The organism is Brevundimonas bullata (assembly GCF_014207965.1).
Classification (GTDB): domain Bacteria; phylum Pseudomonadota; class Alphaproteobacteria; order Caulobacterales; family Caulobacteraceae; genus Brevundimonas; species Brevundimonas bullata_A.
This window is the reverse complement of the sequence record NZ_JACHLM010000001.1, coordinates 54492-109673: the sequence shown is the minus strand read 5'-3', so window position 1 is coordinate 109673 and position 55182 is coordinate 54492. Positions and strand designations below refer to the sequence as shown.

Here is a 55182-nt window from a genome sequence, read left to right as displayed (position 1 = left end):
CGCCGCCCGCCGAACGCGAGGCCGAACCCGCCCGCGCCGACCGCTCCGAACCGGCCAAGGGGCCGCAGACCATCCGCGTCGGCGTCGACACGCTGGAAGGCCTGATGACCATGGTCAGCGAGCTGGTGCTGATCCGCAACCAGTTGATCCAGACCCTGCGCGCCCAGCCGGAGACCCCCTTCGCCGGGCCGCTGCACCGGCTTAATCAGGTGACCAGCGAACTGCAGGAAGGGGTGATGACCACCCGGATGCAGCCGATCAGCGGCGCCTGGGCCAAGCTGCCGCGCCTGGTGCGCGACCTGGCCTCGGACCTGGGCAAGCGCATCGACCTGGTCATGACCGGCGAGGACACCGAGCTGGATCGTCAGGTCATGGAGCTGATCCGCGACCCCCTGACCCACATGATCCGCAACGCCGCCGACCACGGGCTGGAAACGCCGGAACAACGCCGAGCGGCGGGCAAGCCGGAGACAGGCCGCATCACCTTGCTGGCCCGGCACGAGGGCGGCGCCATACTGATCGAGATGGCCGACGACGGGCGCGGCCTGCCCGCCGCCCGCATCCGCGACAAGGCGGTCGAGGCGGGGCTGATCTCCCCGGCTCAGGCGGCGGCGATGAGCGACGCCGAGGCGCGCCAGATGATCTTCCTGCCCGGCTTCTCGACCGCCGCCTCGGTGACGGCGGTGTCGGGGCGCGGCGTCGGCATGGACGTGGTGCGCACCAATATCGAGGCCATCGGCGGGGCCATCGAACTGGCCTCGGTCGAGGGGCAGGGGACGCGCTTTTCCATCCGCATTCCGCTGACGCTCAGCATCATCGCCGGACTGGTGGTCGAATGCTGCGGCGAGCGCTTCGCCATGCCCCAGGCCAGCATCATCGAACTGGTCAGCGCCAACGGCGCGGCGGGCCGACGCATCGAACAGATCAACGGCGCCGAGGTGCTGCGCCTGCGCGACCGCCTGCTGCCGCTGGTCTCATTACAGGCCCTGCTGGGGCTGGAGGCGCCCGAGGGACCGCGCGGCGAGGCCTGCATCGTCGTGGCCCGCGTCGGGGCCTTCACCTTCGGCGTCATCGTCGACCGAGTGTTCGACACCGAGGAGATCGTGGTCAAGCCGGTGGCGACCATCCTGCGTCACCTCAAGCTCTATTCCGGCGCGACCATCCTCGGCGACGGGGCGGTCATCATGATCCTCGACTTCAAGGGCATGGCGGTCGAGGCGGGCGCGGGCGCCCTGCTGAACGGCGGCGATGACATGGCCGCCGAGACCGCTGTTTCGGATGACCGCACAGAGTCCCTGCTGGTCTTCCGCGCCGCCGACGGCGGGCTGAAGGCCGCGCCCTTGGCAGGGGTGGCGCGCATCGAGGAGCTGGAGCCCGCCGCACTGGAATGGGCCGATGGGCGCTCGCTGTTGCAGTATCGCGGCCAGTTGATGCCGGTGCTGAACGCGGACGGCGCGCCGCTGACGTCGGCGCCGCCGACCAAGCGCCCCCTTCTGGTCTTCTCGCGCGGCGAGCGCAGCCTGGGCCTGATGGCCGAAGAGATCGTGGACATCGTCGAGGCGGCGGCGACCGCCGAACTGGCGGGCTCCTCCACCGGGGTCAGCGGCAGCGTCGTGGTGGCGGGCCGGGCGACCGAACTGATCGACGTCGACTTCTACTGGCGGCGCTGCGACGGCGTGGCGGAACCGCGCCTTGATGCGCCGCCGGTCGAGACCCAGAGCGTCGGCGCCTTCGTCCGCGCCTCCAAGCGGTTGCTGGTCGTGGACGAGAGCCCCTTCACCCGGATGCTGCTGGGGCCGCTGCTGGCGCAGGCCGGCTATGAGGTCGAGGTGGCGGGCGACGCCGAGGCGGCGCTGGCGATGCACGACGCCGGGGTCGCCTTCGACCTGATCCTGGCCGACACCAGCCATGCGGGCCCGGCGGCGCGGCGCTTGGCCAGCGCCTTTGGCCGGGCCTCCGCCTGGCACGCCACGCCCTTGTTGGGGCTAGGGACGCGCCGGATGGCGGGCGGCGACCCGGCTGACGACGGCCTGCTGGCCGATGTCGCTGAGGCCCTGTCGGACACGCCGTCTTCTCATGATGATCAGGAGGCCGCATGACACCCGCCACGACCGAACCCTCGCTGGAAGGTCTCGTCGCCGTCCGCGTCGGCGATCAGATGATCGGCGTCCCCCTGCTGCGGGTTCAGGACGTGATCGCCCCGGTGCGCATCGACCGCGTGCCTCTGGCCCCGTTCGAGGTGGCGGGGTCGCTGAACCTGCGCGGGCGCATCATCACGGCGGTGGACATGCGTCGCCGTCTGGGCCTGGCCCCGCGCGAGATCGGCCAGCCGCACATGAGCGTCATCGTCGAGCGCGGCGGCGAGCTCTACGCCCTTCAGGTCGAGGACGTCGGCGACGTCCTGTGGCTGGACCGGGCGGCGAGGGAGCCTCTGCCCGTCACCCTGGCGCCCGAATGGCGGGCCCTGTGCGACGGCCTGCACCGCCACGACGACGCCTCCCTGCTGATCCTCAACATCGAACAGACCTTCACCCTGTCCGCCCCGGCCGCTGGGGCCTGAGCGAACTATCAAGGAGCCTGCCATGTCGCGCACCGCCGCTGCCCACGCTGCTGAACGCCTGGACGACCTGATCGTGGCCGGGCCCGAGGACGATCCCGACGCCTTCGCCCGCGCGGTGGTGCGGTCCACCTCGGCCGCCCTGATGATGGTCGACCGCGACCTGACCATCATCGATCTGAACGACGCCACACGCGCCCTGCTGAAGGCCAATGAGGCCGCCTTCGCCCGCGCCTTCCCCGGGGTGGCGCTGGATCGGATGATCGGCACCTCCATCGATGTCTTCCACAAGGATCCCAGCCACCAGCGCGCCATGCTGGCCCACCCGCTGGCCCGACCGCACATCGCCGAGATCAGCGTAGGCGACCCGCGTTTTGCGCTTCGGGTCATGTCGGTGCTCGACGCCGGCGGCGACTACGTCGGCAACGTACTGGAGTGGAACGACGTCACCGAGCTGCGCAAGCACGCCGGGATGCTGGAGGCGCTGAGCAAGGCCCAGGCGGTGATCGAGTTCAATCTGGACGGGACGATCCAGAGCGCCAACGGCAACTTCCTGAGCACCACCGGCTATCGGCTGGAGGAGATCGTCGGCCGCCACCACTCCATGTTCGTCGATCCGGCCGAGGTGCAATCGGGCGCCTATCGCGCCTTCTGGGAGAAGCTGGGGCGCGGCGAATACGACGCCGGTCAGTACCGCCGGGTCGGCAAGGACGGGCGCGAGGTCTGGCTGCAGGCCAGCTACAACCCCATCCTCGACGCGCGCGGGACGCCGCTCAAGGTGGTCAAGTTCGCCACGGACATCAGCGCCCAGAAACAGGTGGCGGCGCGGGTGACCGAGATCTCGGGCATCGTCGCCTCGGCGGCCTCGCAGATGCGCGCCACGGCCGAGAGCATGGCCGGCACCGCCGAGGAGACCACGCGCCAGGCCGGGTCGGTGACGGCGGCGGCCGAGGTCACCTCGGTCAACGTCCAGACGGTGTCGTCGGCGGGTGAGGAGCTGACCGCCTCCATCGCCGAGATCGCCCGTCAGGTGGCCGAGTCCAGCAGCATCTCCCAGCACGCCGTGACCGAGGCCGACCGCACCAGCGAGGCCATCCGCACCCTGGCCGAGGCGGCGCAGAAGATCGGCAACGTCGTCACCCTGATCAACGACATCGCCGGCCAGACCAAGCTCTTGGCGCTGAACGCCACCATCGAGGCGGCGCGGGCGGGCGAGGCGGGCAAGGGCTTCGCCGTCGTCGCCTCGGAGGTGAAGAGCCTGTCCGACCAGACGGCGCGGGCGACGCACGAAATCTCGTCCCAGGTTTCGGCCATGCAGTCGGCGACCCAGACCTCGGTCGGGGCCATCGGCAGCATCACCGACACCATCCGCAAGGTCGCCGACATCGCCTCGGCCATCGCCGGCGCGGTCGAGGAACAGTCCGCCGCCACCCGCGAAATCGCCGCCAACGTGACCCAGGTGGCCGAGGGCACGCGCCAGGTCTCGACCAGCATCGCCGGGGTCAACGCCGCCGCGGTCCAGACCAGCGACGCCTCCTCCGAACTGCTCAACGCCTCGGGCGAACTGGCCCGCCAGGCCGAGGCACTGACGGCGGAAATGGACCGTCTCGCCGCCGCCTGAGCCCCCGAGGGCCGCGACGCGACGAGGGGGCGAAGGCGGCGGGCCCCGCCTTCGCCCCCTAAACTCCTCCAGCCTCCCTTCCCCCTCGAGGGGGGAAGGGTCGGGGATGGGGGTGAGGGCGCGAGGTTTGAGACTGGGCGCATGAGGCGGGGTCGCTTCTCCTGCGTCCTCCGACACAACGCCTGCCTCCACCCCCACCCAACCCTCCCCCCTCGAGGGGGAGGGCTTTGACGTTCAGCCCGGCCTAAACACGCTTCTTAGCCCCACGACCGGCGCGAAGGCGCTGTCCAACCCCACGACGGTCTCCGCGCTGCCCAGCACCAGGGCGCCGTGCGGCTCCAGCGCCTGACCCATCTGGCCGAGCGCGGCGCGCTTATGCTCGCGGTCGAAATAGATCAGCACGTTGCGGCAGAAGACCAGATCGAACCGACCCAGACCCGCCGTCCCGGCCAGCAGGTTGTGCGGCGCGAACCGCACCATCGACCGCACCTGCGGCGACAGCAGCCACTGGTCGCCCTGACGCGTGAACCAGCGGGCCAGCCGGGCGTCGGACAGGCCGCGCCTGACCTCGAAGTCGCTGTAGAGGCCAGTGCGGGCGCGCTCCAGTATGGGCAGGGACATGTCGGTGGCCAGGATATCGATGCGCCAGCCGGGCATCCGCGCCTGTTCCTCCATCAGCAGCATGGCCAGGGAATAGGGCTCCTGCCCGCTGGAACAGGCGGCGCTCCAGATGCGGAGGGTTCGGCTCTGCGCCCGCGCCGCGATCAGGTCGGGCAACAGGGTGTCGCGCAACTGATCGAAGGGCGTGGTGTCGCGAAAGAAGAAGGACTCATGCGTCGCCATCGCGTCGATGCAGCGTTGAGCCAAAGCCCCGGACGGCTCGGCGCCGACCTTGGCCAGCAACTGATCCAGCCCCAGGAACCCGTCCTTGCGCGCCAGCGGCTCCAGCCGGCTTTTCAGCAGATAGTCCTTGTCCGCGGTCAGCACGAGGCCGGAGCGGTCCAGCACCAGCTTGCGAAACCCCTCATAGGCGACGGTCATGCGCAGGCCCTCCGAACCCAGGGCGCAATCTGGGGCAGGGGCAGGACCGCCTCGGCCAGTCCCGTTTTGGCGGCGGCGCCCGGCATGCCCCATACCACGCTGGTCGCCTCGTCCTGAACCACGAACCGCCCGCCGGCCTCGGCCACGACGCGGCAGCCCTCGGCCCCGTCCGCCCCCATGCCGGTCAGGATCACCGCCAGCACGCCGGGGCCATAGACCGCCGCCGCCGACCTCAGCATGGGATCGACCGAGGGGCGGCAGAAATGCTCGGGCGTTTCCTGATTGAGGCGGATGACCGGCACGCGCCCGCTCAGGCCCACCGTCATGTGCCAGCCGCCGGGGGCGACATAGATGCGGCCGGGCAGGATGGGCTCGCCGTCGCGCGCCTCGGCTGCCGGACGACCGCCGGTTCGCTCCAACTGTTCGGCCAGCATGGCGGTGAAGGTCGGCGGCATGTGCTGGGTCAGCAGCACCGCCTGTTCCAACTCGCCCTTGAGGTCGGCGAATAGGCTCATCAGGGCGGGCGGCGCACCCGTAGAGCCGCCGATGGCCACGACCTGGGGGCGGATGGGCGGGGACAGGGGCGCGGGGCGAACGAGGGGGACTGCGAGGGCGGGCGTCGGCGGCGTCGGCAGGCCGCCGCTGCGCCCCAGAGCTTTCACCTTGGCGGTCAGTTCGCGCGCGAACTCCTCGGCCCCGACCAGTCCCCCGGTCTCGGGCTTGGGCACATAGTCGGCCGCCCCGGCCTGCAGCGCCTGCAAACTGATGCGGGCGTTTCGCCGCGTCAGGGTTGAGGCCATGATGACCTTCACCTCGGGCTGCAGCTTCAGGATCAGGGGCAGGGCGGTCAGCCCGTCCATGACCGGCATCTCGATGTCGAGGACCACCACGTCTACCGCCGTCCGGTCCAACTCCGCCAGCGCCGCCTCGCCCTGGGCGGCGCGCGCCACGACGCGCAGCGCCGGGTCGCGTTCCAGGGTCTGCACGATCAGGCCGCGCACGATGGCGCTGTCGTCCACGACCATGACGCGAATGCGGGGATCTCGAACGGGCGCGGCTTCCAGCAAGGCGGTCATCCTCTGGGTTGAGCTCTGAATATAACTCATAGTTGTAAACAAGCTGTCGCCGTGACGCGCGGGTCTGCGGGGCCTATAGAGGCCGCTTCCTTTTCATCGCCGCCCGCCCGGATGCTTTTCGTGACGCCTGAAACCGCCTCGCCCGTCTGCGTCGCCGCCCTCTATCGCTTCGCCGCCATCGCCGATCGCGAGGCCGTGCAGGCGCATCTGCTGGACTTGTGCGGCGACGAGGTGCGCGGCACGCTTCTGGTGGCGCACGAAGGTCTCAACGGCACCATCGCCGGGCCGGACGCCGCCGTCGCTCGCGTGGTGGATGGCATCCGCGCCCTGCCGGGTTTCGACCGGCTGGAGCTGAAATACTCGACCGCCGAGGTCATGCCGTTCCACCGCATGAAGGTGCGGCTGAAGGCCGAGATCGTCACCATGGGCGTGACCGACATCGACCCGGTCGACGGCGTCGGCGCCTATGTCTCGCCCCAGGACTGGAACGCTCTGATCGCGGATCCCGACACCATCCTCATCGACACCCGCAACGACTATGAGGTCGAGGTGGGCGTCTTCGAGGGCGCGATTCAGCCCAATACGCGGACGTTTCGCGAGTTTCCCGACTGGTTCAGGACCGAGGGCCGCGCCCTGCTGGACCGGCCCAATCCGCCCAAGGTCGCCATGTACTGCACCGGCGGCATCCGCTGCGAAAAGGCCACCGCCTTCCTCAAGGCCGAGGGCGTGGAACAGGTCTTCCATCTGGAAGGCGGCATCCTGAAATACCTGGAAACCATCCCCGAGCCCGAGAGCCTGTGGCGCGGCGACTGCTTCGTCTTCGACGAGCGGGTGGCGGTGGGCCATGGGCTGAAGGAGGGCGACCACAGCCTGTGCCGCGGCTGCCGCATGCCGGTCAGCCCCGAGGCGCGGCTGTCGCCGCTGCATGTCGAGGGCGTCTGCTGCGCGCGCTGTCACGATACGCGCACGGACGAGCAGCGCGAGGGCTATGCCGAGCGGCAGAAGCAGATGGAGATCGCGACGCGCCGCGGCGTCGGGCATGTCGGCGCGGTGCAGAAGCGGGCGGACTGACCCACCCCCCGCCCATCCCCGCGGAGGCGGGGACCCAGTGCTTTGGCTTGCAGGCGGGCGGTTGGCTGGGTGGCTGCTTTCAGCGTCAGAGCGTGAGGTTCTCACTGGGTCCCCGCCTCCGCGGGGATGAGCGGAAATAGGGGGCCGGCTTCGCCTCTCGCCGCACCCGTGGCATGTTCGCGCCGAGCTTGAACGGAGCCCGTCCATGTCGTCCTTCCGTCCCGTCGACCACCTCGATACCCACGACGTGACCAACCAGCCGCCGCCGCTGGAGGACATCAACCTGTTCACCGGCGACCGGGCGCTCCTGGAAGCCGTGCGCCGCAGCGGCGGGGCGCGGCACGAGGCTCGGCTGACGGCGCTCGGCGCCCGCTGCGGTTCGGCCGAGGTCATCGACTGGGGCGTGCAGGCCAACCGCGTGCCGCCGGTGCTGGACACCCACGACCGCTATGGCCGTCGCATCGACGAGGTGACCTTTCATCCCGCCTATCATCAGCTGATGCAACTCGGGCTGGAGGCGGGGTTGGCCTCATGCGCCTGGGACGGCACGGCCAACGGCCACGTCCTGCACGCCGCCATCCTGTTCCTGACGGGACAGGCGGACTCGGGGACCAGCTGTCCCATGACCATGACCTATGCCTCGGTGCCGGCCCTGGCGGTCGAGCCCGGCGTCGGCGCGTCGTGGATCGAGAAGATCAGGGGGGGACGCTACGACCCCGCCGTCCGGCCCGCGCCGGACAAGGCCGGCATCACCCTCGGCATGGCCATGACCGAGAAGCAGGGCGGGTCCGACGTGCGCGCCAACGCCACCCGCGCCGAGGCCACGGGCGAGGACGGCTGGTATCGGCTGACGGGGCACAAGTGGTTCTGTTCGGCGCCCATGTCCGACGCCTTCCTGACCCTGGCCCAGGCGCCGGGCGGCCTGACCTGTTTCCTGCTGCCGCGCTGGCTGCCCGACGGGACGCGCAACGCCGGCTTCCGCGTCATGCGGCTGAAGGACAAGATGGGCGACCGCTCCAACGCCTCGTCCGAGGTCGAGTATCACGGCGCCCTGGCCCAGAGGATCGGCGACGAGGGGCGCGGCGTCGCCGCCATCATCCGCATGGTGCAGCATACGCGACTGGACTGTGTGGTGGGGTCGGCCCAGCAGATGCGCGGGGCGCTGGCGCAAGCCATCTGGCACGCTCAGCATCGCAGCGCCTTCCAGAAGCGGTTGATCGACCAGCCGATGATGGCGGCGGTGCTGACCGATCTGGCGCTCGAGAGCGAGGCCGCGACGGCGTTGTCGCTGCATCTGGCTGGGACCTTTGACCGCGATGATCCGGTCGGACGGCTGCTGACGCCTATCGCCAAATACTGGGTCTGCAAGCGCGCGCCCGGTCTGGTCTATGAGGCGATGGAGAGCCTGGGCGGGGCCGGCTACGTCGAGACCGGGCCGATGCCGCGCCTGTTCCGCCAGTCGCCGCTGAACGCCATCTGGGAGGGGTCGGGCAATGTCATCGCCCTGGACGTCCTGCGCGCCTTCGGGCGCGAGCCTGAGGCGGTCGAGGCGCTGCGCGGGTTTCTGGGGACGGCGCGCGGGCGCGACGCCGTCTATGATCGCTGGCTCGACGCGCTGGACTTCGCCCCGTCGTCGGAAGGGGCGGCGCGCCTGTCGATCGAGCGGCTGGCTCTGGCGGCTCAGGCGGCGATCCTGTTGTCAGGGGAGAGCCCCGTCGCCGAGGCCTTCTGCCGCTTGCGGTTGCAACCGCGCGGGTCCGCCCATGGCGCCTTTGACGCCGTCATCGACACACGGGCGATCCTGGATCGGGCCTCGCCCGCGTGATGAAAACTCCTGAAAAATCAGGCGGCGGCTCGGGGGATGCGAGCCGCCGCCTCTCAGACTAGCTCAGGACCACAATCGCCACGCGGCGGTTCTGCGCCCGACCTTCGCGGGTGTTGTTCGGCGCGACCGGCTTGGTCTCGCCGTATGAGATGGTGGCCATGCGGTTCAGGGCGATGCCCTGATCGCTGAGGTAGCGACGCACGGCTTCGGCGCGAGCCTGACCCAGTTGCTCGTTGGCGCGGGCGTCACCGGACGAATCGGTGTGGCCCTGGATTTCCAGATAGACGTTGCGGTTCTCGGCCTTCAGGCGCTGGACCAGTTCGGACAGGCGCTGTTCGGCCTCGGGCGACAGAGCGTCGCGGTTGACCGGGAACTTCACCGAGTCGTCGGACAGGACCACTTCGTACAGGAACTTGCCTTCGGCCAGCTTGTGCGCCGCGTTGGCGCGGGCCAGAGCTTCGCCGGCGGTGCCTTCCACCTGGGTAAGGTGGTTGTCCACCTGCGTGACGCGTTCATCGACCACAGCCACATTGTCACGAACGAAGCGATGGCTTGCACACCCGCTTGCGGTCAACCCTACCAGCACCACCACTGCACTGGTCGCGACCGCCTTAGATGTAAGTTTGATCAAGTTAAGTCTCCTTCGTGCCGGTGCGCTACTCCGGTGATTGCGCGTTGCTGCACCCGCAGATGCAGGAGACGGCGCAGCAAAGACGCGCAACCAGAGACATGGTTTCAGCTTAACTGTAGAAAAGTTTTGCAAATCACCGGTTTTTGCAAGTTGAGCCTATTCAAGCCTCGGCGCCATGATCCTGACGCGGACCGGTGGTTTCGAAAAGGTCGCCTCCTAGTCATGAGGTCGCGGTTCAGGATATTCATGTTTTCAAAGCTTGTCTTGTGCGGGGCGAACCTGATGGGAGTCGCCGTTTGAGCGCCGAGCGGCGCAAGGCGCGGCGGCGGGCCCTGACCGTGATCGTCAGCGTGGGCGCGCACCTGCTGGTGCTGGTCGCCATTCTGCTTTCCCCGACCAAGACGCCGGTCTTCCCGCCTGAATATCAACCGATCGAAATCACCCTGATCGATCCACCGCCGCCATCGCCCGTGCCGTCGCCCGATGAAGGCGGCGGGGGTTCGCCCGCGCCCGCGCCGACGCCGGCTCCCGCGCCGGTCGCCACGCCCACGCCCGTCAAGACGCCGGCCAAGGCGCAACGCGCCGCGCCGACGCAGCCCTCGCCACGACCCAGTCGCCCGGCGCCGCGCTCGCCGACGGTCGCGCCCGTGCCGATCACCGCGCCGGCGCCGAGCATCTCCTACGTTTTCATGGGCGACGCCGCCCTGGCCGGGGCCATGATCGCTGGCGGCGGGGCAGGGAACGGCGCAGGCTCGGGAACGGGCAGCGGCACGGGGGTCGGCAGCGGCTCGGGCAGCGGTTCAGGATCGGGATCGGGCACAGGCGGCTCGTGCGACATGGTGCGGCGTCTGCAGGACGCCCTGCGCAATGCGCCCGGCGTGCGCGCCGCCCTGACCGAGGCCTATCGCAACTCGGGCGCCAACGGGCGGGCCATTCTGATCTGGGACGGCGACTGGGTGCTGAGCCCCGGCCAGGAGGGCAAGGGCCTGGCGGGGGTGCGTCAGGCCGTGGCCGTCACGGTCGGCTTCTCGCCGCGCGCCTGCAAGACCGAGACGGTGCGCGGCTATGTGGTGCTGACCCTGGGCGACGAGGCGGGCGCGCCGCGTCTGGCCCTGGGGACCGGCCAGTGGCGCTGGGCCGACCTGCTGTCTCTGTGAGTCAGACCAGCCCCAGCGGGCCGTAGAGCCAGGTCAGCCAGACGCCGATGGACAGAAAGACGCCGAACGGCAGGCGGTCGGTCGCCGAGACCTGACGCCGTACGATCAGCATGGCCAGCACCACGCTGAGCCCCGCAACCGAGGCCCACAGCAGGACGCTGGGCAGGCCTGTCCAGCCGACCCAGGCTCCCCCGGCGCCCAGCAGGAAGGGATCGCCGCCGCCCAGACCCTCGCGCCCGCGCACGAGTTTATAGAGGCGCGCCAGCAGCCACAGTCCGCCGAACCCGACCGAGGCGCCGATCAGGGGCGGGATCAGGGCCGAGGGCATGGCGACAGGCAAGCCGGCGGGGTGCAGCAAGACGGCTGCGATCAGGCCGCTGACGAACAGGGGCAGGGTCAACTGGTCGGGCAGCCAGAAATGCTCGGCGTCGACCAAGGCGATGATCAGCAGGTTCCAGCCCAGCACCCCGGTCATCAGGGCGGTGGCGAAGTCGGCGGAGTGAAACCCCGCCCAGACGCCGATCAGGCCCGACGCCAGCTCGATCAGCGGATAGCGGATCGGGATGACCGACCCACACTCGGCGCAGCGTCCGCCTGACAGGGCCCAACTGAGAACCGGGATCATGCGCCACGGCTTCAACGCCTGCCCGCAGCCGCCGCAGCGCGAGCGCCCGAACACCACGTCTTCACCGCGCGGCAGACGCAGACTGACCAGACCCAGAAAGCTGCCGACGATCAGGCCGACGCCGCCCAGGAAGGCTGCGAAAATCAACATTGGCGCCTCCCCGACCCATGGCCCGATCCATGGCCGCCTTCTGCACTAGCGGGCGCGCGGGATTTGGGGGAGCCTTGATAGGAGCCCATGGTGCATTTTTGTCATCTGGACGCCACGGGGCTGGACTGGGTAACGGTGGGGCGTGACCAAGGACGCTTCCGCCCCCAAGTTGACGCCGCGCGAACTGGAGATTGTCCGGATGGCCGGGTTGCGGCTGGGCGACAAGGAGATCGCGCAGCAGTTGAACCTGTCGCCGCGCACCGTCCAGAACCACCTGCATCGCGCCTATGAAAAACTGGGGGTCTCCGACCGTTTGCAGGCCGCGCGCCGCCTGAGTGATCTCTACTCAGGGGAATCACTCCCCATATCCGGCGACGCCTCGCTCAGCCCAATGAACCCGGTCTCTGCGGCGCCTTCGACGGCGCTCGAGAGCGGGAAGATGCGGCGATCGCTCTACGAGCGGTACGCGGCATTGGATGGCTGGCGTCGACCCAGGAAGCTGGGGGGCTCCCTGTTGTGGCTGATCTTGTCCTGGTCTCTGGCCTGGCTGATCGTCATCGCGGTCGGCGTCAGCCTCGTCCACCCCATTCTCGAGTCCGTCCAACGCCTGCGGTGATCGTCACTCAGGAGGCTCGTCGGCGATGCCAGGTTTAAAACAGAGGCGCCCGGTGCGGGCCCCTGTATCCGCAAGCAGCGGGTGCGGGCCGTGCACGGGCTGACGACACACGGTGCATCCCTTTCATATCGTCATGCTGTGCGCCAACCTGCTCGGGCTGGGGTTGATCCTCTGGCGCGGGGAATGGATCGATCGCGCCGCCACCCTGGCGCTGGTCGCCGTAGTGGCGATGACCGGGGTGCTGCAGTTGCTGAACGTGCCCGGTCTGTTCGGCTGGGTGGCGGTGCTGGACGTGCTGTTGTTCTTCACGCTCTGGGCCTTGGCGGAGCGCGGCGAACGGTGGTGGATCGTCGCCCTGACGGGGTTTCAACTGATCGCCGTGATCGCCCATTTGGCCCCCTTCTTCGCCTGGGAGCGGCTGCAATGGGCCGTGATCACCGTGAACTGGGGCGTGTGGCTGCTCGACAGCCTCTGCGTCTTCGTCGGCGTCTGGGAGGCCTCGGCCGCCCGGCGCTTCGCCCGGGAGGGTCGTGATGGCTCAAGCATGGACCATGGACGCGGCGCGCGCGCTGCTGCTTCAGTGGAATAGACGCAAGGTCGAAGGCGCAGTTCGCGCGGGCGGGCTGGCGGTGGACCTGGATGCGCTTGAGGGCTGGCTGCTGGAGCAGAAGCCGAGTTCTCTGGCTGAGGCCGAACGGCTGCTCGATTTGATTACGGTGCATGAAGCGGGCGTGGACGGCGATCTCGCCGCCCTGTGCAGGGTGGGCGGCGCGGTGCGAAACGACTTGAGCCGTCATCGCAGCCGGGTGGACGTCAGCTTTGCCCCTTGCGCCTCCGGGCCGGTGGCTGGGCGGGCCTGAAAAGTCATCCTCTGCTGACGCAAGGCGAGGCTTTCAACCCGCCGGCCTGACTGCTAGAGCGCGGCCTCTGTCCGCGATCCGGCCGTGGCCGTCGCGCTCCAAGCGGTTCACCTCCCCGATGACGATCCCCTTCCGCGCCGCGCAACTCGCGTCCGTCGCCTTGCCCCTGCTCGTGTTCGCGGGGCCTGCCTGGGCAGAGGGCGTCGCGCCGGAAGGCCCGACCCAGGTGTCCGAGATCGTGGTGACGGCCCAGCGGCGCGAGGCCGCGCTGGCGTCGACGCCCCTGTCGCTGACGGTGACGGCCCAGCCCCTGCTGAACGACGTCGGCGTGCGCGACATCAAGGACCTGCAGATCCTGACGCCGGGTCTGATCGTCGTCTCGACCTCGAACCAGACCTTCACCACGGCCCGCATTCGCGGGGTCGGCACGGTGGGCGACAATCCGGGGCTGGAAAGCTCGGTCGGCGTCATGATCGACGGCGTCTATCGCCCGCGCAACGGCGTGGCCCTGGGCGACCTCGGCGAGGTCGAGCGCATCGAGGTGCTGAAAGGCCCGCAGGCGACCCTGTTCGGCAAGAACACCTCGGCCGGCGTCATCAACGTCGTGACTGCGGCGCCGTCGTTCACGCCGCGTCTGGCGGGCGAGGCGACCTTTGGCGACTACGGAACCACAGGCGGCTCGGTCTCGCTGACCGGCCCCCTCGTGGACGAGGTTCTGGCCGGGCGGCTCTATGTGGCCGCGCGTCGTCGCGACGGCCTCTATGACGTCAGGACGGGCGACGGTCCGCGCAGCGAAACCGATGATCAGAACGAGCACTACGACACCGTGCGCGGCCAGCTGCTGTGGCGCGCCACGCCCGACCTGACCGCCCGCCTGACCGCCGACTGGACCGAGCGGGACGAGCGCTGCTGCGTCGGCGTGCAGCTTGTGACCGGCGGCACCGCGCCGCTTCTGGCCACCTTCGCGCCCGACGGCGGCGTGGCGGCGACGCCCAGGCCCTGGGACCGCGTCGCCTGGTCGAACCGCGACACCAACACCCGCATCCGCGACCGGGGCCTGGCCCTGCACCTGAGCGCCGACCTCGGCTGGGCGCAGCTGGATTCGACCACGGCGGTGCGCGACTGGCGCGGCGTCATCAGTCAGGACTGGGACTTCACCTCGGCCGATCTGGCCTATCGCCCCGACGACGGCAGCTGGTCCAACCGCTTCCGCACCCTGACGCAGGAGGTCCGCCTGTCGGGTCAGCGCGGGCGTCTGGACTGGTCAGCGGGGCTGTTCCTCTCGGACGAGAAGCTGACCCGTCGCGACAGCCTCTTCTACGGCGCCGACTACGAAGCCTATGTCAGCCGCCTGCTGTCGCGCTCGACCGCCAATCCGCTGGGTGATCCGGCCCATGTCTCGACCCTGACCGGCCTGGCCGTGGGCCAGAGCTTCGTCGAGGGCCAGGGCCAGCGCGACCGCTACTGGCAGACGGCGCAGTCGGCGGCCCTGTTCGGCCAGGTCTCCTACGCTGTGACCGACCGCCTGACCCTTACCGGGGGCCTGCGCCGCACGCATGAGACCAAGGACATGAGCGCGGCCTATTCCAACACCGACGGCGGTCGCGCCTGCGCCGCCGCCCTGGCCAAGGGCGTGACCAACGCCACCCTGTGCCTGCCCTGGTCGAACCCGGCCTTCAACGGCCTGACCTCGTCCGAGACGGTCAAGGACGAGGCCTGGACCGGCCTGGCCCGCGCCGAGTTCAAGGCGACCGAGGCAACGCGCCTCTACGCCGGCTGGTCGCGCGGTCGCAAGAACGGCGGCTTCAATCTGGACCGAGGCCAGACCAATCTGGTCCCCGACGCCTCGCGCGCCTTCGGGGCCGAAACCGCCGACGCACTCGAGGCGGGCGTCAAGAGCGTGCTGCTGGACCGTCGCCTGCTGGTCGGCGCCGCCGCCTTCCGCCAGACCTATGACGATTTCCAGCTCAACACCTTCCTCGGCACGACCTTCCTGGTGCGCTCGATCCCGCAGGTCCGGGCCAAGGGCGTCGAGGCGGACTTCGTGCTGACGCCGGTCGAGGGCCTGTCCTTGCAGGGCGGCCTGACCTACGCCCAGACCGAATACGGCCACGACCCGATCGCCGGCCTGCCCCTGCTGGCGGGGCGTCGCCTGGCCTTTGCGCCGCTGTGGAGCGGCTCGCTGGCCGGGACCTATGAGCGTCCGGTGGGGGCGGGCCTGACCGGCCGCGTCACGCTGGCGGCCAAGTATTCGTCGGAATACAACACCGGCTCGGACCTCGACCCGGCCAAGAGCCAGCCGGGGTTCTGGCTAGTGGACGGCCGTGTGGCTTTGGCCAAAGACGAGGCGTGGAGCGTCGAGCTGTGGGGCCGCAACCTGTTCGATCAGGACTACCGCCAGGTCGCCTTCGGCGCGCCCTTCCAGTCCGGCACCCTCGGCGCCTTCCTCGGCGCCCCGCGCACGGTAGGGGTGACGCTGCGGGTGGTGCGCTAGATATCTTCCTTCTCCCCTTGCGGGAGAAGGTGGGCGCCGGAGGCGCTCGGATGAGGGGTTGGGGCGGAGCGTTTTGACATGAGGCCATGTGCGAATTTCCTCGCACCCCTCATCCGTCAGGCTCCGCCTGCCACCTTCTCCCTCGAGGGGAGAAGGGTCTCAGATCTTCTCGCGCGCCTCGTCCTTGGCGGCGCGTTCGGCCTGGCCGCGCCAGCCATAGCCCTCGCCGTGCTTGCCGACGCTGGAGAAGACGGCTTCCTCGGCCTTGTGGAAATACTGTTCGGACACCATCCAGCCCTTGAAGGGCCGCAGCACGCCCAGGCACATCAGCGCCAGGATCGGCAGGGTGACGACGAAATGCACCCAGACCGGCGGGTGGACGTTGAACTCGAAGATCATGAAACCGATCATGCCGACGATGCCCACCGCCGACATGACGAAGAAGGCCGGGCCGTCCGCCGGATCGGCGAAGCCGTAGTCCAGACCGCAGTTCGAGCACTCCTTGCGGATGGTCAGATAGCCTTGGAACAGCGGGCCGACGCCGCAGCGCGGGCAGCGGCAGCGGATGCCGGTCTTCAGCGGGCTGATGGGCGGATAGGCGGGGTCTGACACGAAGGAGCACCTGAAAAACGGCGTGACATGACGTCGACACTGCCGATGTCGGCCTTTCGCGCGCGCGCTGCAAGCGGGTGTTTTGTCCTACCTGCGCGGCGAGGCTGTGGGACCATGACGTCAGGCGGCGCTTTAACTGGCGTTAACCGCGATGAAAGCCCTTTCGCGCGAGGGTGCGCGCGTATGTCCGGGGCCAGCGTCAGCAAGCGCGTTCTGAAATCGACCGTGGCCGCCGCCGCGGCGGGCGTCGTCGTGTTCGCGCCCCTGGCCCCGCACGCTGAGGGCGCCGCCGCCAGCAGCGGCCCGGTCGATATCCGCGTCGGCGCCAACACCGGCTTCACCAAGATCGAATTCGCCGGGGCCGTGGGCTCGCGGGCGCGGGTGCGCCAGGACGGCCGCGCCGTCATCATCCGCATCGGCACGACCGCCGCCCCGGACGTCAGTCGCCTCAAGGTCGATCCACCTAAGGGGGTCGAGAAGGTCGAGACCCGTTCGGTGCAGGGCGCGACCGAACTGGTCCTGACCCTGGCCGAGGGGGCGGGGGTCCGTTCCGGCGCCGCCGACGGCGCGGTCTGGCTCAACCTCTATGCCCCCGGCGCCGTGCCGGAAGGCGCCAGACCCTCGGTTGTGCCCGCCGGCGGGGCTGTGCCTGTCGCCGCCGAGGTCAAGGACGCGACGACCCGCCTGACCTTCGCCTGGGCCGCGCCGGTCGGGGCCGCCGTCTTCCGGCGCGGCGACGCCGTCTGGGTGGTGTTCGACGCCGCCGCCCGCATGAACATGCCCGCCGCCGCCAAGGCCGGCGACGCGGCCAAGGCGCGCTGGGCCGCCGGGCCCGACTTCACCGCCATCCGCATTCCGGCCGCCGAGGGCCAGACGGTGTCCGCCCGCGCCGACGGGGCGTCGTGGATCGTCACCCTGGGCGGAACGGCGCCCAGCGTGACTGGCGTCGAGATCGGCCGCGACGACAGCGTCCAGACGGCCCTGACCGCGCGCATGGCCGGGGCGACCAAGACCGTCTGGCTGACCGATCCCATGGTCGGCGACCGTTTCGCCGCCGTCACCGCTCTGGCGCCCGGCAAGGGCATGGCGCGGGGCCGCCGCACCGTCGATCTGGCTCTGCTGCCCACCGCCCACGGCCTGGCGGTCGAGACCCCCACCGATGACCTGACGGTCAAGGCCGAGGGCGACATCGTCACCCTGTCGCGGCCCAAGGGCCTGCGCCTGTCCCCGCCGACCGTGGGGCTGGAAGCCGCCGCGCAGGAGGTCCACGCCCCGCGCGCCGCCGTCCGCCCGGCCCTGATCATCGCCGACTGGGCCGATCTGGGCGGCGACAGCTTCAGCAACCGCCACCGCATCCTCCAGACCGCCGCCGAGCTGGAAAGCGGCCGCGCCGCCGACGACCCGCGCGCCCCCATCGAGGCCCGCATGGCCTACGCCCGCTTCCTGGTCGGGCAGGGCCTGGGCTATGAGGCCATCGGCGTGCTGAACGCCCTGGTCAAGCAGACCCCGGCCATGCAGGGCGTGGCCGAGGTGCGCGGCCTGCGCGGCGCCGCCCGCGCCGCCATCGGTCGCTACGCCGAGGCCGAGGCCGATTTTTCCGCCGGGGCCCTGGCGGGCGATCCCTCGACCCGCGTCTGGCAGGGCTATATCGCCGCCCAGCGCAGCGACTGGACCACGGCGCGTCAGGCCTTCGCCGCCGGGTCCGGCGTGGTCGACAACTTCACCCCCGAATGGCGCGCCCGCTTCGGCACGGCCCATGCCCTGGCCGCCGTCGAGACCGGCGACCTGGCCGCTGCGACTGAACTGCTGGCCTATGTCTTCAGTCAGCCGGGCGTCTCGGCGGCGGACCAGCTGACCGCCCGTCTGGTCCAGGCCCGACTGTTCGAGCTGGAGCAGAAACCGGCCCAGGCTCTGGCCGTTTACAAGGCCGTGGCCCGCGCGCCGCTGGACGGGATTTCCACGCCCGCTCGCCTCGGCGTGGTGCGTCTGGAGATGGCCAAGGGGACGATAAAGCCCGATGCGGCGGCGGCCCAGCTGGAAGCCCTCAAGTGGCGCTGGCGCGGCGACGGTACCGAACTGGCCGTGATCCGCAGCCTGGGCGAGCTCTACCTGTCGCAGGGCCGCTATCGCGAGGCCCTGACGACGCTGAAGGCGGCGGGCCGCAAGATCGTGGTCCTGCCCGGCGGCGACAAGCTGCAGTCCGATCTGGACAACGCCTTCCGCGCCCTCTTCCTCGACGGCGCCGCCGACGGCTTGCAGCCGGTGCAGGCCCTGGCCCTCTTCTTTGACTTCCGCGAACTGACCCCGGTCGGCGCCGACGGCGACGAGATGGTGCGCCGCCTGGCCCGGCGTCTGATCGACGTCGACCTGCTGGATCAGGCGGCGGAGCTGCTGAAGTATCAGGCCGACAACCGTCTGGACGGCGTGGCCAAGGCCCAGGTCTCGACCAATCTGGCCGCCGTCTATCTGATGAACCGCCAGCCGGAACAGGCGCTGCAAGCCCTGTGGTCGTCGCGCACCACGCTTCTGCCCACCGCCATGAACATCGAGCGCCGGGCGCTCGAGGCCCGCGCCCTGATGGAGCTGGGTCGTTACGACCATGCGCTCGAGGTCCTGGGCAAGGACGCCTCGCCCGCCGGTCGCGACGTGCGCGCCGAGATCTTCTGGAAGCAGCAGCAGTGGGGGCCGGCCGCCGCCCTCTACGAACAGCGTCTGGGCGATCGTTACAAGGACGCGGTCATTCCGCTGACGGCGGACGAGGAGAACCGGCTGATCCGCGCCGGGGTCGGCTATTCGCTGGCGCGCGACGCGGGCGGGTTGAACCGGTTGTCGCGCAACTATTCAGGCTTTGCTGACAAGGCCCGTTCGGCTGGAGCCATTCGTATCGCCCTGGCCGGGCTGGACGGGGCCGATGGCTCGGGCCGTCCGCAGGACTTCGCCACCCTCAGCGCCGGGGCCGACACCTACGCCGGCTGGATCGCGGCGACGAAGGCTGAGTTCAGACAGAAAACGGGCGGAGACCGCCCTGCGACCCCCGCCCGAAATCAGCCGGCGGCGGCTGCGAGACCCGCAGCCGCCTAATGGCCTTGCCTCTGCGATGAGAGGCGCCCGGACCCCCGCGGGGGTCCGAAGGCTTAGCCGTTGACGGCGTCCTTCAGGGGCTTGGACACGCGGAAGCGCACAGCCTTCGAAGCAGCGATCTTGATGGTCGCGCCCGTCGCCGGGTTGCGGCCTTCACGCTCGGCGCGCTCGGCGGTGTCGAACACGCCCAGGTTCGAGATGCGGACGTCCGAACCCGAAACCAGGCTCTTGTGGATGTTCTTGACGATCGCGTCGAGGACGCGGGTGGCGTCGGCCTGCGAGACACCTGCGTCTTTGGCGACGGCGGCGATCAGTTCGGCTTGAGTGGTCATAAGGGTTTTCCCAGAAGGTGGTCGTTCGATTCCCGAACGAAGACCCGTGGATCAACACGCGTTTGTGTAGGCTTGGCAAGCCCGGCTGAGCTTCAAAGCCCCTGAGGCCGGGGACTTATCCCCCGCCAGCGCCTCTCTGGAAGCTCTCGACCAGGCTTCCGGCCACCAGTCGCCAGCCGTCCACCAGGACAAAAAAGATCAGCTTGAAGGGCAGGGAAATGACCACCGGCGGCAGCATCATCATACCCATGGACATGAGCACGCTGGCGACCACTAGATCGATCACAAGGAACGGAACGAAAAGAAGAAATCCGATCGTGAAGGCCTTCTTTAGCTCACTGATCATGAAGGCCGGGGTGACCACCCGCAGGGGCAGTTCCTGCACGTCCGTCGGAGGGGTGATTTTTGACAGTCGAGTGAACAGGGCGAGGTCGCCCTGATCCACCTGGGCCAGCATGAAGGTCTTCACCGGTTCCGAGGCCGCATCGAAGGCCTGGGGCAGCTCCATCTGCTGATCCAGCAGGGGGCGGATGCCCGAATCATACGAATCCTGCCAGGTTGGAGCCATGACGATGGCGCTCAGAAACAGCGCCAGCGACACCAGGACGGCGTTCGGCGGCGACTGCTGCATGCCCAGGGCCGTCCGCAGCAGGCTCAGCACCACGATGATCCGCACGAAGCTGGTGGTCATGATGACGATGGAGGGCGCCAGGGACAGCACGGTCATCAGGCCGACCAGTTGCACCACGCGCTGGGTCAGGCCGGCGCCGCTCCCCAGGTCGATATTGATGGCCGACCCGTTCTGCGCCACCTCCTGAGCCAGCGCGCCCAGAGGCCAGACCAGGCACAGGGCGGTGGTGATCAGCGACAGCAGGGCCGCACGCTTCAACTCGGCGCGGTTGGGCAGGGCGAAGAGGGCGGGGCGGCTCATTTCGCATCTCCCGATTCGATCACAGGGCCGCGCGGTTCGATCAGTTCGCGACCTTCGCCCAGCAGGATCAGCCGCTCCTCGGCGTCGACCCGCACCAGCACCAGACGCCGCGCCGGATCCAGCACCAGAGTCTCGATCACCTGCAACCGCCGCGCGCCGCGCTCGGCCTGAAGCTTCGCCAGGATCTTGGGCGCATAGCGGCGCGCCGCCCATGCGGCCAGACCGATCAGGCCCAGGGTGATCGCCAGGCCGAACACCGCCCGGAACAGGTCGAGGAAATTCATGCGGTTCGAGGCCCCAACAGCGCTCACAGGCGCGCCGCTTCGCCCGCACGTTTCGTCGCTCGTGGTTAACGCCGCGTTTAGGAACACGGAATATTAACCATGGAGGCGGCAAATTCTGCCGATCAACCGTCCGAGGGGACCCGCGTGTCCGTCACCGACATTCCGCTGCTGAACCAGATCAAGGGCCGTCTCGGATGGCTCGACGATCGTCAGCGCGTGATCGCCCAGAACGTCGCCAACTCCGACACCCCCGGCTTCATGGCGCGCGACCTGAAGGCGCCGACCGACTTCGCCGAGGCCATGCGCACCGGCGGCGGCCTGAAGATGGTCGCCACCAACGCCCGCCATATCACCCCGCCGGGCCAGGCCGCGCGCTTCGATTCGCTCAACGCGCCGGACTCCGAGACCACCCTCGACGGCAACTCGGTCGTGGTCGAGGAGCAGATGCTGAAGATGGCCGAGAGCCGCATGGCCTATGACGCCGCCATCGGCTTCTACCAGAAGTCCATGCAGATGATCCGCATGGCCGCCCGCAAGCCCGGCGCCTGAGGCAGGAGACTTAAGCCATGCCTGATCCCGTCAACGTCACGCCGCGCAACACCGCCATGGCCGTCGCCTCTGGCGCGCTGAAAGCGCAGCAGTCACGCATGCGCATCATCGCCGAGAACATCGCCAACGCCCAGTCGACGGCCAATGTCGCGGGGGGCGAGCCCTATCGCCGCCAGACGCCGATCTTCCAGGCCCGCAACGTCAACGGCGCCACCGGCGTGGTCCTGGCCGAGGTCCGTCCGGACCAAAGCCCCTTCCGCGTCGAATACGATCCCTCGCACCCGGCGGCGAACGCGGAGGGCTATGTCCAGCGCCCCAACGTCGACACCCTGATCGAAGCCATGGACATGCGCGAGGCGCAGCGCGCCTACGAGGCCAACCTGAACGTCATCGAGACGGCGCGGAACATGGAAGCCCGCACCCTCGACATCATCAAGAAATAAGAGGGCCTAGGTCATGAATCCCATGATGGCGGCCAAGGCCTATGCAGCCGTTCAGGGCGGCGCCATGCCGACCGCGACCCCGCCCAGCGCCGCTTCGGCGGCGCAGGGGCCGGGCTTCTCCGAACTGTTGCAGAACGTCATGACCCAGACGGCGCAGCAGACCCGCGGCGCCGAAACCCAGATGGCCCAGATGGTCCAGGGCCAGGGCAGCCTGATCGACGTCGTCACCGCCGTCTCGTCCGCCGAAGCCTCGCTGGAAACCGTCATGGCCGTCCGCGACCAGGTCATTTCCGCCTATCAGGAAATCATGCGGATGCCGATCTGACGGCTCCTCTTGCCGTCATCCCGGGGCCGCGTAGCGGAACCCGGCACCCAGGCGGTTGTGCATTCGTGGTTCTCGGCCGTTTTCGCTGAAACGTCTGGGCCCCGGATCGCCCTTGCGGGGCGTCCGGGGTGACAGCGGGAGAGAGGAACCCGCTCGACGCTGACGGCCGTCCGCCTAGTCGGCCAGATAGCCCGAGGCCGCGACGAAGGCCTGAACCGCCGCCGGGTCGGAATAGTCCAGCTCGATCATGGTCTTGAGCGCCGCCGCCTTGTCAGGGGCGCGATCATAATAGCCGCGCGTGATGGCGTAGCCGACATAGTAGCCCAGGTCGCGCACCCCGAAGGCGTTGTCCGTGTTGTTGTAAAGCCAGCCGCTGAAGTCCTCGCCCGCCATGTCGCGGCGGAAGGCGGCCTTGATGGCGGCATCGTTGGCCGGGCCATAGGCGACATAGGCCAGATCGGGCATCCGCCCCGTCACCTGTTCTGCGACGAAATCGGCCACGCCCTCATAGACGGCTTGTGACAGTAGGTTGCCGCGCTCGCCGATCTGCTGGGTGTGAACCACCTCGTGCACGGCCAGCAGGTCCAGATTGTCGAGCGGCTTGCTGGCGAAGTAGGAGGCGAAGAAGCGTTGCAGGCCCGGCGGCATTTCAGAGATGTCGACGCTGGCGTCGCCGGTGGCCATCTCGACGCCCAGCAGCACCTTGTCGCCCTGGGTGGTCCCGGCCGAGCGCAGGGCGCCGACCTCGAAGTAGATGCCGGCGGGACGCAGCTCGGGATAGAGGGTCTTGAACCGCTCCAGATGGCCTTCCAGCCGCGTCAGGGCGCCGGTCGCCAGCGCCGTGCGCGGCCGCACGCTGTCCCAGTAGGCCGGATAGGCGCGGATCGCGTTCAGGTAGGTGTCCGCCGTATAACCCTTGGCCTCCATGAAGGCCGCCAGACCCGGCGTGCCCTGATCGATATAGAGGCGCTGGAACGCCGCCTTCTGCGCCTCGGGCGTGTCCGCCGCCCGCACGGCGTCATAGGCGGTCCAGAAGCGGGCGACGTCGCCGTCTTCCAGCTGAATCGGCGAGGTCTGCGCCAGGGCGCTGGCGCCCATGAGGCCCAAACCCAGACCCATTCCCAGACTGATCGCCAAAGCCCACCGACGCATGACGGTTCCCCTCAAAGCCAGGCTCGTCAGAAAGCGGCGCCGCGACGGGGTGTCAAATGAAACGGCGGTAATGTCGGCGGGATCGAACCGCCGCCGTCAACGCTTCTCTTCGCATCAGGGAGAGACATCATGCTCAAGGACAAGAATTCGTCAGCCATCGTCGCGGTGAAGGACCTGGACCGGGCCAAGACCTTCTATTCCGACGTCTTGGGGCTGAACCTGGCGGACACCTCGAACGAGGGGATGCTGGGCTATCGCACAGGGAACACCTGGCTGACGGTCTATCAATCCGACTTCGCCGGCACCAATCAGGCCAACGCCGTCAGCTGGGACGTCGGGGTCGAGCTGGACAACATCGTCGCCGGGCTGAAGGCTCGGGGCGTGACGTTCGAGCACTATGACGACATGGGGCGCCAGGGCGACATCCACGTCTGCGGGACCATGCGTCTGGCCTGGTTCAAGGACCCCGACGGCAACATCCTGCATCTGGTGGGTTCGACGGGGTGACGGCGATCCTCCCCTGCGCAGCGGGGGAGGGGGACCATGCGCAGCATGGTGGAGGGGGCGGATACAGGCTGAGGCTTCTAGACCGAAGGACGACGTGCGAGGCTCGCCCCCTCCACCGCCTTGGCTGCTGCGCGCCGCCCTTCGGGTCGGCGGTCCCCCTCCCCCGTCGCAGGCGACAGGGGAGGATCAATCACCCCTCCAGCGACACCACCGGCTGCTTGATCTCGGCGCGCGAATGGCCGCGCTTCTTCAGCCAGGCGCGGATGCGTTTCTGGATCGGATTGTCGACGCCGTAGTGGAACAGGAAGGCGAAGACGAAGGCCGCGCCTACGCCCATGACCCACAGGCCCCAGCGCCAGATTTCGCCGAGGTTCAGCTTGTTCGCCGTGGCCTCGGCCAGGCCGAACCAGCCGATGCGGACCACTTCGTTGGAGATGAACATGGCGAAGGAGACCACCGCCGCCTGTTCCACCAGTTTCGACGGCTTCGTTACCGGTACGGCGCCCGCCGCCAGGATGATGATGGAAATCAGGGCCAGCGAGATCAGGGCGTTCTTGTCAAAATACTGCACCACCGCCAGGCCGATCGCCGCCAGCAGCAGGGCCCATCCGGCTAGCCGCGGATTGATCCAGACGCCTTGCGCGAACCAGGCCAGTCCCATGCCCAGCACGAACAGAGGCAGGGCGCGCCAGATGCCGAGGTTCAGCGGCATCTGATAGACGGGATAGTTCAGGATGGCCCAGCACAGCTCATTGGCCGCCAGATATCCGACGACCACCAGCCCCAAGGCCATCCACGGCCCGACCCGCGTCAGCCCGCGCAGCACCCAGGGGAAGGCCAGGTAGCAGCCCAGCAAAGCCGAAATCGACCAGCTGGGCGCGTTCCAGCCCAGGCCGCCATAGACGCCGAACGACTGCACCAGGGCCGCCTGCGCCGGCAATTGATCCCAGGCGAACCACTCGGGATGGGTCGGCGGCAGGCCGATGGCGGTGCCCAGCAGCACCATGGCCACCAGCAGGGCCAGCATGATCAGATGGGCTGGAAACACCCGCAGCGACCGTTTGAGGAAGAAGTCCGTCTTCGACATGCGGCCCCCGGCGACCGAGGCGCCGTAGACCCGCATCAGCACATAGCCGCTGTCGATCAGGAAGAAGTTGGTCAGCAGGAAGCCGCCCCGCTCGAACACCGGATGCACGCCCTCGGCCAGAGGAATGGGCGCCGAGGCCTGGAAGTGATGCAGGATGATCAGCGACGCCACGATGAACCGCAGCGCGTCCAGCCACCCCCCGCGCATGATCGGCGGCGGCTCGTTATGAGACGAAAACACGCTCCAGCCCATGGCGATGGCTCCCTTCAGAAAGGGGACACGCAAGAAGGGGGCCGTTGTCCTCTTTCTTCTCCCCTTGCGGGAGAAGGCGTTCAAGCAGCCGGAGGCGTAGCGCTCCAAAATCCTTCTCCCACAAGGGGAGAAGGGCAGGCCTAGCCCCGCACCAGCCGCAGGAATTCCTCGCGCGTTCGGGGGTCTTCGCGGACGGAGCCCAGCAGGCAGCTGGTCGACAGGCTGGCGCCGGGGACGTCGACGCCGCGCATGGTCATGCAGCTGTGCTCGGCCTCGATCACCACGCCGACGCCATGAGGGCGCAGCACGTCCTGGATGGCGTGGGCGATGTCAGAGGTCATCTTTTCCTGGATCTGGAGGCGCCGCGCAAAGCCGCGCACCACGCGGGCCAGCTTGGAGATGCCGACCACGCGATCCGTGGGCAGGTAGCCGACGTGGGCCACGCCGACGACCGGCAGCATGTGGTGTTCGCAGAAGCTGACGAAGCGGATGTTCTTGAGCACAACCAGTTCGTCGTAGCCGCCGACCTCTTCAAACGTCTTTTCCAGATACTCGCGCGGCTCGACCTCATAGCCCTGGAACAGCTCGCGATAGGACTTGGCCACCCGCTTGGGGGTTTCCAGCAGGCCCTCGCGGTCGGGATTGTCGCCCGCCCACTGGATCAGAGTGCGGACGGCGGCTTCGGCTTCGGCCTGCGAGACGGAGGGTTTGTGCGCGTGGTCGGTCATAGCGTGTCCATATAGCCGGGAGCGGCGATCAATCCAGCCGTCAGATGACCGTCGCCCGAAAATGGACTGTACGCTTGGGCGGACAGATTGGGTTTCCTAAACGGCCTGTTAACCATCCTGTCGGCATTTTCTGCCCAGTTCCCGGGAGTGGTCGATGAACGGCGCGGAAGTTCTGGATATTGGCCGCGACGCCATCTGGCTGACGATTCAGCTGTGCGCGCCCGTGCTGGTGGTCGGTCTGGTGGTCGGCGTGACCATTGGTCTGTTCCAGGCCCTGACGCAGATTCAGGAACAGACCCTGATCTATGCGCCCAAGATCATCGCCATCTTCGTCTCGCTGCTGCTGTTCCTGCCGCTGATGGGGGCGCTGCTGGGCGGCTTCATGCGCGAGATCGCCGCCCGCATCGCCGGGATGTAGGTCGCACGTGGAGCCTTACGCCACCGCCGATCAGGTCTGGGCCGGCGGGCTGATCTTCGCGCGCGTGGGCGCTATCCTGATGACCATTCCCGGCATCGGGGAAAGTTATGTGCCGCCGCGCGTGCGCCTGTCGCTGGCCCTGCTGCTGTCACTGGTGTTGTGGCCGCTGGTCGCCGGGACCCTGCCGGCCCTGCCGCCGACCCTGGGGGGCATGGCGGGCTGGATCATCCGCGAGGTGGCGACGGGTCTGGCCATCGGCATGATCCTGCGCAGCTTCATGACGGCCCTGGTCACGGCGGGCGAGATCATCTCGGCCCAGACGACCCTGGGGTTCGCCCAGACGGCCAACCCGCTTCAGGCCTCGCCCGGTTCGACCCTGTCGGCCTTTCTGATGCTGCTGGGGGTGACGCTGATCTTCGCCACCAACACCCACCACCTGTTCATCGCCGGCATCCTGGGGTCCTATGAGACCATCTCTCCGGCCAAGCCGATGATCGCGCCGGACTTTGCGGCCATGGCGGTTCGGACCCTGAGCGAGAGCTTCATGCTGGGGGTCCAGCTGTCGGCGCCGGTTCTGGTCTTCGCCCTGATCTTCAACCTGGCCTCGGGCCTGATCGCGCGGGTCATGCCGGCCTTTCAGGTCTATTTCGCCGCCGCCCCGCTCAGCGTCCTGCTGGGGCTTTCGATCTTCGCGCTGAGCCTCGGCGTGATGGGGACCATCTTCATCGACCGCTATCGCGCCCTGGCGCGGGTGTTCACGGGAGGGAGCCTTGGCTGAAGGTTCCGATCCCGAGTCGAAAACCGAAGACGCCACCCCGCGAAAACTTGAGGAAGCGCGGAAGAAGGGCGACGTCGCCAAGTCGCCGGACGTGGCGGCGGCCATGTCCCTGGCGGGGGCGACGGCGGTCCTGCTGATCGGCGGCGGCTATTTCTCGCGTCAGATGGCCGAGGACATGCTGCCCTTCCTGGCCGAGCCCCACGCCATGATCGGCGGCTTGCAGGCCGGCGCCGGGGTCGAGATCGGCATGCGCGCCGTCTGGGCCGTGACGCCCTTTCTCGCGGCCTTGATGCTGGCCGTCATCATCGGCGGGGTGGGGGGAAACCTGGCCCAGTCCGGCTTCCTGTTCACCGCCGAGAAGATCAAGCCCAAGTGGTCGGCGGTCAGCCCCTTGTCGGGCTTCAAGCGCATCTTTGGTCCGGACGGCATCGTCCAGTTCATCAAGACCTTCCTCAAGCTGGTGGCCATCGGCGCCGTCTGCTGGTGGGTGCTGAAGCCGCACACGCGCGAGCTGGAAAACCTGGCGGCCATGAGCCCGGCCCTGATCCTGCCCTTTGCCCGCGATCTGGCGGCGTCGCTGATGATCTCCGCCCTGATCTTTCTGGCCTTCACCGCCGGGGCCGACTTTATTTGGCAGAAGTTCCGCTTCGCCAAGCGGATGCGGATGACCAAGGAAGAGACCAAGGAAGACTACAAGCAGACCGAAGGCGACCCCCATGTGAAGGGCAAGCTGCGCCAGATCCGCATGCAGCGCAGCCGCCAGCGCATGATGCAGGCCGTGCCGACCGCCACCGTCGTCATCACCAACCCGACCCACTATTCGGTGGCCCTGCGCTATGAGCCCGATCAGGGCGACGCCGCCCCGATCTGCGTCGCCAAGGGCGTGGACGCGGTGGCCTTCCGCATCCGGGAACTGGCCAAGGAAAGCGGTGTTCCGGTCGTCGAGAACGTGCCCCTGGCCCGCGCCCTCTATGCCGCGGTCGAGGTCGACGAGACTATCCCGCGCGAGCACTTCGAGGCCGCGGCCAAGGTGATCGGCTTCGTCATGCAGGGACGGAAGCGGCGTTGATCGGTCGCCGAAATTCTCCCTCCCCTTCATGGGGAGGGTGGCCGAGGCGTAGCCGAGGTCGGGTGGGGGCGGCTTGGCTGATCAAGCGCCGCGGCCCTATCACCCGGCCCTTCCCCACCCGGTCGCTGCGCGACCACCCTCCCCGAACGGGGAGGGAGAAATGTGCCTCGTTATGGCGCAGGCCGGAGCTCCGATATGCTGACCACCACTGATTCGCGCGGGCAGGACGCCATGACGATTTCCCGGCCGAAAGCGACGACGACGCGTCGCCCGACCTTTGATCCCCTGCTGGTGGTGATGGCCCTGGGCTTCGCCCTGGCGGTGGCGGCCATGGTCTATCCGGCGTTCCGCACCAATGCGATGACGGCGCCGGGCCTGATCCTGATCTTTGCGGCGGGGGCCACGGCCCTGATCTGGCTGTTCGCCTTTGGCCGGGCCGAGGTGCGCCGCGCCCACGGCGACACGGCGGTCGAGATGCTGGACGCCATGGCCGAGCCCGCCGCCCTGGTGTGGCCGTCTGGTCAGGTGCTGGCCTACAACGCCGCCTGGGCCGAGGAGAACGGCGCCGTCACCGCCCTGCCGCGCGGCAAGTCGGCGCAAGCCCTCTACATGGCCTTCGCCCAGGCTCGCGAAGGCCATCAGGGCCGCGCCATCGTCCAGATCGGCGCGCGCGAGATCGAGGTCCTGATCGGTCAGGCGGGGCAGGGGCGCTTCCTGGTCCGCGCCGCGCCCGACGCCGTCCTGCCGGTGCCTCAGACCGCCCCCGTCGCCGTCCCCGCCAAGGTCAGCGGCGAGGCCCGCGCCATGGCCGCCGGCGCGCCTTTCGGCTCGACCGTCATCGCCGGCGACGACCTGTTCGCGGGCAAAGCCGAGGATTCCAACGCGGCGCTGGCCGTCCTGACCGGCCCCGCGGCCTCCGGCGACGCGGCTTTTGGCCACCTGTTCGACCTGGCGGGCGTGACCGAGGCCAAGACCAAGCTGGCGGCGGGGTCTTCGGGTCCGATCGAGCTGGTGGCCCGCGCCTATCCCGACCGCCACCTGCACCTCTATGTGGCTCCCGAGGGCGACAAGCGCCGCGTCTGGCTGTTCGACGTCTCGTCGCAAAAGTCGATGGAGCTGCAACTGTCGCAGGCCCAGAAGATGCAGGCCGTGGGCCAGCTGGCCGGCGGCGTGGCCCACGACTTCAACAACCTGCTGACCGCCATCCAGATGCAGCTGTCCGAGCTGCTGGAGCGTCACCCGGTCGGCGACCCCTCCTATGACGGCCTGAACCAGATCCGCCAGACCGGCATCCGCGCCGCCGATCTGGTGCGCAAGCTCCTGGCCTTCTCTCGCAAGTCCACGGTGCGGCGCGAGCGTCTGGACCTGGGCGAACTGGTCGGCGAGTTCGCCGTCCTGCTGCGCCGCCTGCTGCGCGAGGACGTCCGTCTGGAGACCGACTACGGCCGCGACATGCCGCTGGTCCTGGCCGACAAGAGCCAGCTGGAAACCGCCGTCATGAACCTGGCGGTCAACGCCCGCGACGCCATGCGCGGCGTGGTCGAGCCGGGTGCGGGCGTGGTCACGATTCGGACCCGCCGCCTGACCGAAGCCCAGGCCCGCGACCTGGGCTGGCGCGAGGCCTCCGGCGAGATCGCCCTGATCGAGGTGTCCGACACCGGCCCCGGCGTGCCGCCCGAACTGCTCGACAAGATCTTCGAGCCCTTCTTCACCACCAAGGCGGTCAACGAAGGCACCGGCATGGGCCTGGCTACCGTCTATGGCATCGTCCAGCAGGCCGGCGGCCATATCAGCGTCACCAACCTTGAGGGCGCCGGCGCCGCCTTCCGCATCTTCCTGCCCGCCGCCTCGGCCGAGGAGCTGGTCGCCGCCCCTGTGGTCGAAAAGGCGGTCAAGGCCGCGCCGCGCGACCTGTCGGGCGCCGGCCGCATCCTGTTCGTCGAGGACGAGGCCGCCGTGCGCGGCATCGCCGCCCGCCTGCTGCGCCAGCGCGGCTATGAGGTGATCGAGGCCTGCGACGGCGAGGAGGCCCTGATCCTGGCCGAGGAATGGGCCGGTCAGATCGACATGATGATCTCCGACGTCATCATGCCGGGGCTGGACGGTCCGTCCCTGCTGAGGAAGGCGCGTCCCTTCCTCGGCGACGCCCCGGTCATGTTCATCTCGGGCTATGCCGAGAGCGACTTCTCGGACCTGCTGCAGGACGAGACCGGCGTCTCCTTCCTGCCCAAGCCCCTGGACATCAAGACCCTGGCCGAACGCGTGAAGCAGGAACTGCACGCCGCTTAAGCCTTCACCGCCCGTCATCCTGGGGCTGCGCTTCGCTATGGTCGGGATGACGGTGGGGAAGGCTCGGGCGTGAGAGCCACCCTCGCGACGAAAGGCTATCGTCAGTTTTCGACAGCGAGGTCGGGGAGGTACTGCGCAGCAATCTTGTCAGCAAATCTCTGGGGCCCAGCGCCCAAGAGGTTCGTCAGAACGATCACGGTAAGGTCATCCTCGGGGTAGATGAAGATAGCCGCGCGATCGCCGCCCGTGGGCGTGATCGCCGGATGTTCGGCGCGGCGGATGGACGGCCAGCCCAGTCCATAGCCATTGATGGTCCTGTTGAAACCGCGATAGCTTCCGTCGGGCAGCTGATGCGGCGTCCATAGCTGTTCGAGAGCTCTTTCGCTGACCAGTTTCCCGGTCTGTAGCGCGATAACCCATGCGGCCAGATCCGTGGCTGTGGCCTGAACGCCTGCCGTGGGATGCATGTAGGCGGGCCACGTCTCATGGCGCGCCATAGGGGTCTCGCTACGTTCGACGCCGACGGTCCTCATGTCCGTTATCTGCAGCGTCAAATAGGTATAGAGCGAGGCGAGCTCGGGCACGGTATCGGCGGTGTGTCCAAAGCGTGCCTGCTCCATGCCCGCCGCGTTGAACTGCCCCTCGCGAACGACATCAACGAAGCGCTGGCCCGAGATCTTCTCGATGATCTTGCCCATCAGGGCATAGCCGGTCTGATTGTAGGCGTACTGCGTCCCGGGCGCATACTTCAGAGGAAGTTCCTGCACCTTCGCCCAGGCGGCGTCGGGTTCGGCGCCGTCTATCAGTCGGGTATTGTCGTCAATGATCTCGGGCAGGCCGGACGTGTGCGTGAGGATCTGGCGGACAGTGATCTCTTTCCACGATGGCGGAAGCTCTTCGAGATATTGCGTCACCGAGGCATCGAGATCGAGTTTTCCGGACTCGACAAGCTGCATCGCCGCGACGCCGGTGAAGGCCTTGCTGATCGAATTGACGCCGAAAACAGTGCGTTCGGTTACAGGCTTGGCGGTCTCGAGGTTGGACTGGCCGTAAGCGCCGGAGAATACGATTTCGCCGTTTTTCACGATCGCCAGCTGGAGCCCGGGAATATTGCGAGACGCCATCTCGCTTTGGACCAGGCGTTCAATCGCAACGGTCTTGTCGTCCGCTCTCGCGATCTGCGTTGTGCGGGCGTTTGCGCTATCGGCAAGACCGCCGATGATCGCAATCAGGCCGATGGCGGCAGGAATTTTGTTCAGCATTCTTTTGGTTATCCGGAGCTTAGGGCGCAACGACGCGTTGACTGAGAGATGGGCTGGTCACGGTCATCGGTTGACCCGTTCGCTGCACGCTCGTCCACCCAGGCTCGGTCAGTGGTACGCCTGGATCGGTGAACGGCAGTGCATCCCGGCGAACGGTTGCCTCAAGGGGGCTGTCGGGTTCCCATCGCTGCACGACAGGGAGGAAGGCGGTCACTTCGCCGGACTAGGCGTCGCCGCCCGTCCGGGTTCGCTCGACCGTCGTGGTGGTTTCGCCATTGGGCCCGCTGGTCGTGGTGGTGGTTGTCGTCGTGGTCCGTTCCCACAGGGTGCAGTCCATTGATGAGCCGCCGCCGGGCTGCGGGGTGGTTCGGCATTGGGCCCTGGCGGCGTCCGCCGACCGCACCGCCTCCGCCGGGCCGGCGGCGCAGGCGGACAGGGTCAGTTCGGCGGCCAGGACGGCGGCCATGATGGCGCAAGATTTAAGCATGGCGATGCTCCCCACAACTCCGCTTCGCGCCAGTCTGCCTGACCCGGCGCGCCGCGCAAGCGTCAGCCCCGCCATCCGGCCAGAGGTCTACACCCTCAGATCAAAATGGCGCGGTTCGGCTCCGCGGCGTTCTCGGGCGGCCTCGTGCAGGGTGTCGGCCAGATCGAGCAACTGATGACGGCGCAGGCGCGGGATGATCTCCAGCAACTGCAGCCGCAGGGTCTCGGCTTCGGCGTCGGTCATAGGGGCGGGCCGACGGAGGGAGCGAGCAGACATGACGATCGTCCTTTCGGGAGGGCTCTCGAAGGCGTCGGATGACCTCGGGGAAACGGGTATTTCGCCGGTCCGGTTCCCAATCGGCCCTCCTTGAGCGAAAAACTGAACAAAGGCCGCGCTAAAGGCTTGGGTCTTTCGTGCGCCGCCCTAGATAGGGGCCAGAAGAATCAAAACCGCCGAGAGGAACCTCCCATGGCCTTCGTCCTGCCCCCGCTGCCCTACGCCCATGACGCGCTGGAGCCCGTCATCGACAAGGAGACGATGGGCTTCCACTACGACAAGCACCATCAGACCTATGTCGACAACCTGAACAAGGCCGTGGCCGCTGCGGGCGTCGAAGGCCAGTCGTTCGACGAGCTGTTCGCCAAGATGTCGACCCTGCCGGTGGCGGTGCGCAACAACGCCGGCGGCGTGTGGAACCACACCTTCTTCTGGGAAGGCCTGGCCCCCGTCGGCACGGGCGGCGAGCCTTCGGCTGAACTGGCCGCCGCCATCGACGCCGACCTGGGCGGCATGGACGCCTTCAAGGAGGCCTTCAACGCGGCCGGCCTGGGCCGTTTCGGTTCGGGCTGGGCCTGGCTGATCGTGCAGGACGGCAAGCTGAAGATCATCTCGACGCCGAACCAGGACAACTCCCTGATGGACTTCGCCGAGGAGAAGGGCGCCCCCCTGCTCGTCGCCGACGTCTGGGAGCACGCCTACTATCTGAAGTACCAGAACCGTCGCGCCGAGTTCCTGGCCGCCTTCTGGTCGATCGTGAACTGGAACAAGGTCAACGACCTGTTCGCCGCCGCCAAGGGCTGAAACGCCCGTCTGGCTTGACTCCGGGAGGGTGGGCCTTCATATGCCCACCCTTCTCGCATCGGGTCTCGGCCCGAGGCGCAGATTGACTACGGACGATGCGTGGACCGCCGTTGAGATCGCCGCTCCAATCGGGGAGGGGCCGGGCCGCATCAGCATGAAGAGTGACTTATGTCCAAGCGCCATAGCGCCAAGTACAAACTCGATCGGGTCATGGGTGAAAACCTGTGGGGCCGCGCGAAGTCTCCGGTTAACAAGCGTTCGTATGGCCCCGGCCAGCACGGCCAGCGTCGTAAGTCGAAAGTTTCGGACTTCGGCATCCAGCTGAAGGCCAAGCAGAAGCTCAAGGGCTACTACGGCAACATCACCGAGAAGCAATTCTCGGCGATCTACGACGAAGCCGGTCGCCGCAAGGGCAACACCTCGGAAAACCTGATCGGTCTGCTGGAATCGCGTCTGGACGCCCTGGTCTACCGCGCCAAGTTCGTCCCGACTGTCTGGGCCGCTCGCCAGTTCGTCAGCCACGGTCACGTGACTGTCGACGGCAAGAAGGTCGACATCGGTTCGTACCGCGTCAAGCCGGGCCAGGTCGTCGAGATCAAGGAAAAGTCGCGCAACATGGCTCTGGTGCTCGAAGCCCAGCAGTCGTCGGAACGCGATGTGCCTGATTACCTGGAACAGGGTGATCGCGGCTTCTCGGTCCGTTACGTCCGCGTGCCGGAACTGTCCGACGTGCCGTACCCGGTCAAGATGGAACCGAACCTGGTCGTCGAATACTACTCGTCCTGATTTCAGGCGATCGACGATAGAGTTGATGGAAGCCCCGGTGAAAACCGGGGCTTCTTTCTTATTCAGGATGCAGTGTTCCCTTGGGGAAGGAAACAGCGCAATCTGACCGGGTGGACAGGGTCCGCCCCGGAAGGCCGAGATGAGACGAACCGCCGCCCTTTGCGCACTTGCCGCCGTCGCCGTTCTGGCCGGGGCTTGCGCCATGACCAGCGACCAGGCCGTGCGCACTGTCGATATGCCGGGTCAGTTGGAGCCGATCCACGCCGCCGCCTTCACGCGCGACACTGCGGTCTTTTGGGTCAGTTCAAACGGTTGCACCGGCAAGGAAGACGTCAAACCCTTCATCACCCGCCTGCGCGACAGCGCGGTCATCACCCTGCGCCGGGTGGACGAGGATCGCTGCACCACGCCACGCGCCGACGGGGTTCAGTTGCAGTGGAGCTTTGAGGAGTTGGGGCTGCCGCCAGGCGCCGACGTGACCGTCAACAACCCTTATATGATGCGTCAGGACGGCAATCCGAAGGGCGCGTCCTGATCCGCTTCCCGATCTGCGTTTTGCCAGCAAGGCTTCGTTAGCCATCCCGGAGGACGGCGGGTTAAGGATTGCGGCTCTAGGGAAAGGGTCGTTTCAGTATCCTTCCCCCCAGGATTCCATGCGTCTCGTAGATTGTCTGACCAACGCCCATAATCTGGCGCTGGTCGCTCTGGCCGCGCTTGTCTGCGTGCTGGGCAGCTGGATCACCATCAGCCTGTTGAAGCGGGTCCGCAGCACGCGAGCCGGCGCGCGCGCCGCCTGGGTTTTCCTGGGCGCCGTGGCGGGCGGTGCGACCGTCTGGTGCACCCATTTCGTCGCCATGATCGCCTATGAGCCAGGCCTGCAGGTCACCTATGAGCCGGGCCTGACGGGCCTGTCGTTGCTGGTGGCGATTTGCGGGTCCGGAGCGGCCCAACTCCTGGCCGCCCAGCGCTTCCCGGGTTCGGGCCTGGTGGGCGGGGTCTTGTTCGGCCTGAGTGTGGCGGCCATGCACTTCATCGGCATGGCCGCCTTCGCTATCGACGCCGTGATCCAATGGTCTGCGCCCTATGTCGTCGTCGCCCTGGCGGGCTCGGTGCTGTTCAGCGCCCTGGCCTTCAAGGCGGACAAGATCTGGCCGACGGCCAAGGGGCGCTGGCTGGCGATCCTGTTCATGGTGCTGGGCATCGTGGTCCTGCACTTCACCGCCATGTCGGCCATGACCATCCTGCCCTTTGCACCGCTGGGCGGCGCTCTGACGGGCGAGGACGCCAAGCATGTCGTCGCGCTGGGCGTCGCGGGTGTCGGCCTGCTGGTGCTGGGCGCCGGGGCCGCCAGCTATGCGCTGGACAGCCAGTCGCGCGGCCAGGCCGAGGTTCGCCTGCAACATCTGATCGAGGGCAGCGTGGACGGCATGGCGGTCGAGCGCGACGGCGTCATTATCGCCCTGAACGGCGCCCTGCTGACCCTGCTCGGCGCCGAGCGCGAGGCCGTGGTCGGCCGCAGCCTGGCTGTCTGGGCCGAGGACGCCGCGCGTCTGATCGACGGCGACATGGTCCAGTCGTCGCTGAAGACCGTGTCAGGCGAGATCCTGCCGGTCGAACTGGCGGCCAAGCGGGACCACGCCAGCGAGGGCGAGGTCATGCTTTACTCGGTCCGCGACCTGCGCGCCCGTCAGGCCCAGGAACGCCGCATCGCCCATCTGGCGCGCAACGACAGCCTGACCGGACTGCCCAATCGGGCCTCTTTCCTGGAACGGCTCAACCGCCAGACCGCCACGGCCAAGCCCGGCGAGACGCTGGCCCTGTTCGCCTTGGACCTGAACCGCTTCAAGGAGGTCAATGACCTGTACGGCCACGCCGTCGGCGATCAGCTGCTGTGCCGCATCGCGGACCATCTGCGGGATGCGCTGAAGGACGGCGAGTTCGTCGCCCGGCAGGGCGGGGACGAGTTCGTGGCCATGGCGCCGGTGGCGTCGCAGGCCGAGGCTCTTGCCGTGGCCCAGCGCCTGCGCGCCGCCATCATCCAGCCCGTCAACATCGAACACGCCGACCTGTCCTGCGGCGCCAGCATCGGCGTCTCGCTGTGGCCCCAGGACGCGGACGACCTGTCGACCCTGATCAACAACGCCGATCTGGCCATGTACCGGGCCAAGGGCTCGCTGACGGTCGACATCTGCTTCTATGAGGCGGACATGGATCAGGCCGTGCGCGCGCGCCGTCGCGTCACCCAGGCCCTGCGCGAGGCCTTGGATAACGAACAGTTCGAGCTGCACTATCAGGTCCAGGCCTCGGTCGAGACCGGCAAGGCCACCGGCTACGAAGTGCTGCTGCGCTGGAAGGACGAGACCGGTCGCAACATCCCGCCGTCGGACTTCATCCCCGTGGCCGAGGAGACCGGCCTGATCCTGCCGATCGGCGAATGGGTGCTGCGTCAGGCCTGCAAGCAGGCCGCCGCCTGGACCGAACCGCACCGCATCGCCGTCAACCTGTCGCCGGTGCAGCTAGGTCACGTCGATCTGCCGCGTCTGGTGCATCAGGTCCTGCTGGAGACTGGTCTGGCCGCCTCGCGTCTGGAGCTGGAGATCACCGAGACGGCCATGATCAGCGACATGGAGCGCACCACCCATGTCCTGCGTCAGCTGAAGGCCCTGGGCGTCACCATCGCCATGGACGACTTCGGCACCGGCTATTCCTCGCTGTCGACGCTGCGGGCCTTCCCCTTCGACAAGATCAAGCTGGACCGCTCCTTCATGACCGAGCTGGACGGCGAGGCGCCCCAGTCGCGGGCCATCATCCGCGCCGTCCTGACCATCGGCGAGAGCCTGTCGATCCCGGTTCTGGCCGAGGGCGTCGAGACGGCTGAGCAGCTGGCCTTCCTGCGCGCCCAGGGCTGCAACGAGGTGCAGGGCTATCTGCTGGGCCGGCCCCAGCCCGAAGCCGACGCCCTGTCGAACGGCGCCGCCGTGGTTCCGGCGACGCCGTTGAAGGATCAGGCCGCGACGGACCCGTCAGCCAAGGCCCGCGCCGTCGCATAACCCGGCCAGTGGGCGGCGCCGGCTCGTTCGTACTGGACGGGCAGGCCTTCCGGCTGGCCTAGGGCCACGGCAGCGTGGTGGCCCCAGTTGGGATCGTCCAGAACGGCGCGGGCGAGGGCGATCAGGTCGGCCTTGCCCTGGACCAGCAGGTCTTCGGCCTGCTGCGGGGTGACGATCATGCCCACCGCCATGACATTGGCCTCAGGCGTCGCCGCCTTGACCGCCTCGGCGAAGGCGACCTGATAGTTGGGCTGATCGCCGGGGATGCGGGCCGTGGCGACATTGCCGCCGCTGGTCAGGTGCAGATAGTCGTAGCCCATGGCGTCCAGGGCATGACCGAATGCGGCGGCCTCGTCCGGGGTGATGCCGCCCTCGGTCCAGTCTGAACCGTTGAAGCGCACGCCGAGCGCCTTGGTCCGGGGCCAGGCGTCGCGCAGGGCCTGGGCCACCCGCAGCGGGAACCGCATCCGGTTCTCCAGCGACCCGCCGAACTCATCCGTCCGTTCGTTCGACAGCGGCGACAGGAACTGGGTCAGCAGATAGCCATGGGCGGCGTGCAGCTCGACCAGATCGAACCCGGCCCGGTCGGCGCGCTGGGCCGAATCGACAAAGGCTTCGACCACCCGATCCATGCCTGCCTGATCCAGCGCCGTCGGCGTATGCCAGTCGGCCTTGAAAGCCTGGGCTGAGGCGGAGAACGTCTCCCACGCCTTATCGGCGGGGGCGGGGCCGCCGCGGTCGATCCAGGGCGGATTGGTCGAGGCCTTGCGCCCTGCGTGGGCCAGCTGGATGCCGATGGGCGTGTCCGAATAGGTGCGGATGTCGCGGATGATCCGGGCGAAGGCGGCTTCCTGTTCGTCGTTCCACAGGCCGGTGTCGGCCCACGAAATACGGCCCGCCGGCTCGACGCCCGTGGCCTCGATCACCACCAGGCCGGCGCCGGACAGAGCCAGCCGCCCAATATGCTGGGCGTGCCAGGGCTGGGGCACGCCCTCTACGGCCGAATACATGCACATGGGGGCGACGACTATGCGGTTCTTCAGCGTCAGCGGCCCGACGGCGCGGGGTGTGAACAACAGGCTCATGCTTGGCTTTCTCGATGATCCCGGGGAGGCGGGCGACACAGTAGCTATGACTGTGGCTGTTCCGTTCAAGTCCCGCCTTTCCGATTATTCACGTGATCCGGAACGGCGACGCTGGCAGTTTGGCGCCAGCCAAGAAGGGGAACACCTATGCGCCGTCTCATTATCGCTCTCGCCGTCGCCGCCGTCGCCGCGCCCATGCTGTCGGGCTGCATCATCATCGCCAGTGAAAAGCCCTCGACCACCCGCGTCATTCACTCGGCGCCGGAAGCGCAATAATGCGTCTGGCCGCCATCGCCGCCGTCGCCCTGCTGCCGCTGCTGGGCGGCTGCGTCATCTATTCGAACGAGGGCGGCGAGCGGAAAGTCTCGATCAACGCAGCCGAACAGGTCGTCGTTGAGTCCGAAGTCCTGGAAGCCGTCCGCAAGGTCGATTTCGACGGTCAGCGTTTGACGGCCGTGGTCGGCTCGAACGGCTGCACCGAAGCCTCCAGCTTCGAGGTCAAGATCAAGGATGGCGACCCGACCGAACTGAGCCTGACCCGCCGCACGCCCGACCTGTGCAAGGCCCTTGTTCGCGAAGGCGTCACCGTCAGCTGGACCTACGCCGAACTGGGCCTGAAATCAGGCGCCGCCGTCCGTGTGCTGAACCCGATCAGTTTGTAGTCAAAAGTCCTTCTCCCCTTGCGGGAGAAGGTGGCAGGCGAAGCCTGACGGATGAGGGGTGTCAGCGCCTCGCATCCTGTGAAGGGCTTCGCCGCCTGATGGTCAGATAATCGGCTGTGCCGCCGACACCCCTCATCCGGCCCTCAAGGGCCACCTTCTCCCGCAAGGAGAGGAAGGAAGATGATTGTTACGCCGAAAACGGCCCCAGCATCTCCGCTGGTATGCGAGCGGGCCGCAGGGTTTCGGCGTCGACCAGGCACCATTCCGACAGCCCTTGCGCGCACAGGCGGCCTTCGCCGTCCTCGATGCGGACATAGCGGTTGAAGCGGGGACCTTGCGGGTCGCCGACCCAGGTGCGGGCGACGACGCCGACTGAACCGGGCGCGATGGCGCGCAGGTAGTCGATCTCGTGCCTCAGGGCGACCCAGGACCATTTCGCCCGTGTCGCCTCGTCGAAGCGCGCGTTCCAGTGGGCCGTGCCGACGTCCTGCAGCCAGCCGACATAGACGACATTGTTGACGTGGTTGTTCTCGTCGATGTGCTCCGGCCGCACGTCCAGCGGGACGACGAAGACCTCGCGGTCTTCACGCGGTTGCAGCTGCGGCCGGGCCATGAGGCTTAGGCCTCGCCGAGGGGCACGCCCTTCTCGACCATCAGGGCCTGAAGCTCGCCGGCCTGGAACATCTCACGCACGATGTCCGAGCCGCCGACGAACTCGCCCTTGACGTAGAGCTGCGGGATGGTCGGCCAGTCGGTGAAGCTCTTGATGCCGTCGCGCAGGGCTTCGTCCTGAAGCACGTCGACGCCGACGAAGGCCGCGCCCACGTGGTCGAGGATCTGCACCGCCAGCGAGGAGAAGCCGCAGCGCGGCGCGTCCGGCGTGCCCTTCATGAACAGGACCACATCATGTTCGGCCACGGTCTGGGCGATGAAGGCGTGGACAGGGTCGGCGGCTTGGACGGTCGTTTGATCGGTCACGGTAAGGGGCCTTTCAGAGAAGCCCGTCAGCTAGGCGCCCAATGGGGCTGGGTCAAGGCCGACCGGGGCGCGCAGATACAGCCCGCGACCGGATGCGTCAGGCCGTTTCGGTCTTGGGCGTCAGCCGTTCGGCGCGCTGGGCCAAGGCCGGAGCGCCGTATTCGCGGGCGGTGGCGGCGGCCTCGATCAGCATCAGTCCCAGTTCGCGCGGAGTCTGGCCGGTCCAGCGAGCGCGCGCCAGGGCGATGCGAGCCATGCCTATCTGATCCGACACCCAATCCAGCGGCGTCGAGACGACTGAGGGCCGCGTCAGGCGGCGGCGCAAGCCGGTCTCGATCTCCAGCAGGGCCGTCAGATCCCCGATCGAGCCGGCGCGCGTCGTTTCCTGCGCCACACGGCGTTCATGGGCCAGGGCGCCGAGGATAAGGCCGCCCCCTTCGGTCAGAGCCTCGGCCTGAACCAGCACGAGTAAGGGCAGGGTTTCGCGCTCGGCGCGCAGCACCTGAATGGCGGCCCAGTCCAGCGGGCTGTGGTCGGGGGTGAACTGGTCGGCGGCGGCGTCGAACAGAGCGTGGGCCTGATCGCGGGCCGTCACGTCCCCGGCGATGGCCGCCAGCGCCGCCATGCCGGCGGCGCACAGGGCCAGGGCGCGGGCGCGGCTGAGCGGGCGCTGCTCCGGCGTGGCGGCCTCGACCAGGGCGCGCAGGTCAGCGCCGGCCTGATCCAGCATGCGCGGATCCCGCGCGGCCAGCCCGGCCTCCAGCATCAGGGCGGCGCGGTCCAGGCGCAGATCGTCTTCGAGCGCGCGCTGCTGTCCTCTCAATCCGTGAAGGGCTCCGTCCAGCAGGGCGGCGGCCTCCTGCAAGGTGGCGGTCTCGCCTGAAATCGAGGCCTGCCGCGCCCGTAGCCGGGCGTGCAGGGCGGCTACGGCGGCGGCGGTGTCGCCGCGCCGCGCCACGGGCAGGGCGGCCAGCAGGGCCAGAACCGCATTCAGGCGCGCCGGGTCGCCGCACAGGTCGAAGGCCAGCATTCCGCTCTGGCACAGTTCCAGGGTCGCGCGGATGGTTTCGTCGTCGTTATGGGCGTGGCGGACGGCCTCGCGGGCGGCGCTCTCGGCCTTTTCCAGGCTGGCGGCGGCGCCGCAACGACGGGCGTGTTCGCGCCACAGGGCCGAGGCGCGCAGGCTTGCGTCATGGGGGCGAGGGCAGGAGACGCGGCCCGCATCGACGGTCTGCTGTCGGGCCTCGACCTCGACCAGGCCGACGCCGATCAGCTCCAGCCAGCCGAGATCGTCGCTGTCACGCGCCTTCTCGAACAGCCGCCGCAGATCTCTGCCGAATTCGAACATCGCTGGCCTTCATCGTCCCGCTTCGAGACCGCAGGGGCGATCTCGTTGACGGACAAGCAAACGCAGCGCCGTGGAATGGGTTCGGCTTGACCATATGCGCGAAAATTCGTCGAGCGGCCTTCGGCGGAGGAATCACCCCAGGCGCGGGGTCTTCTGGCGGCAGCGCGTCAGCACGGCGCGGGCCTCGGCTTCGCCTGCAGACAGGCGTTTCACCGAATCGAGGCGGGCGCGGGTCTGGTCGTTTTCGGAGGCGACCGGGTCGCGCCCGGCGGCGGTGGCCGCCTGCATCGCCGCCAACGACCAATACAGCGCCGCGTCATAGAGGGTGCGGCCATAGCGGCTTTCGCCGCCTTCCAGTTCCGAAGCGGCCTGGGTCAGCCCGGCGCACCGCACCGCCTCGTCATATGAGACGAGGCGGGTCGTCGGGGCTTGGCCCAGAACCGCAAGCGCGGTTGTGACGACAGCGATGAACATCCAAAACTCCGCTGCGCCCCGACGAGAAGAAAAACCCGGCGCCGCTTTCTGCCTAGAGAACCACGCCCTTGTGACGGATGAAAGACGTGTTCAGCCAAACTTCAGGTTGCAGTCAAAGGGGCGTCGGCGCCGGCCTAGGAACGGGGGGCGAGGCCTGACCCTGATCCACCAGCCAACGGACGAAGGCGCGTCGAGCCCGGGACGGCTCGCCTGCGCCGGGAATGGCCGCGACGGCGCCGCTGTCGGCCTGAAAACCGAACGGGGCCAGTAGCCGTCCGTCCTCCACCGCCTCGGCCGCCAGGACCCAAGGGAGGACCGCTGCGCCCCAGCCCGCCAGGGCCGCGTCCAGAACAAAGTGCAGGTGGGCCACCGGGCGTTCGGACGTGGCGGTCGACGCCTGCCCGCTGAGCGTCGACCAGTCCTTCCAGCCCGTGGGGTGGGTGCGCGCGGTCAGGCGCGGCGCGGTCAGCACCATCGCGCGCGGATCGTCGCCTGCAAGAGCTGGCGCGATGACCGGGCCGATGGCGTTGGGGATGATCCGCTCGGCGACAAGCCTGAGGCTGACGAAAGCGGCCTATATCACCGGCTCGAGGTGGTCGCGTGTCATCGCCTTGCGGGGCGCGCTGCGATCCAGGGTGCGCCAGGCTGACGCCAGACCCGCGACCGCCCGGTCCAGATCGGCCTCGGTCTGGCTGAAGGGCAGGCGAATGAAGCGGTCGAAGGCGCCGTTCAGGCCAAACCGGGTCCCGGGCGCGATGCGCACCCCGTGATCGGGCGCGGCCAGAGCCAGTCGCGTGCTGTCGGGCCGGGGCAGCTCGACCCACAGCGACAGGCCGCCGTCGGGGCGGCGCGTCTTCCACTCGGGGAGGGCCGCGGCCAGACCGGCGCGTAGGCGCGCCTCGCGCTCCGCCAGCAGACGGCGACGCGCGTTCAGCGGCGCGGGATCGCCGCTCAGCAGGATGGCGGCGGCCAGTTGCTCCATGACGGGGGCGCCCAGGTCCAGCGAAGGCCGGTGACGGACCACAGCATCAACCACCTCGGCGTGACCGCGCAGCCAGCCGACGCGCAGACCGCCCCAGTAGGGCTTGCTGGTCGAACCCAGCCGCACGACGTGCGGGCCGTGGTCGGCCGGCGGTGGCGGCGGTCGGTCGAACCAGACCTCGCGCAGGGTATCGTCCAGAACCAGCAGGGCGCCGACGCGTTGGGCCGCGCGCGCAACCGCGGCCTCGTCCTCAGCGGACAGGACGTGGCCGGTCGGGTTCTGATGGGCGCCGATCAGATAGACAAGGCGCGGCCGGGCGCGCTCGATGGCGGGGATCAGCCCCTCCATGTCCCAGCCCGACGCCGTCATGGCCACCGGCGCGGCGCGCAGACCCGCGCGCAACATGGCGTCCAGGGCGTGGGGATAGGTGGGGTGCTCGATCACCACGGCGTCGCCGGGCCGGGTGGCGGCGCGCAGCAGAAGGGCGAGGGCGTTCTGCGCCCCCGCCGTGGTCACGATCTGGTCAGGACAGGTGGCCAGCCCCTCGGCCGCGTAGCGGTCGGCGACGACCTGGCGCAGGGCCTCGACTCCCACCGGCTCATAGCCATGGCCGGGCAGATAGGCGGGCAGGGCCTCCAGCGCGCGGGCGTAGGCCGCGTGGACCTGTTCGTCGGCGGGCATGACGGCGGTGGCCATGTCGATGACGCCGGGCGGGACGGCCTGTTGCAGCGGGCCGTCCAGACGCGGGGCGGGGCGGGCCGCCGGGCTGGTGGGCAGGGCGGTGAAGCTGCCTGAGCCGACCCGGCTGGAGACAAATCCCTCGGCCCGCAGTCGGTCCAGCGCCGCGCTGACGGTGATGCGGCTGACGCCCAGGGTCTCGGCCAGCCGCCGCTCTCCCGGCAGGCGCGTCGCCAGCGGCAATCGCCCGTCCAGGATCATAAGCTTCAGCGCTTCGGACAGGCGGCGATAGGCGGGCTCGCCCTCCGGCCCGCGCCAGCCGTTCAGCTGGCGCGACAGTGAGGCGGGATTGACGAACAGATCGCGCATAGGGCCATCGTCTGCAAACCGGCTCTATAAAACAAGGCCAATTATCGGCTCTATGTCCTCATGTTCATACGTCGTTTCATCCAGCTTCAGCTCGGTCTCTGCCTCTATGGCGTCTCGCTCGCCCTGCTGGTGCGGGCCGACCTGGGCCTCGATCCGTGGGACGTCTTCCATCAAGGTTTGTCGGAAAAGACCGGGCTCAGCCTCGGCTCCATCCTGATCATCGTCGGGGCGGCGGTGATGCTGCTGTGGATCCCGCTGCGACAGAGGCCGGGTATCGGCACGATCAGCAACATCTTCGTCATCGGTCTGGTCGCCGATCTGGCGCTGTATCTGATGCCGCCGTTGCAGCATCTGGCGGTGCAGGGCCTGGCTCTATTCGCGGGTGTCATGCTGAACGCCGTGGCCAGCGCCGCCTATATCGGCGCGGGCATGGGGCCGGGGCCGCGCGACGGCCTGATGACCGGACTGGCGCGCCGCACGGGCTGGCCCCTGCGCTGGACGCGCATGGGGATCGAGGGGACTGTGCTGGCCCTTGGCTGGCTGCTCGGCGGCTCGGTGGGGCTGGGCACGGTGGTCTATGCCGTCGCCATCGGCCCGCTGATCCAGTTGATGCTGCCCTGGTTCGAGATCGCTCCCAAGCGCGAGGTGATCCCGGCGGCGACGACCTGACTGGGCTGCGGCTAGGGGAGTGGCGTTTCAGTAGTCGGGGGTGTCCCGCCCTCATGGGCGTAGTTGGCGACGGCGGCCATCAGGGCGGCGGCTTCATCCGGACGGCCGGCGCGGCGTAGGGCGTCCGCTGTCTGCATCCTCAGCCCCATGACCTGAGGCGCGTAGGCCAGGGCCAGCAGTAGCGTCGCCACGTCGTTCTCGTTGGGATAGTCGCTCGCTACGCTGCGGGCCCGGGCCAGGGCTACATAGGTGCGGTAGTCGGTGGCGTCGTTGCGCATCGCCTCCGCCAGGTAGGCTTGGGCCTGAGCGATCTCGCGTCCGCGTTCGGCGCCGTCCAGCTTGTCGCCGGCCTCCAGTCGGGCGCGCGCCAGCAGTTGCAGGGCCTCAACGTCGCCGGGCGCAATCTCCAGCACCCGTTTCAGGGCCGCTTCGCCGGACGCCGGATCGCCCCAGCGCAGCTCGGTACGGCCCAGCGTCACAAGGGCCAGGCGGTCGTCGGGATAGCGGGCGGCGTCGGCTCGCACGCGCGGCAGGATTTCGGCGATTTCTTCTGGCGACTTCGAATAGCGCAGGGCGACGCCGTAGAGCAGCATCCGGTCGGCGCTGTCTGGGAGGACGCTGAACTGCATCTGCGGCTGGATGTCGGCCATATCGAACTGGGCGTATGGCATGCGCCCATCCAGGTAGGCGCGAAGGGCGCTGCGAAGGCTTTCCGGCGTATGGTTCAGGTGGGTCTTCAGGGCCTCGTCGAAAGGCATCCCGCGCCCGACCGCCGCCAGATAGCCGTCCAGACCCCGACGCCGCTCGGGATCCGAGAAGAGGTAGTGGGTCAGCAGCCAGGACTGCGAATAGAAGGCTGATCGCCTTGAACCCTCCAACTGCAGCGGTCGCACCGTCAGCAGGGTTTCGATCGGCAGCCAGGGCTGGGTGTTCAGTCCGGCCAGTCGGCCCGGGTTGAAGTAGCCGACCGTGATCTTGCGTGCGTCATCGACGGATGCGGTGGCGAAGAACTCGGCGAAGCCCTCGATAAACCAGCCCGGATAAACGCCAGGGAAGTTCTGGTGCATGAAATGATGGGCGTATTCGTGGAACAGGGTGTCGTCGCCGCCACGTCGGTTCAAGGCGGCGTAGACGTCGATCTGTGTCGCTGAATAGAAGCCCCCGATGTTTTCCGGCAGGCGAGGATAGAGCTCGCGAAGCTCCTTGCCTGAGCTGACCAGATAGACCGGCAGCTTGCGCGCCCCGTCCATCGGCGACAGGCTGAATTGGCGGCGCAGCAGAGCGTCGAAGCGCTCCAGCTTTTCGGCGTGGCGGCGTAGGTCGTTGCGGGAACCTTCGCCATAGACGACGAAGTTGGCCGTCTCGGCCCGCCACCATTCAGCTTGGGCTGTCTGCGCCGAAAGCAGGAGCGTCGCCGCGCCGAGCGCAAGCCCGCGCAGGGCCCGCTTCAATGCGCCCCCGGATGCGCCAACCCTCTGCGTCCGCATGCGAACCTCCCCCTAAAGGCGGAGACTATTTCGCTCTCATGGTAATCGCAAAACGGCGATTAGCCGCAGGAGGCTAGCCCCGCTCTTTCGTCTTGGTGAAGGCGATCTTGGGGAAGCGTTCGGATACGTAGCCGGTTTCCCATGACGACTTGGCCAGGAAGACCGGGGCCTGGTCGATGTCGACGGCCATCTGCGGGCGGTATTTGCCGGCGAAGTCGTCAAGGTCGGCCTTGGTCCCGTCTGCGGTCGGCGCGATCCAACGGGCCTCGGCGTAGGGGCTGGGCTCGAAGATGACGTCGAGGTTGTATTCCTCGCCCAGACGGTCGGCCATGACCTCGAACTGCAGTTGGCCCACGGCGCCGACGATGAAGTCCGAGCCCAGTTCGGGGCGGAACAACTGGGTCACGCCCTCTTCGGCCAGGCCTTCCAGCGCCTTCTTCAGGTGCTTGGCCTTCAGCGGGTCCTTGACCCGGACCCGTTGCAGGATTTCCGGAGCGAAGTTCGGCAGGCCCGCAAACCGGATCAGACCGCTTTCCGACAGGCTGTCGCCGACGCGCAGGACGCCGTGGTTGGGGATGCCGATGACGTCGCCCGCATAGGCGTCCTCGGCCAGTTCGCGGTCCGAGGCGAAGAACATGATGGGGGCGTTGACGCTCAGCGACTTGCCCGTGTTTTGCACCTTCAGCTTCATGCCGCGCTTGAACGATCCCGACGCCATGCGGAACATGGCGATGCGGTCGCGGTGGTTGGGGTCCATGTTGGCCTGGACCTTGAAGACGAAGCCGGTGACTTCGGCATGGCCCGGCTCGACCTCGATCTCGACCGGGGCCGGGGCGTTGCGGGTCTCGGGCGGGGCTTCCTTGCGCGCCGGCATGACCTTGGGCGGCGGCGCCCACTCGCCGATGGCGGCCAGCAGCTCGTCGATGCCGAAGTGGCGCAGCGCCGAGCCCCACAGCACGGGCGTCATATGGCCTTCCAGGAAGGACTGACGGTTGAAGGTCGGATAGCCGGCCTCGATCAGCTCCTGGGTCTCCATCAGGGCTTCGTGCTCGCCAGCTTCGAAGTATTGGGCGGCGTCGGCCAGAGGCAGGGCCGCGGGGTGGGGCACGTCTTCTTTCGAGCCGGCAGGCTTCTTCGCATAGGGCTGGAACTTGCCGGTGCCCATTTCGACCATGCCGCGCAGGCGGTTGCCGCTCTCGGCGGGCCACCAGATCGGAGCGGGGTCGAGTTGCAGACGTGACGCGATCTCGTCCAGCAGGGCCATCGGGTCCTGGGCTTCGCGGTCCAGCTTGTTGATGAAGGTGATGATCGGAATGTCGCGCAGGCGGCAGACCTCGAACAGCTTTAGCGTCTGCGGCTCGATGCCCTTGGCGGCGTCCAGCACCATGATGGCGCAGTCGGCAGCGGTCAGGGTGCGATAGGTGTCTTCCGAGAAGTCTTCGTGGCCCGGCGTGTCCAACAGATTGAACATCTTGGCCACGCCGTCGGACGTAGTGTGCTCGAACGTCATGACCGAGGCCGAGACCGAGATGCCGCGCTCTTTCTCGATCTTCATCCAGTCGGACTGGGTCCGCCGGTTCTCGCCGCGCGCCCGCACGGCGCCCGCCGCGCGAATGGCCCCGCCGGCCAGCAGGATATGCTCCGTCAGCGTCGTCTTGCCGGCGTCCGGGTGAGCGATGATGGCGAAGGTCCGGCGGCGACCGGCCTCTTCAGCGAGCGTGAGTTTCGACATGGGGCGGCAGGTAGCGCGAGCGGGGCCGAAAGTCGATTGTCACGATGCTGTGAAAGACCCTTCGCCAAGCGGGGCTTTTGGGGGCATGCTCGTTTCTGTGAGACGCCGGTCCATGAGATCGACGCCGCAAGGGAAAGGAAACGACATGGCTTTGGTGCATCCGGGCAAGGTCCCGCCGGCCCGCAATGAAAGAGAAATCCATCCCGCGATCTGTCTGTTGGCGGGCTTTGGCGTCATCTGCCTGGCGGCGACGTCTGTGCACCTGCTGTTCGGCCTGCTCTAGCCGCACACCTCGATTAGTCTTCCGTCGGGGACGTTAAGATAGAACGACGCGCGTCTGCGTCGCTGACCTCTCGCGTCTTCAAGTCAAAACGAGACTGCGGCCGCGGCCAAGGGCCGCGCGCGCTCTCATCGCATCTTCAGCCTGTCGATCAGTACCGTCAGGCCCCAGCGTCTGGCGTCGAGAACCCATTGGGGTGACGTCAGCGGGGCATCTTCAGCGGTCGGAGCAGTCGTTGTGAAACCGCCGCCAAGCTGTCGCACCGGCGCCGCCCATCGGTCGCGGGCGCTTCACGCAGTGCGACTAAACGCCCCAACAGCTCGACGCATGGCGCGCGAGGAGGGGATTCCTAATGATACGTTTTGCATCGGCCGTTTCGCTGGCGGCGCTTTCTCTCGCCCTGGCCGGACAGGCCCAGGCTGGTGCGCCGGGCGCTGAAGAGCCCGCCCCCGAGGCCGTCGCCGGCGCCGCGTCCGAGACGCAGCTGCCCGACGTGGTGGTGACGGCGACCAAGCGCGCGACCAACCTGCAGAAGACACCCATCGCCATCTCGGTGATGAACAGCGAGGCGTTGGAAGACCGCCACGTGCAGAGCCTGATGGACCTGGCCGACGGCGCCGTGCCCGGCCTGCGCATCGCCACCTTTGAGGCCCGCCAGTCGGCCCTGACCATCGGCATTCGCGGCATCGTGCCGAACGACGCGAACCAGCCGGCTCGCGAGCAGGGCGTCGGCGTCTATGTCGACGGCGTCTATCTGGGCCGTCAGCACGGCCTCGGCGCCGCCCTGCTGGACGTCGAGCGCATCGAGGTTCTGAAGGGCCCGCAAGGCACTCTGTTTGGCCGCAACACCGAAGGCGGCGCGCTGTCGCTGGTGACGCGCAAGCCCACCGGCGAGTTCGGCATGCGCGCCAAGGCCGGCGTCGGCAACCTGAGCGCCTACAACAGCGAACTGCACGTCGACTTCGACGCCATCGGCGACTTCGCCATCAAGATGGACGGGGTGATCTCGGTCCAGGGGCCGGTCACCAAGAACATCCTGCCGGGCGAGGAAGGCTTCGGCGCCTATGACCGTCGCGGCCTGCGCGGGCAGGTCCGCTGGACCCCGACCGCCAACTTCACCGCTGACCTGGCCGCCGACATCGGCAAGGACAAGAACACCCCCTTCTACAGCCAGCTGCTGAACTTCAACCCTGACGGCCTGACCGTCGTGCCCTGGGCCTCGACCAGCGTGCCCAAGGGCAGCATCCGCGCCCTGGCGCCGATCGTTCAGGTCAACGGCGACAGCATCATGAAGCGGGCCGACATCGGCACGCCGCAGCAGTGGAGCGTCGACGACACCCGCGGCGTCGACCTGCACCTGTCCTATCGCCCGAACGACAATCTGGAGCTGCGCTCGATCACCGCCTATCGCGAAGTCGACGTCGAGCAGTACGACAACATCGCCGGCGCCCACCGTCCGCCGGTCGTCGGCCCCAACGCCAACTTCAGCCGTTACTCGCTGGCGGGCCTGTGGCAGCACCAGTTCAGCCAGGAATTCCAGGCGGTCGGTTCGCTGGGCGACCGCATCGACTACGTCGGCGGCCTCTACTACTTCAAGGAAACCGCCTCGGACGACGCCGCGACGCCGTCGACCAACAGGTGGAACGCCGACGGCACCGGCTACACCATCCTGGACCCGACCCCGACCATCCGCGGCTTCCGTTCGATCGACCGCGCCAGCCGCGCCCAGTCCGAATCCAAGGCTGTCTATGGTCAGGCGACCTGGACCCCCGCCGTCCTGAACGACGCCCTGCACATCACCGCCGGCGGCCGCTTCACCTGGGACGACAAGTCGGGCGTCCTGTCCAAGGTCAACAACGTGGCGACCAACTTCACGTTCAACGAGAAGAACGAGCGCTTCAACCCGATGGTGACGGTGGCCTATGACGTCAGCAACACCGTCAATGTTTACGCCAAGTACGCCACGGGCTACCGCGCCGGCGGCGCCAGCTCGCGCTCGCTGACCTATCGCTCGTTCGGCCCGGAAGACCTGACCTCCTACGAGCTGGGTCTGAAGAGCGACTGGCTGGATCATCGCCTGCGCCTGAACGCCGCCGCCTTCTATTCGGAGCGTGAAGACAGCCAGATCGACTTCAGCCTGGTGACGGTGATCGGCGCCTCGACGCGCAACACCCTGGAGACGATCAACGCCCCCGGCACGACCAAGATCAAGGGTGTGGAGCTGGAAGGCCTGATGCAGGTCACCGACGGCCTGACCCTGTCGGCGGCTTACGCCTACACGGACGCCGAGGTGCCGCCGACGCGCAACCCGTTCAACGGCGTGGTCCAGCAGGTCTTCATCGCCTTCACCCCGAAGAACGCCTTCAATCTGGCCGCCGACTATACGGCGCCGCTGTTTGGGGCGACCTTCAAGGCTCACGTGGACGCCAACTACGCCGACGCCACTCAAGCCTTCGACCAGTTCGAGCTGAAGAACGACAGCTCCTTCATCGTCAACGCTCGCCTGGCCTTGGCCGACATCGCCACCCGCCCCGGCGGTCCTCTGGCCACGGTGTCGCTGTGGTCGCGCAACCTGCTGAACGAGCAGTATGTCTATCGCCGCGATCCGTCGAACCGCGCCACGATCGGCGACTACGGCAACTTCAACACGCCGCGCACCATCGGCCTGGAGCTGGCGCTGAAGTACTGATCAGCGGCTAGAAGTCCGGCATGGACCCCGCAGCTTCGGCTGCGGGGTTTTTGCGTTTGGGGTCAGGGCTTGGCGGCGGGGGCCTGGGACGCCTTCCAGATCTCGAGGTATTCGAGGCGGCGCAGCACCTTGGAGCCCGGGTCCAGCAGGATGTGCGCGCCGGCGGGCGCGGTGAAGGCGGCGCGGCCGTCGGTCATGGGCAGGGCGCGCAAGCGACCGTCCACCTCGACCTCGACGGGCAGGGGGAAGGGGCGGCCGTTTCCAGTCTTCCATTCCAGGGTCACGCGCTCGCCGTCGCGGCCCATGACCAGGTCCGGCAAGGCGGCCTGATAGAGGTAGGCGTCGAAGAACCAGCCGAGGTCGCGGTCGGTCACGGCGTTGACGATGGCGATGAACTCCGGCGTCGTGGCGTAGCGCGGCGCGAAGTTGCCGGGCTTGGGATCCGGGCGGCCATAGACCAGACGGCGCAGGCTCTCGTAGAAGGCCTCGTCGCCGATGTAGAGGCGCAGGGTATGGGCGATCAGGGCGCCCTTGTAATAGAGGTCCAGCCCCGGCCCGGTGGCGCCGTCATAGACGGTTCCGGCGTCCTGCGGCTGGCCCGACACCATCGGAAAGCGGTTGGACAGCGTCAGCCGCATGGTCTGCAGCTCGGACTGCATGGCCCGCTCGCCGTTCAGCCAGCGGCCGTAGAGGGGCTGCATATAGGTGCCGAAGCCCTCGTGCAGCCACATGTCGTCCCAGTCGGCGTTGGTCAGCTGATTGCCGAACCATTCGTGCGCCAGCTCGTGCTGCAGCAGCCAGTCATAGCCCTTGCCGTCCAGCTTGTAGCCGTTGCCGTAGGCGTTGATCGTCTGATGCTCCATGCCCAGGTGCGGCGTCTCGACCACGCCCATCTTCTCGTCGCCGAAGGGGAAGGGGCCGATGGTCGCCTCATAGAAGTCGAGCTGCTGGGGGAACTCGGCGAAGAGGGCGGCGGCCTTGACCGGGTCGGTCGAGGCCAGGCGCCAGAAGCGCAAGGGCACGGTGTTGCCGAATCGGCTGGGATAGTCGGCTGCCATCTCGACGAAGGGGCCGACGTTCAGGCTGATGGCGTAGGTGTCCGGCTGGCGCGCGGTCCAGTTCCAGGTGGTCGTACCGTCGCCGTTGTCGGTCTTGCCCAGGAAGCGGCCGTTGGCGGGGGCGCTGAGGTCGGACGGGACGGTGATGTGCAGATCCACGCGGTCCGGTTCGCCCTGGGGATGATCGACGCAGGGCCAGAACAGGTCGCAGCCCTCGCCCTGCACCGCGCTGGCGATCCACGGCTTGCCGTCGGGCGTGGTGGTCCAGACGAAGCCGCCGTCCCAGGGTGCGCGTTTGGCCTGATGCGGCCGACCGGCATAGGCGATGCGCACGGAAGCCGTCTGGCCGGGCTTCAGGGCGCTCGGCAGGGGGATGGTCAGGCGGCCCTCGGGATTGGACCAGCCAACGACCGTCTGGCCGTCCACGGCGATGGAAGCGATGGCGAACAGGGTGTCCAGCTCGACCACGACGGCGGCGCTCGGCGCGGTCGCCGTGAAGTCGAGGACGGCGACGGCCTCGATGGACTGGGTCTCGGGTAGCAGCTTGAAAGACAGGTCCGCCTTGTCGAAGCGCAGGGCCAGTTGTTCCGGCGTGCGGGGCGTGCCGCTGGACAGGGTGAAGGGCGTGGAATCGCGGGTCGGGGCGGGCTCCTGGGCGAGCGCCGGGGCGCTGAGCAGGGCGGTCGTCAGGCAGAGGGCGGTGGTCAGGCGCAAGGCTGAGGCTCCGGCGGATTGAGCCGCCAACCTAGCCATCGCCGCCAGGCGGGCAAAGAAAAAGGCCGGCGTTTCCACCGGCCTCTTCAAATCTTGTCAGACGACGCTGATTAAGCGGCGGCTTGCTCAGCCAGCTTGGCCTTGACCTGACGCTTGATGCGCAGGGCCGAGGTCGAAAGCTTTTCGTCGCGAGCCTTGACGATGAAGACGTCCAGGCCGCCCTTGTAGTCGAGCGTGCGCAGGGCAGCGTTCGAGATGCGCAGGGAGAAGGTCTGGCCGAGCGATTCGGAAGCCAGCTTGACCGTCTTCAGCGACGGCAAGAACCGGCGCTTGGTTTTGACGTTCGAGTGGCTCACATGGTGGCCGACCATCGGGCCAATACCCGTGAGTTCGCAGCGACGCGACATCTTAAGATCCTCAAGGTCACATCCGCGATACGAGAGCGGACGCATGAAACAGGTGTTCGCAGCGGGCGGACCCCTGCGAGAGAGGTGGCCGTATAGAGGAATGACTCGGAGCCCGTCAAGGCTGGAGTCGAGTCAGGCTGGGCCCAAATCGGAGATCAGCCCCGAGGTGAAGGCGCACGATGAACGGACGGATCGCCTTCGTTCAGCCCGCGTTCAACGACCTGCTATATAGAGGATCGCATGAAGACCCATTGGAAGCTGCTCCCCATGACGACGCTGCCTGTTTCGTTGGCCCGCATCCTGGCTGTGGTCGCCCCCGTGGTGGCGGGCGCCGTCATGCTTGCCGCCCCCGCCGCTGCGCCTCAGGCTCAGACGGCTGCGGCTGCGCCGCCGGTCCTGCCTGGCTACTGGGAATACACAACCAGCGCCCTGGGCAGCCGCGACACCGAAACCAAGTGCGTGCGCCCCAGCGAGATCAACCGCTTCTTTGGCGGTCTGTCGACCAACCGTTGGAAGTGCACCTATTCGACGCGCGAGGTCGGCAATGGCGTCGCCCGTTTCGAGGGCGCCTGTCAGGACAAGAAGGGCCGTCGCGTCAACGTGCGCCTGAACGGCACCTATCAGCCCGAAAGCTTCCGCTTTAACGGCGGGGCCCAGCTGATGCGCGGCACTCCCTATATCCCGGCTAGCATCACTGCGCGCCGCATCAGCGCCCAGTGCCCGGCCAACGCCGAGTATTTCTGAGGCGAGCGCGTCCGGACGAGGCGGGCGGCTGATCGAGACTTAGCGGCCCGCCAGGCTGTGGCGACGGCCATAGGCCAGATAGACAGCGATGCCTGCCAGGTTCCAGAACAGGAACCACAGGTGCGTCTTTTGCGGCAGGCTGGCCAACAGGTAGAGGCAGCCGGCGATGGCGATCGGCCCGATGAACCAGGCCAGCGGTGTGCGGAAGCCGCGCGGCGCGTGGGGCGCACGGCGGCGCATGATCAGCATGCAGGCCGCCACCGCCGTGAAGGCCACCAGCGAACCGGCATTGGCCAGGGCGACGATCTCATCCAGCGGCAGGAACAGGCTGATGGCGCCGACGATGGCCACCGTGAACAGGGTGATGCGGATCGGCTTTCCGCCCGCCGACACCTTGGACAGGCCGTGGGGCAGAAGGCCGTCGCGCGCCATGACGAAGAAGATGCGGCTCTGGCCGTAGAAGAAGGCCATGATCACGGTCGGCAGGGTGATGACGGCGGTCACGGCCAGGAAGCGGGCGGCGCCGGGCTGGTTGATTTCGCGCAGGATCAGGGCCAGGGGCTCGGGGCTGTTGGCGAAGCGGGTGAAGGGCGTGGCCCCCAGGGCCGCCAGGGCGATGACCGTATAGATGGCGGCGCAGGCGAACATCGAGCCGATGATGCCGATGGCCAGATCGCGCTTGGGATTGCGGGTCTCCTCGGCGGCGGTGGCGATGGCGTCGAAGCCGTAGAAGGCGGAGAAGATGATGGCGGCAGCGGCCATGACGCCGCGCTCCACGCCGTCAGCGCCCATGTTGCGCGCGAACCCATAGGGGCTGAAGGGCTCCAGATTAGCGGCGTCAAAATGCGGCAGGGCGAACCAGACGAAGACCCCCAGGGCTGACAGCTTCACCGCCACCAGGATCATGGTCAGGCCGGCGCTCTTGCGCGTGCCGGCGATCAGCAGGGCGGCGACGACGGCGATGACGAACAGGGCCGGCAGATTGGCGATCCCGCCCGCGTGCGGCGCCTGCATCAGGGCCATGGGCACGCCGGCCCAGCCGTTCAGCAGAGGGGCGGCGTAGCCGGACCAGCTGACCGCCACGGCGCTGACCACCAGGCTGTATTCCAGGATCAGGCTCCAGCCGATGATCCAGGCGAAGACCTCGCCCATGACGACATAGCTATAGGTATAGGCGCTGCCCGAGGCCGGGATCATCGAGGCCATTTCGGCATAGGCCAGGGCGGCGCAGGCGCAGACGAAACCGGCGATCAGGAAGGACAGCAGGACCGCGGGCCCGGCCTTGTCGGCGCCGATGCCGATCAGGGTCAGGATGCCTGTGCCGACGATGGCCCCGACGCCCATGGCGATCAGATGCGGCCAACTCAGGGTGCGCGGCAGGGCCTGCCCGTCATGCGTGTTCTGAGTGTCGGCGTCGATGCGCTTGCGTACGTTCCAGCGGCCCATATGGCGGTTCCTGGGGAGAGGGGGCGCACCTCTTCGCACGGATCATGGGCGCGATGAAACCAAGGCGACAGCTGGAAGGACGACAACGGGCGTTTTCGCGGGCGGGGGCCTAGAGCGGCGTCTTCAGGATGGCCAGCGCCTCGTCGCAGAAGGC

55 protein-coding genes and 1 pseudogene (2 of these 56 running past the window's edge) are annotated in these 55182 nt (G+C 68.0%); 29 read left to right on the top strand and 27 right to left on the bottom strand.

Annotation, left to right across the window (positions count from 1 at the left end):
• The 3 genes in view from HNP51_RS18785 to HNP51_RS00545 are tightly spaced (at most 22 nt apart) and all read left to right on the top strand, a layout consistent with a single transcriptional unit that may run on beyond the window.
• Window positions 1–2099: the 3' portion of a hybrid sensor histidine kinase/response regulator gene (locus HNP51_RS18785; protein ID WP_184265775.1), read on the top strand. Its footprint begins 727 nt before the window's first position; 2099 of the gene's 2826 nt are visible here — the last part of the coding sequence; the start codon falls outside the window, past its left edge; its stop codon occupies window positions 2097–2099.
• Complete coding sequence (locus HNP51_RS00550) at window positions 2096–2560, top strand: chemotaxis protein CheW (protein WP_184265772.1); 465 nt, start codon at window positions 2096–2098, stop codon at window positions 2558–2560. Before HNP51_RS18785 ends, HNP51_RS00550 begins: the two co-directional genes overlap by 4 nt.
• Window positions 2561–2582: 22 nt before the next feature.
• On the top strand, window positions 2583–4178 hold the full coding sequence (locus HNP51_RS00545; RefSeq protein ID WP_184265769.1) for a PAS domain-containing methyl-accepting chemotaxis protein: 1596 nt from the start codon (window positions 2583–2585) through the stop codon (window positions 4176–4178).
• Window positions 4179–4412: 234 nt separating this feature from the next.
• On the opposite strand, the gene HNP51_RS00540 is transcribed toward HNP51_RS00545, so the two are convergent.
• Window positions 4413–5219 carry a protein-glutamate O-methyltransferase CheR gene (locus tag HNP51_RS00540; protein ID WP_184265766.1) on the bottom strand — a complete coding sequence of 269 codons (807 nt, stop codon included), beginning with the start codon at window positions 5217–5219 and terminating at the stop codon, window positions 4413–4415.
• Complete coding sequence (locus HNP51_RS00535; protein WP_221415684.1) at window positions 5216–6295, bottom strand: chemotaxis response regulator protein-glutamate methylesterase; 1080 nt, start codon at window positions 6293–6295, stop codon at window positions 5216–5218. The genes HNP51_RS00540 and HNP51_RS00535 overlap by 4 nt, the downstream gene beginning before the upstream one ends.
• Window positions 6296–6415: 120 nt before the next feature.
• Here HNP51_RS00535 and HNP51_RS00530 point away from each other — a divergent pair, with 120 nt between their 5' ends.
• On the top strand, window positions 6416–7366 hold the full coding sequence (locus HNP51_RS00530) for a rhodanese-related sulfurtransferase (RefSeq protein ID WP_311769878.1): 951 nt from the start codon (window positions 6416–6418) through the stop codon (window positions 7364–7366).
• A 205-nt stretch (window positions 7367–7571) separates the two neighbouring features.
• The gene (locus HNP51_RS00525) at window positions 7572–9191 is read left to right on the top strand and encodes an acyl-CoA dehydrogenase family protein (protein WP_184265759.1); all 1620 of its coding nucleotides are present in this window, start codon (window positions 7572–7574) and stop codon (window positions 9189–9191) included.
• Between the two features lie 58 nt (window positions 9192–9249).
• Here HNP51_RS00525 and HNP51_RS00520 read toward each other — a convergent pair whose 3' ends face one another.
• Window positions 9250–9822, bottom strand: coding sequence for an OmpA family protein (locus tag HNP51_RS00520; protein ID WP_221415683.1), 573 nt, complete (start codon window positions 9820–9822; stop codon window positions 9250–9252).
• 296 nt (window positions 9823–10118) lie between these two features.
• On the opposite strand from HNP51_RS00520, the gene HNP51_RS18780 reads away from it, so the two are divergent.
• Window positions 10119–10979, top strand: a complete 861-nt coding sequence (locus HNP51_RS18780) for a hypothetical protein (RefSeq protein ID WP_221415682.1) — start codon at window positions 10119–10121, stop codon at window positions 10977–10979.
• Between the two features lies 1 nt (window position 10980).
• Here the strand turns inward: HNP51_RS18780 and HNP51_RS00510 are convergent, their stop codons facing one another.
• Complete coding sequence (locus HNP51_RS00510; protein ID WP_184265753.1) at window positions 10981–11754, bottom strand: A24 family peptidase; 774 nt, start codon at window positions 11752–11754, stop codon at window positions 10981–10983.
• A 142-nt stretch (window positions 11755–11896) separates the two neighbouring features.
• On the opposite strand from HNP51_RS00510, the gene HNP51_RS00505 reads away from it, so the two are divergent.
• The 4 genes from HNP51_RS00505 to HNP51_RS00490 all read left to right on the top strand — a co-directional run bounded on the left by HNP51_RS00505 (window position 11897) and on the right by HNP51_RS00490 (window position 15724).
• Window positions 11897–12370: a helix-turn-helix transcriptional regulator gene (locus HNP51_RS00505; RefSeq protein ID WP_311769877.1), complete on the top strand. Its 474-nt coding sequence runs from the start codon at window positions 11897–11899 to the stop codon at window positions 12368–12370.
• Between the two features lie 112 nt (window positions 12371–12482).
• Window positions 12483–12959: a hypothetical protein gene (locus tag HNP51_RS00500; protein ID WP_311769876.1), complete on the top strand. Its 477-nt coding sequence runs from the start codon at window positions 12483–12485 to the stop codon at window positions 12957–12959.
• Window positions 12904–13230 (top strand): hypothetical protein, encoded by a 327-nt coding sequence (locus HNP51_RS00495; protein WP_260398266.1) that lies wholly within the window; start codon window positions 12904–12906, stop codon window positions 13228–13230. The genes HNP51_RS00500 and HNP51_RS00495 overlap by 56 nt, the downstream gene beginning before the upstream one ends.
• A gap of 118 nt (window positions 13231–13348) precedes the next feature.
• Complete coding sequence (locus tag HNP51_RS00490) at window positions 13349–15724, top strand: TonB-dependent receptor (RefSeq protein ID WP_184265747.1); 2376 nt, start codon at window positions 13349–13351, stop codon at window positions 15722–15724.
• 159 nt (window positions 15725–15883) lie between these two features.
• Here the strand turns inward: HNP51_RS00490 and HNP51_RS00485 are convergent, their stop codons facing one another.
• Complete coding sequence (locus HNP51_RS00485; RefSeq protein WP_184265744.1) at window positions 15884–16336, bottom strand: DUF983 domain-containing protein; 453 nt, start codon at window positions 16334–16336, stop codon at window positions 15884–15886.
• A 183-nt stretch (window positions 16337–16519) separates the two neighbouring features.
• Between HNP51_RS00485 and HNP51_RS00480 the strand changes: the two genes are divergently transcribed.
• Window positions 16520–19417, top strand: coding sequence for a lipopolysaccharide assembly protein LapB (locus HNP51_RS00480; RefSeq protein WP_184265741.1), 2898 nt, complete (start codon window positions 16520–16522; stop codon window positions 19415–19417).
• Between the two features lie 53 nt (window positions 19418–19470).
• On the opposite strand, the gene HNP51_RS00475 is transcribed toward HNP51_RS00480, so the two are convergent.
• The 3 genes from HNP51_RS00475 to HNP51_RS00465 form a co-directional block, all read right to left on the bottom strand.
• Window positions 19471–19749 (bottom strand): HU family DNA-binding protein, encoded by a 279-nt coding sequence (locus HNP51_RS00475; protein ID WP_114818640.1) that lies wholly within the window; start codon window positions 19747–19749, stop codon window positions 19471–19473.
• Between the two features lie 115 nt (window positions 19750–19864).
• Complete coding sequence (fliP, locus tag HNP51_RS00470) at window positions 19865–20680, bottom strand: flagellar type III secretion system pore protein FliP (RefSeq protein WP_184265738.1); 816 nt, start codon at window positions 20678–20680, stop codon at window positions 19865–19867.
• A complete protein-coding gene (locus HNP51_RS00465) occupies window positions 20677–20964 on the bottom strand; it encodes a flagellar biosynthetic protein FliO (RefSeq protein WP_184265735.1) in 288 nt (95 codons plus the stop codon). The genes fliP and HNP51_RS00465 overlap by 4 nt, the downstream gene beginning before the upstream one ends.
• Before the next feature lie 144 nt (window positions 20965–21108).
• Between HNP51_RS00465 and flgB the strand changes: the two genes are divergently transcribed.
• From flgB to fliE, 3 genes are read left to right on the top strand one after another with little or no spacing between them, the layout of a single operon-like run.
• Window positions 21109–21513, top strand: coding sequence for a flagellar basal body rod protein FlgB (gene flgB / locus HNP51_RS00460; protein WP_114818648.1), 405 nt, complete (start codon window positions 21109–21111; stop codon window positions 21511–21513).
• A 17-nt stretch (window positions 21514–21530) separates the two neighbouring features.
• A complete protein-coding gene (gene flgC / locus HNP51_RS00455; protein WP_184265733.1) occupies window positions 21531–21956 on the top strand; it encodes a flagellar basal body rod protein FlgC in 426 nt (141 codons plus the stop codon).
• Window positions 21957–21969: 13 nt separating this feature from the next.
• Window positions 21970–22281, top strand: coding sequence for a flagellar hook-basal body complex protein FliE (fliE, locus tag HNP51_RS00450; protein WP_184265730.1), 312 nt, complete (start codon window positions 21970–21972; stop codon window positions 22279–22281).
• 174 nt (window positions 22282–22455) lie between these two features.
• Here fliE and HNP51_RS00445 read toward each other — a convergent pair whose 3' ends face one another.
• Window positions 22456–23433: a hypothetical protein gene (locus HNP51_RS00445; RefSeq protein ID WP_221415680.1), complete on the bottom strand. Its 978-nt coding sequence runs from the start codon at window positions 23431–23433 to the stop codon at window positions 22456–22458.
• Window positions 23434–23562: 129 nt separating this feature from the next.
• Here HNP51_RS00445 and HNP51_RS00440 point away from each other — a divergent pair, with 129 nt between their 5' ends.
• Entirely contained in the window at window positions 23563–23940 is a 378-nt protein-coding gene (locus HNP51_RS00440) for a VOC family protein (RefSeq protein ID WP_184265728.1), read from the top strand.
• Window positions 23941–24130: 190 nt separating this feature from the next.
• Here HNP51_RS00440 and HNP51_RS00435 read toward each other — a convergent pair whose 3' ends face one another.
• Window positions 24131–25312 (bottom strand): acyltransferase, encoded by a 1182-nt coding sequence (locus tag HNP51_RS00435; protein ID WP_260398264.1) that lies wholly within the window; start codon window positions 25310–25312, stop codon window positions 24131–24133.
• A gap of 107 nt (window positions 25313–25419) precedes the next feature.
• Window positions 25420–26007 (bottom strand): GTP cyclohydrolase I FolE, encoded by a 588-nt coding sequence (gene folE, locus HNP51_RS00430; protein ID WP_184265725.1) that lies wholly within the window; start codon window positions 26005–26007, stop codon window positions 25420–25422.
• 154 nt (window positions 26008–26161) lie between these two features.
• Here folE and fliQ point away from each other — a divergent pair, with 154 nt between their 5' ends.
• From fliQ to cckA, 4 genes are all read left to right on the top strand, one after another.
• Window positions 26162–26425 carry a flagellar biosynthesis protein FliQ gene (gene fliQ, locus HNP51_RS00425; RefSeq protein WP_184265722.1) on the top strand — a complete coding sequence of 88 codons (264 nt, stop codon included), beginning with the start codon at window positions 26162–26164 and terminating at the stop codon, window positions 26423–26425.
• A gap of 7 nt (window positions 26426–26432) precedes the next feature.
• Window positions 26433–27203: a flagellar biosynthetic protein FliR gene (gene fliR, locus HNP51_RS00420; RefSeq protein ID WP_184265719.1), complete on the top strand. Its 771-nt coding sequence runs from the start codon at window positions 26433–26435 to the stop codon at window positions 27201–27203.
• A complete protein-coding gene (gene flhB / locus HNP51_RS00415; RefSeq protein WP_184265716.1) occupies window positions 27196–28272 on the top strand; it encodes a flagellar biosynthesis protein FlhB in 1077 nt (358 codons plus the stop codon). The genes fliR and flhB overlap by 8 nt, the downstream gene beginning before the upstream one ends.
• Window positions 28273–28467: 195 nt before the next feature.
• Window positions 28468–30561: a cell cycle histidine kinase CckA gene (cckA, locus tag HNP51_RS00410; RefSeq protein WP_260398263.1), complete on the top strand. Its 2094-nt coding sequence runs from the start codon at window positions 28468–28470 to the stop codon at window positions 30559–30561.
• 101 nt (window positions 30562–30662) lie between these two features.
• Here cckA and HNP51_RS00405 read toward each other — a convergent pair whose 3' ends face one another.
• The 3 genes from HNP51_RS00405 to HNP51_RS00395 form a co-directional block, all read right to left on the bottom strand.
• Window positions 30663–31823 carry a serine hydrolase gene (locus HNP51_RS00405; protein ID WP_184265713.1) on the bottom strand — a complete coding sequence of 387 codons (1161 nt, stop codon included), beginning with the start codon at window positions 31821–31823 and terminating at the stop codon, window positions 30663–30665.
• 223 nt (window positions 31824–32046) lie between these two features.
• Complete coding sequence (locus HNP51_RS00400) at window positions 32047–32310, bottom strand: hypothetical protein (RefSeq protein ID WP_184265710.1); 264 nt, start codon at window positions 32308–32310, stop codon at window positions 32047–32049.
• A gap of 87 nt (window positions 32311–32397) precedes the next feature.
• A complete protein-coding gene (locus HNP51_RS00395) occupies window positions 32398–32553 on the bottom strand; it encodes a hypothetical protein (protein ID WP_260398262.1) in 156 nt (51 codons plus the stop codon).
• A gap of 225 nt (window positions 32554–32778) precedes the next feature.
• Here HNP51_RS00395 and HNP51_RS00390 point away from each other — a divergent pair, with 225 nt between their 5' ends.
• The 4 genes from HNP51_RS00390 (at window position 32779) to HNP51_RS00375 (ending at window position 37226) form a co-directional block, all read left to right on the top strand.
• Complete coding sequence (locus HNP51_RS00390; RefSeq protein ID WP_184265704.1) at window positions 32779–33390, top strand: superoxide dismutase; 612 nt, start codon at window positions 32779–32781, stop codon at window positions 33388–33390.
• Window positions 33391–33558: 168 nt separating this feature from the next.
• A complete protein-coding gene (rpsD, locus tag HNP51_RS00385) occupies window positions 33559–34176 on the top strand; it encodes a 30S ribosomal protein S4 (protein WP_184265700.1) in 618 nt (205 codons plus the stop codon).
• Between the two features lie 139 nt (window positions 34177–34315).
• The gene (locus HNP51_RS00380) at window positions 34316–34711 is read left to right on the top strand and encodes a hypothetical protein (RefSeq protein WP_184265685.1); all 396 of its coding nucleotides are present in this window, start codon (window positions 34316–34318) and stop codon (window positions 34709–34711) included.
• Between the two features lie 118 nt (window positions 34712–34829).
• Window positions 34830–37226 (top strand): EAL domain-containing protein, encoded by a 2397-nt coding sequence (locus HNP51_RS00375; RefSeq protein WP_184265682.1) that lies wholly within the window; start codon window positions 34830–34832, stop codon window positions 37224–37226.
• On the opposite strand, the gene HNP51_RS00370 is transcribed toward HNP51_RS00375, so the two are convergent.
• Window positions 37181–38311: an NADH:flavin oxidoreductase/NADH oxidase gene (locus tag HNP51_RS00370; protein WP_184265679.1), complete on the bottom strand. Its 1131-nt coding sequence runs from the start codon at window positions 38309–38311 to the stop codon at window positions 37181–37183. The two genes, HNP51_RS00375 and HNP51_RS00370, sit on opposite strands and share 46 nt — an antisense overlap.
• A 147-nt stretch (window positions 38312–38458) precedes the next feature.
• Between HNP51_RS00370 and HNP51_RS18420 the strand changes: the two genes are divergently transcribed.
• Both HNP51_RS18420 and HNP51_RS00365 read left to right on the top strand, forming a co-directional pair.
• Window positions 38459–38587, top strand: a complete 129-nt coding sequence (locus HNP51_RS18420; protein WP_260398261.1) for a hypothetical protein — start codon at window positions 38459–38461, stop codon at window positions 38585–38587.
• Window positions 38587–38973 (top strand): hypothetical protein, encoded by a 387-nt coding sequence (locus HNP51_RS00365; protein WP_184265676.1) that lies wholly within the window; start codon window positions 38587–38589, stop codon window positions 38971–38973. The genes HNP51_RS18420 and HNP51_RS00365 overlap by 1 nt, the downstream gene beginning before the upstream one ends.
• A gap of 187 nt (window positions 38974–39160) precedes the next feature.
• Here the strand turns inward: HNP51_RS00365 and HNP51_RS00360 are convergent, their stop codons facing one another.
• From HNP51_RS00360 to HNP51_RS00335, 6 genes and pseudogenes are all read right to left on the bottom strand, one after another.
• A complete protein-coding gene (locus HNP51_RS00360; RefSeq protein WP_184265673.1) occupies window positions 39161–39586 on the bottom strand; it encodes a thioesterase family protein in 426 nt (141 codons plus the stop codon).
• Window positions 39587–39591: 5 nt separating this feature from the next.
• Window positions 39592–39951, bottom strand: a complete 360-nt coding sequence (gene grxD / locus HNP51_RS00355) for a Grx4 family monothiol glutaredoxin (RefSeq protein ID WP_184265670.1) — start codon at window positions 39949–39951, stop codon at window positions 39592–39594.
• A 97-nt stretch (window positions 39952–40048) separates the two neighbouring features.
• Window positions 40049–41299, bottom strand: coding sequence for a hypothetical protein (locus tag HNP51_RS00350; protein ID WP_184265667.1), 1251 nt, complete (start codon window positions 41297–41299; stop codon window positions 40049–40051).
• Window positions 41300–41431: 132 nt separating this feature from the next.
• The gene (locus HNP51_RS00345; protein ID WP_184265664.1) at window positions 41432–41773 is read right to left on the bottom strand and encodes a hypothetical protein; all 342 of its coding nucleotides are present in this window, start codon (window positions 41771–41773) and stop codon (window positions 41432–41434) included.
• Window positions 41774–41885: 112 nt separating this feature from the next.
• A pseudogene (locus tag HNP51_RS00340) lies at window positions 41886–42317 on the bottom strand (LysR substrate-binding domain-containing protein); the annotation flags it as partial.
• 30 nt (window positions 42318–42347) lie between these two features.
• Complete coding sequence (locus HNP51_RS00335; protein WP_184265661.1) at window positions 42348–43802, bottom strand: PLP-dependent aminotransferase family protein; 1455 nt, start codon at window positions 43800–43802, stop codon at window positions 42348–42350.
• Between the two features lie 60 nt (window positions 43803–43862).
• On the opposite strand from HNP51_RS00335, the gene HNP51_RS00330 reads away from it, so the two are divergent.
• Window positions 43863–44471 (top strand): YitT family protein, encoded by a 609-nt coding sequence (locus HNP51_RS00330; RefSeq protein ID WP_184265658.1) that lies wholly within the window; start codon window positions 43863–43865, stop codon window positions 44469–44471.
• Between the two features lie 11 nt (window positions 44472–44482).
• Here the strand turns inward: HNP51_RS00330 and HNP51_RS00325 are convergent, their stop codons facing one another.
• Together HNP51_RS00325 and HNP51_RS00320 are read right to left on the bottom strand one after the other, a co-directional pair.
• Entirely contained in the window at window positions 44483–45958 is a 1476-nt protein-coding gene (locus HNP51_RS00325; RefSeq protein WP_184265655.1) for a hypothetical protein, read from the bottom strand.
• 73 nt (window positions 45959–46031) lie between these two features.
• A complete protein-coding gene (locus HNP51_RS00320) occupies window positions 46032–47690 on the bottom strand; it encodes a peptide chain release factor 3 (protein ID WP_184265652.1) in 1659 nt (552 codons plus the stop codon).
• A gap of 145 nt (window positions 47691–47835) precedes the next feature.
• Between HNP51_RS00320 and HNP51_RS00315 the strand changes: the two genes are divergently transcribed.
• Both HNP51_RS00315 and HNP51_RS00310 read left to right on the top strand, forming a co-directional pair.
• Window positions 47836–47973 carry a hypothetical protein gene (locus tag HNP51_RS00315; RefSeq protein ID WP_184265649.1) on the top strand — a complete coding sequence of 46 codons (138 nt, stop codon included), beginning with the start codon at window positions 47836–47838 and terminating at the stop codon, window positions 47971–47973.
• 349 nt (window positions 47974–48322) lie between these two features.
• Window positions 48323–50659, top strand: a complete 2337-nt coding sequence (locus tag HNP51_RS00310) for a TonB-dependent receptor (RefSeq protein WP_184265646.1) — start codon at window positions 48323–48325, stop codon at window positions 50657–50659.
• A gap of 62 nt (window positions 50660–50721) precedes the next feature.
• On the opposite strand, the gene HNP51_RS00305 is transcribed toward HNP51_RS00310, so the two are convergent.
• Together HNP51_RS00305 and rpmB are read right to left on the bottom strand one after the other, a co-directional pair.
• Window positions 50722–52431, bottom strand: coding sequence for a M1 family metallopeptidase (locus tag HNP51_RS00305; protein ID WP_184265643.1), 1710 nt, complete (start codon window positions 52429–52431; stop codon window positions 50722–50724).
• A 110-nt stretch (window positions 52432–52541) separates the two neighbouring features.
• Complete coding sequence (rpmB, locus tag HNP51_RS00300; RefSeq protein ID WP_184265640.1) at window positions 52542–52838, bottom strand: 50S ribosomal protein L28; 297 nt, start codon at window positions 52836–52838, stop codon at window positions 52542–52544.
• 267 nt (window positions 52839–53105) lie between these two features.
• On the opposite strand from rpmB, the gene HNP51_RS00295 reads away from it, so the two are divergent.
• The gene (locus HNP51_RS00295; protein ID WP_184267470.1) at window positions 53106–53582 is read left to right on the top strand and encodes a DUF3617 family protein; all 477 of its coding nucleotides are present in this window, start codon (window positions 53106–53108) and stop codon (window positions 53580–53582) included.
• Between the two features lie 39 nt (window positions 53583–53621).
• Here the strand turns inward: HNP51_RS00295 and HNP51_RS00290 are convergent, their stop codons facing one another.
• Together HNP51_RS00290 and HNP51_RS00285 are read right to left on the bottom strand one after the other, a co-directional pair.
• Complete coding sequence (locus HNP51_RS00290) at window positions 53622–55028, bottom strand: amino acid permease (protein WP_184265637.1); 1407 nt, start codon at window positions 55026–55028, stop codon at window positions 53622–53624.
• A gap of 109 nt (window positions 55029–55137) precedes the next feature.
• On the bottom strand, window positions 55138–55182 hold the end of the coding sequence (locus HNP51_RS00285; protein ID WP_184265632.1) for a PadR family transcriptional regulator. 489 nt of this gene lie beyond the right edge of the window; 45 of the gene's 534 nt are visible here — the last part of the coding sequence; the start codon falls outside the window, past its right edge; its stop codon occupies window positions 55138–55140.

Bases quoted from the DNA above. Each gene is read 5' to 3' on its own strand.
- HNP51_RS00550 (WP_184265772.1), top strand. From the start codon at position 2,096: ATGACACCCGCCACGACCGAACCCTCGCTGGAAGGTCTCGTCGCCGTC.
- HNP51_RS00545 (WP_184265769.1), top strand. From the start codon at position 2,583: ATGTCGCGCACCGCCGCTGCCCACGCTGCTGAACGCCTGGACGACCTG.
- HNP51_RS00540 (WP_184265766.1), bottom strand. From the start codon at position 5,219: ATGACCGTCGCCTATGAGGGGTTTCGCAAGCTGGTGCTGGACCGCTCC.
- HNP51_RS00535 (WP_221415684.1), bottom strand. From the start codon at position 6,295: ATGACCGCCTTGCTGGAAGCCGCGCCCGTTCGAGATCCCCGCATTCGC.
- HNP51_RS00525 (WP_184265759.1), top strand. From the start codon at position 7,572: ATGTCGTCCTTCCGTCCCGTCGACCACCTCGATACCCACGACGTGACC.
- HNP51_RS00510 (WP_184265753.1), bottom strand. From the start codon at position 11,754: ATGTTGATTTTCGCAGCCTTCCTGGGCGGCGTCGGCCTGATCGTCGGC.
- HNP51_RS00495 (WP_260398266.1), top strand. From the start codon at position 12,904: ATGGCTCAAGCATGGACCATGGACGCGGCGCGCGCGCTGCTGCTTCAG.
- HNP51_RS00490 (WP_184265747.1), top strand. From the start codon at position 13,349: ATGACGATCCCCTTCCGCGCCGCGCAACTCGCGTCCGTCGCCTTGCCC.
- HNP51_RS00480 (WP_184265741.1), top strand. From the start codon at position 16,520: ATGTCCGGGGCCAGCGTCAGCAAGCGCGTTCTGAAATCGACCGTGGCC.
- HNP51_RS00475 (WP_114818640.1), bottom strand. From the start codon at position 19,749: ATGACCACTCAAGCCGAACTGATCGCCGCCGTCGCCAAAGACGCAGGT.
- fliP (WP_184265738.1), bottom strand. From the start codon at position 20,680: ATGAGCCGCCCCGCCCTCTTCGCCCTGCCCAACCGCGCCGAGTTGAAG.
- HNP51_RS00465 (WP_184265735.1), bottom strand. From the start codon at position 20,964: ATGAATTTCCTCGACCTGTTCCGGGCGGTGTTCGGCCTGGCGATCACC.
- flgC (WP_184265733.1), top strand. From the start codon at position 21,531: ATGCCTGATCCCGTCAACGTCACGCCGCGCAACACCGCCATGGCCGTC.
- fliE (WP_184265730.1), top strand. From the start codon at position 21,970: ATGAATCCCATGATGGCGGCCAAGGCCTATGCAGCCGTTCAGGGCGGC.
- HNP51_RS00445 (WP_221415680.1), bottom strand. From the start codon at position 23,433: ATGCGTCGGTGGGCTTTGGCGATCAGTCTGGGAATGGGTCTGGGTTTG.
- HNP51_RS00440 (WP_184265728.1), top strand. From the start codon at position 23,563: ATGCTCAAGGACAAGAATTCGTCAGCCATCGTCGCGGTGAAGGACCTG.
- folE (WP_184265725.1), bottom strand. From the start codon at position 26,007: ATGACCGACCACGCGCACAAACCCTCCGTCTCGCAGGCCGAAGCCGAA.
- fliQ (WP_184265722.1), top strand. From the start codon at position 26,162: ATGAACGGCGCGGAAGTTCTGGATATTGGCCGCGACGCCATCTGGCTG.
- cckA (WP_260398263.1), top strand. From the start codon at position 28,468: ATGCTGACCACCACTGATTCGCGCGGGCAGGACGCCATGACGATTTCC.
- HNP51_RS00405 (WP_184265713.1), bottom strand. From the start codon at position 31,823: ATGCTGAACAAAATTCCTGCCGCCATCGGCCTGATTGCGATCATCGGC.
- HNP51_RS00400 (WP_184265710.1), bottom strand. From the start codon at position 32,310: ATGCTTAAATCTTGCGCCATCATGGCCGCCGTCCTGGCCGCCGAACTG.
- HNP51_RS00395 (WP_260398262.1), bottom strand. From the start codon at position 32,553: ATGACCGACGCCGAAGCCGAGACCCTGCGGCTGCAGTTGCTGGAGATC.
- HNP51_RS00390 (WP_184265704.1), top strand. From the start codon at position 32,779: ATGGCCTTCGTCCTGCCCCCGCTGCCCTACGCCCATGACGCGCTGGAG.
- rpsD (WP_184265700.1), top strand. From the start codon at position 33,559: ATGTCCAAGCGCCATAGCGCCAAGTACAAACTCGATCGGGTCATGGGT.
- HNP51_RS00380 (WP_184265685.1), top strand. From the start codon at position 34,316: ATGAGACGAACCGCCGCCCTTTGCGCACTTGCCGCCGTCGCCGTTCTG.
- HNP51_RS00375 (WP_184265682.1), top strand. From the start codon at position 34,830: ATGCGTCTCGTAGATTGTCTGACCAACGCCCATAATCTGGCGCTGGTC.
- HNP51_RS00370 (WP_184265679.1), bottom strand. From the start codon at position 38,311: ATGAGCCTGTTGTTCACACCCCGCGCCGTCGGGCCGCTGACGCTGAAG.
- HNP51_RS18420 (WP_260398261.1), top strand. From the start codon at position 38,459: ATGCGCCGTCTCATTATCGCTCTCGCCGTCGCCGCCGTCGCCGCGCCC.
- HNP51_RS00365 (WP_184265676.1), top strand. From the start codon at position 38,587: ATGCGTCTGGCCGCCATCGCCGCCGTCGCCCTGCTGCCGCTGCTGGGC.
- HNP51_RS00360 (WP_184265673.1), bottom strand. From the start codon at position 39,586: ATGGCCCGGCCGCAGCTGCAACCGCGTGAAGACCGCGAGGTCTTCGTC.
- HNP51_RS00350 (WP_184265667.1), bottom strand. From the start codon at position 41,299: ATGTTCGAATTCGGCAGAGATCTGCGGCGGCTGTTCGAGAAGGCGCGT.
- HNP51_RS00345 (WP_184265664.1), bottom strand. From the start codon at position 41,773: ATGTTCATCGCTGTCGTCACAACCGCGCTTGCGGTTCTGGGCCAAGCC.
- HNP51_RS00335 (WP_184265661.1), bottom strand. From the start codon at position 43,802: ATGCGCGATCTGTTCGTCAATCCCGCCTCACTGTCGCGCCAGCTGAAC.
- HNP51_RS00330 (WP_184265658.1), top strand. From the start codon at position 43,863: ATGTTCATACGTCGTTTCATCCAGCTTCAGCTCGGTCTCTGCCTCTAT.
- HNP51_RS00325 (WP_184265655.1), bottom strand. From the start codon at position 45,958: ATGCGGACGCAGAGGGTTGGCGCATCCGGGGGCGCATTGAAGCGGGCC.
- HNP51_RS00320 (WP_184265652.1), bottom strand. From the start codon at position 47,690: ATGTCGAAACTCACGCTCGCTGAAGAGGCCGGTCGCCGCCGGACCTTC.
- HNP51_RS00315 (WP_184265649.1), top strand. From the start codon at position 47,836: ATGGCTTTGGTGCATCCGGGCAAGGTCCCGCCGGCCCGCAATGAAAGA.
- HNP51_RS00310 (WP_184265646.1), top strand. From the start codon at position 48,323: ATGATACGTTTTGCATCGGCCGTTTCGCTGGCGGCGCTTTCTCTCGCC.
- rpmB (WP_184265640.1), bottom strand. From the start codon at position 52,838: ATGTCGCGTCGCTGCGAACTCACGGGTATTGGCCCGATGGTCGGCCAC.
- HNP51_RS00295 (WP_184267470.1), top strand. From the start codon at position 53,106: ATGACGACGCTGCCTGTTTCGTTGGCCCGCATCCTGGCTGTGGTCGCC.
- HNP51_RS00290 (WP_184265637.1), bottom strand. From the start codon at position 55,028: ATGGGCCGCTGGAACGTACGCAAGCGCATCGACGCCGACACTCAGAAC.